Source organism: Acinetobacter sp. V116_7, from assembly GCF_056735735.1.
The window spans coordinates 173014-230684 of record NZ_JBWZIF010000026.1 but is presented as its reverse complement, the minus strand read 5'-3'; the positions used below and the strand labels follow the sequence as shown (position 1 = coordinate 230684).

Sequence of the window (57671 nt, the reverse complement as noted above, 5' to 3'; positions counted from 1 at the left end):
GGCTGTATTCATGACTTCATGCTTTGGAGCATCAATCAAATCAACCTTAATTTGTTTCTCATCAACAACTACTGGTGCCGCCGGTGCATTTTGATTTTCATTCAATACACTTGGATCGCGGTGGCGATTTGGACGGTTCGGACGTTGTTGATTATTACGGTCACGACGCGACACGGCATTTTCAGTTTGTTGTCCATCATTTTGATGTTGTTGATGTGACTGATCTGGGTGCTGACGTTTTTGTTGACGTTTTAACTCACGTTGTTCTTGACGTGATAACTGTACAACTTCTTCGTGGACCTGTTGTGGTTGTTGCTGTTGTTGTGGCTCTTGAGCATGGTGATGTTGTTCACGTTGCTCTTTGTGCTTACGTTTTTTGTTGTTTGGACGTTGTTGTACTTTATCGTCTTTTTCAACATTTTCACGAACTTCCTGTTTAGCAGGAGACTGTGAAATGTAAGCATTATTAGATGGAGCTGCAACAGTTTCAGCAACTGACGGTACTGCAACTTGTCCAAACTGGCCACGGCTTACAGCGCCAGTATTGACCATTTGTTCAATTGTCGCAGCAGCATTTTGTGCTGAACGAGATTGATCAATAGTTTTAGCTTGTTTTTGAACAAAAAGGTTCTCTAACCATGCAAGAGGGCTTGCTGCTTTTTGAGTGCTTGGCTGAGCAGCAGAAGGTTGAGCTGCTTGATTTGCTTTCTTTTGACCAGCCGCGTTATTTGCAGCAGGTGCTGCATGAGCATGGCCATGATCAGCTTCTTCTAAATGCCATTCAGAAGATTCATAACCTAATTCTTTCTCACTTGAACGAGTTGCTTCAGTACGCTCATAGCTAGATGGTGCAAATCCATCTGGATTGTACTGAATTTCATAGTGAGGTGTTTCTAAGTGTGGGTGAGGTAAAACAGTCACACGAACACCAGAAGTTTGTTCTAAATAAACAAGGCTATGGCGTTTTTCATTGAGTAAGAACGCTGCAATTTCAACGGGAACTTCTACTTGTACTTCACCATGACGTTCACGAAGTGCAATTTCTTCTACTTTACGCATAATTGAAAGCGAAAGTGAACGTAAGTCACGCACCATACCCGTGCCATGACAGCGTGGGCACACATATCCAGTTGCTTCTTCAAGTGATGGGCGTAAGCGTTGACGGCTCATTTCCATTAAGCCAAAACGAGAGAGTTGGCCAAACTGGATACGCGCACGGTCGCTTTGTGTTGCTTCACGAAGTTTTGCTTCAACCATGCGTTGGTTGCGTTCTTTAGTCATATCGATGAAGTCGATAACAACTAAACCGCCAATGTCACGAAGACGAAGTTGGCGAGCAATTTCTTCTGCTGCTTCTAGGTTTGTATTAAGCGCAGTTTCTTCAACGTCATGTCCACGAGTTGATTTCGCAGAGTTAATGTCGATTGAAACTAAAGCTTCAGTCTGGTCAATTACGATTGAACCACCAGAAGGAAGTTTTACTTCACGCTCGTAAGCAGTTTGAATTTGGCTTTCAATACCAAAATGAGCAAACAACGGCTCGTTTAAAGTATACGTTTTAAGTTTGTCTAATTGACGTGGCATAACTGCTTTAACAAAGTTATACGCTTCGTTATAAGCTTGTTCGCTATCAATTAAAATTTCTGCAACGTCATCACGTAAGTAGTCGCGGATGGCACGAGTAACTACGCCAGCTTCTTGATGAACAAGCATTGGAGACGGACCAGAACTTGCAGTGCCTTGGATTTGTGCCCAGAGGTCAAGCAAATGCTGTAAATCTAACTGTAATTCTTCTTGAGTACGGCCAATACCTGCGGTACGCACAATAACACTCATGCCGCGAGGTAAATTTAAAGAAGCTAAAATTTCTTTTAATTCTTCACGTACAGAACCTGAAATTTGACGGCTAATACCACCGCCTTTCGGGTTGTTTGGCATAAGAACCAAATAACGTCCTGCGAGTGAGATGAATGTAGAAAGGGCTGCGCCTTTGTTACCACGTTCTTCTTTTTCAACCTGAACAAGTAATTCAGTACCCTCAGTGATGAGTTCACGAATGTTTGAAGTTTGTCGCGGGTCTGCTTGGAAATAACTATTCGCAATTTCGCGCATAGACAAGAAGCCTTGACGGCCTGCGCCATATTCAACAAACACAGCTTCTAAAGAAGGTTCTACGCGGGTTACATGGCCTTTATAGATATTGGATTTTTTCTGTTCTCGGGTACGATTTTCTAAATCAAAATCGTAAAGACGATTACCAGTGATAAGTGCAACGCGGACTTCTTCTGCGTGAGTTGCATTAATCAACATACGTTTCATGGGTGTGACACCTAATAGTGACCCACACAAACATATCGCACAAACTTAAAGGTTCTGAACGAACATCGAACATGACGGATCATTTCCCAGATCTCAAAATATTTGTGGTCTGAGTCATCTGTTACCGGCTACATTTAGCCTTAACTTCGATTCTCGTCTGTGATGTAGGCAATACTGCTTCAACCTTTAAATCGGACTTCCTTAGTGCTTCACTGGCGGGTGAGCGGTACATTGGTTAATGACTTTCACTGTCATTGAGCGCGAAGTGACTTCTTTTTGGAAGTTTGATACGGAATGTTCATCGTATCGGTGCTTTCGGCAGTTCCAATGCATCAACGCTTTAGCCTGAAGGCAACTTTAAGGAGCGATTTGTCTGATGTGTATCAGTTTACGTTCCATAACCAACTAGAGTTGGTAACATATTTTTTTGAACAAACTGAATTAAACGCAACAGTTTGTCATTTTGCCGATATAATAAGCCTTCGGCGTCGGCATAATTCTTTAGGACCTATCCGAGCTGATGGTGAAAGCATCATTTTGATTGAGGTTTCAATCAGGGAAATTCCCTATTAGATGTTCACTTACGGCGGTATCCGTGCGCTGACTATATCAAACCTTGCAGCATCTGCCTATGGGCTAAGCTTAGATTTCTTGTGAAAAAACTAAGCTAAACGGTCATTTATTAATCAAATTTAGCAAAATTTCAGGTTTAAATATTAGTATGAATTCTACACAGCAATGGCAAAGTGTCACTTGGTTTGAGGTGGATGAACATCAAGCAGGACAGCGAATTGATAATTTCCTGTTCTCGCGTTTAAAAGGTGTACCTAAAAGTCGTATTTATCGTTTGATTCGTGAAAGTCAGGTTCGAGTAAATAAAAAACGTGTAAAAGCTGAGACTAAACTTGAGATTGGCGACCAGATTCGCGTTGCTCCAATTCGTTACGAACAAAAAGACGAAACAGCCGCTCCTGTCAGTGACAGTGTAGCACAAGGCCTATTAAGCCGTGTGGTCTATGAAGATGAAGGCTTGTTAGTTGTTAATAAGCCTTCAGGTATTGCTGTCCATGGTGGTAGTGGTATGGCATATGGTTTGATTGAAGCACTACGTGCAGCGACAGGCAAAAAATATTTAGAACTAATTCATCGTATTGACCGTGATACTTCTGGTTTGGTCATGATTAGTAAAAAACGTAGCACTTTAAAACAACTACAAGATATGTTGCGTGAGCACAAAATTCGTAAAACTTATGCCGCGATTGTTAAAGGGCAAGTGAGCTTAGATAAACAGCTGATTGATGCACCTTTATTGAGATATGAGCTGGCAAATGGCGAGCGTCGTGTACGTGTGACTAAAGATGGTAAACCAAGTAAAACCGAATGGGTTGTAGCAGAGCGCTTTAAAAATGCGACTCTGGTTCATGCATCACCTTTATCTGGCCGTACTCATCAGATTCGTGTGCACGGTTTAAGCATTGGACACCCTTTGATTGGTGACGATAAATATGGACACACGACTGAGTACACTGGTCCTGAAGCACGTCGTCTATGTTTACATGCGATGCGTTTAGATATTCCAGGTTATCCACCGATTGAAGCTCCTTTACCAGAAGACATGACCCAGTTATTAAAGGCTTTGAGAGTGGCAAAATGAGTCTAAAAACCGAATTAGTTATTTTCGATTGGGATGGGACTTTATATAACTCTGTTGGACAGATTGTTGCTAGCTTGCAACATGCCGCAGAACAACATGAATTGCCTTTAACAGATGAAGCAGCAAAAAGCATTATTGGTTTAGGCTTGCCCGAAGTTATGCAAACCCTATTTCCAGAAGCACCTGAGTTACATGACTCAATTTTAAAAGCATATGGCGATCACTATATTGCAAACTCTACAAATGATGCATGGTTCGATGGTATTGCTGAGCTACTACATGATTTAAAAGCGCAAGGTTTAAAACTTGCAGTCGCAACGGGTAAAAACCGTCGTGGGCTAGATCGTGTAATCGCAAAAACACAGAGTACTCATCTTTTTGATGTGACTCGAGCAGCCAATGAAACCAGATCTAAACCAGATCCACTCATGTTGCAAGAAATCTTAACAGTCACTGGAGTGAGTGTTGAACGTGCAGTAATGATTGGTGATAGTAGCTATGATCTTGAGATGGCTCAGCGGTTAAACATGCCACGAATTGGTGTGGGCTATGGTGTGCATTCGATCGAAGTTCTACAACAGTTCCAGCCTTTAACGATTGCCAAAGATGTACCTGAGCTGCACAACTTTTTAAGAGAATATGCAAAGTTATCTACGGTAGATGTTGCATAATTTAGAATAATACAATAAGGGGGAATTTATTCCCTCTTATTGTATGTCTAATAACAATAAGAAGAGAAAAATGAGTCGTTCTATTCGTCTATTAAATCTTTTACAACAACTTCGAGAAGCCCGTTATCCAATCACTGCACAAGTTCTCGCTGAACGTATGGGAATTAGTGTCCGAAGTGTCTATCGCGATATCGATAGCTTACGTGAGCAGGGTGTAGCAATTGAGGCATCGGCAGGTATAGGTTTTCAACTTAAAGAAGATATTGTACTGCCACCAATGACACTCAATGAAAATGAAGTCGAAGCTATTTTTCTGGCATTGTATTGGTTGAAGAGTGTGCCTGATCAATCTTTACAATCGGCATCTACATCTGTATTAGCTAAATTGAATTCTGTTTTGCCCGAGCATCGTCAATATTTATTACAGCAGACGACTTTAAGAGCATTTAACACATGGCTACCTGTAGATGAAAAACAAGTCGAACAGATACGTTTAGCCATTCGGCAGCAAGTCAAAATTTCGATGCATTATCATGATGAGCAGCAACGAAGTAGTGTTCGAACTTTGTGGCCTTTTGCCTTGGGATATTTTAATGACAAAATTGTTTTAGCTGCATGGTGTGAGCTAAGACAGGACTTTCGGCATTTTAGAATGGACCGTATTCAACACTTGAGTTTAACCCAAGAGTTATATCCCTCATTTAAGCAAAAACTATTTGAGCAGTGGTGGGCACAAGAGTCGAAGACTACTGACAAAAACTGACAAAGAGGTTTTGTAGACTAGGTTCCACGATAAACAAGGAGCCATAAAAATGAGCCTTAAACTTTATACTAACAAAGAATCACGTGGTGTTGTGGTCGACTGGCTTTTAGTCGAATTAGGTGTTGAGTGTGAACGTATTGAAGTCGAATACAAGACTGAAATGAAAACACCAGAATATCTAAAAATTAATCCTTTTGGAAAAGTGCCAGTATTGGTAGATGGTGATGTCGTGATTTATGAGTTAGGGGCAATCTGTGCTTATCTTGCTGATAAATTTTTCGATAAAGGTTTAGCTCCTGCATTAGATGATCCTAAACGTGGTTTGTACTATCGCTGGTTATTTTTGATGGCAGGCCCATGGGAAGCTGCGGGTGTTGATAAAGCTCTCGGAATAGATGTGTCTCCTGAGCAAAAAATGTTTGTGGGTTATGGTGATTACAACGATGCCTACCAAGCTTTAGTACAAGGGCTTAATGAAGCAAATCCGTATGTGTGTGGCGAACAGTTTACCGTCGCAGATGTAAGCGTGGGAGCAATGCTGTTATGGCAATTGAAAATGGGAGCGATTGAATCTCATCCTGCTATTACGCGTTATGTTGAAACCATCAAGCAACGTGAAGGCTTAAAACAAAGCACGATGGGCTCATTGTTGTAAACCTCTGCTGTTTAGAGTCACCCATTTGGGTGACTTTTTTATTTCCTAAATGCAAGTTTTAGTTGGTAAGAAAACCAGCAGCAACGTTAATACAGATCGCTAAAATGGTGGTATTAAACCCAAAAGACAACACCGCGTGAAATAAGTTTAAAAGACGCATGTGTTTGGTGGTAATCGAAACGTCGGCAGTTTGGGCAGAGGTGCCAATAATATAACTAAAATATAGAAAATCAGGATAAGTGGGTTGTTTTGTTCCCGGAAAATCTAGACCACCATTTTCTTCATTTCTAGATAAAGCCATATAAAAATCATGGGCATAATGTAGTGCAAAAACGGTATGCATAAAAAGCCATGCAGAAACAATAGTGAGTAAAGCTAAAGCCACATGGCCTAACTTTGCAGAATGATCAGAAGGAAGCTGTGAGAGCTGTATTAAAATAGCAACTAGACACATGGTTAAAGCCAATAGAACAATCAGCATAATGACCCATTTGCTTTCATCTTGTTTTTTGGCTTGCTGCTGCATTTGTGAATGATCAGCACTTTTCATGAGCTGCCAAACATGTAGTAAATATATACTAATCGAAGTATTCCAGCTGACTAATAAAATAGTTGACCATTTCCATGAAGTGAACCATGTGAGAATACTCGCTGTGATAAATCCTATAAATAAAGCAATAAAGAAATGAGGGCGGTTTAGTACACTACGTCCAAGATGTTGAAATACTGCAACCATTTTCCTAATCTCCTTTTACTAAATGGTAAATATATTATTTTTTATTAAATGGTGAAAATAATATCCAGTTTTATATAGATTTTATTCCAAGTTTTTAAATTGTATTTAAGAGATATTTGCTTTTACCGAGTAGGTAAAATAGAACAAAAGCGCGGGCTAAACTGTTTATAAAAAGTATAAAATAAATAAAAAATATTATTTACTTATACCTTTTATAAAGGTGCCCTTATTAATCATAGGCTTAAAATAATATATAGCTTTTCTGATTAGGTGTGAGTTAAGTTCTTATCCAGATGAAACACTTTAGTGAGTTGATCAATAAATTTTTGAACCCCTAAAGACTGTGAATTTCTACGGTAATTTACGAATAAATCCAATGTCGGTAACTCGACATCAAGAGGGCGGACTACTGTATTTTTGATGCCTAAAGGTGCAACGTAAGCAGGTAAAATTGTACAACCTAATCCAGAGCCAAGAGAGTTAATATTAAACAACATGCTATCTGCTTTTTGAACAATATTGAGGTCGATATTGTGAGTTTTGGCAAAGTCTAAAATCGTGTTATGTAATGTTTGTGACTGCTCGGCAGCAGGAATAATAAAGTCAACGCCTTGTAACGCATGAACAGGAATTCGTTCGTATTGAGTAAGTGGATGATTTTTAGGAAGTAAAAAAATCAAGGGTTCAGTCAAAACAAATTGGCTTTGGATCTCATCACTATCTGTATTTTCTCGAGTAAAGGTAATGTCTAACTCACCTTTTTTTAAGGATTTAAGTTGTTCAGTATTATTTAGATTAGATAGTTCAATGATGAGATCGGGGTGTTGTAATCGCAGATTAGGAAGAACGTAAGGAAAAATTTTCATTTCTGCAATGGGAACAAAACCGATACGGAGCAGTTGCTGTTTAGCCTTAGAAACCTGTCGTGCCAGAGCAACTGCTTTTTCAGCTTGAGCAAGGGTCAGGCGAGCATGTTCTAAAAAGACTTCACCTTCTTCGGTTAATTCAACTTTACGTTTAGTGCGATTTAAAAGTCGTACACCAACATCTTCTTCTAAATCTTTAATCTGTTGGCTAAGGGAGGGTTGTGCGGTAAAAAGTTTAAGGGCGGCTTTACTAAAATTTAATTCTTCAGCAACGGTAATGAAATATCGGAGATGGCGTAGTTCCATAAGACTAATCCAAAAAATGTCTTACTATGATTTATGTGAAGTATAAAGCATAAAGGGATATAGCGTGAAGGTGGTTTAGGTATTTATAAAATAAATGGAATTTTAATTTTCATTAAACATTTAATATATAAATCTAAGTTCAAGTAATTCATAAAATATATTAATTAGGGTGGTTTAAATACATTATTTTTACTTAATCAAAGAAATATTTAAATGTTTTAAATATTAGTATGGGTGATTCTCATAATATGCAAAAATGAAGAAATATAAAATAATATTATAAAATATAAATTCTTTAAGAATGAGTTGGATTTAAGTGTTACTAAATATTTTGTTCTATAAGCTGGCAAAACTTTTGAAGTTTGAAAAGTTGGGCTTACTAAAGCAAAACCAAGTAACTCACCCACAATTTCACGTGACTAATTATTGTTATGTTATACAAGCAGTCTTAATAAGAATGGTAATTATCGACGCATAAACCCAACACATCTATGTATTTTTTATGGCAATCTAATTCAACTTATGTTGGCTGTGACCACAATAAAAGGGATATTTATATGATAAATAAGTGTAAGTGCCATAGCTTAATTTGTTTTAATTGTTAAGATAGAAACCTGAACACATCCATTCTGCCGATGCTAAAACATAGAAAAGCCCATGAAAGACAAGCCGACATTAACATATCAATTGCCGACTCAGTCCTGTTGGACGCATACATGGATAAAACCTCCTTTTTATCATCCCGAGTCAGGGCGTGAATCTGATACACGTTTTTATAACCAACAGCCTAAATCACCGGCTAGAGGCTCAAAAGAGCTATTACGTTGGTTAGTTACACGTGAGTCTTTTACATGGAACGTTGATATTCAAAATGAATACGATACTCGTGTAAATACGGCTGTGGCCTTGCCTCAAAATCGTCCTCAGGCGGATTTAGATGATTGGCAAGTTTGGTTTGTTGGACATGCAACGGTATTGATTCAGATTGGGCCTTATAACTTTATTACCGATCCCGTATGGTGTGATTATGCAAGCCCTTCACAGGGTCGTGGACCTCGCCGTGTGTGTCCAGCAGGTTTTGCATTAGAGCAATTGCCGACGATTCATGGTGTTCTACTCAGCCATAATCATTATGATCATATGGATTTGGCTACGCTTGAATGGCTACATAAAAAATTCGCAATGCCGATTTATACTGGACTCGGGAATGGCTTTTACCTACCCAAAGAGTTTCATGTGATTGAGATGGATTGGTGGCAAGAAATTCCCTATCACGAACTAAGAATAATCTATACACCTGCACAGCATGGCTCTGGTCGTGGCCTACGTGACCAGAATAAAGCACTCTGGGGCGGCTTTTCGGTTGTAGCTAAAACAGGGCATTGTTTCTTTGCTGGTGATACGGGTTATGCGGGGCATTTTAAGCAAATCCATGCTCGTTATGGCGCACCACGTGTTGCTTTACTTCCGATCGGAGCTTATGAACCTCGCAAGTTAATGAGTTATGTTCATATGAATCCTCAAGATGCTGTGCATGCACATTTAGATTTGCAAGCTCATCGTTCTGTTGCGATTCATTATCGAACTTTCCAGTTGACCGACGAAGACCGAGAAGATCCTGAACATGCGCTAGCTCAAGCAATTAAAGCTTCATCGAAACTTGCGAATCCTTTTTATTGCATTCGAGAAGGGCATAAATTGACTGTATAAAAGTCCATCACTTTATATTTAGTTAAAAAAGCCAGTTCAATTTGAACTGGCTTTTTTAACTTTGACTTAAATTAAGCTAAGTCAAAACGATCAAGACTCGTGACTTTAGTCCATGCCGCTACAAAGTCTTGAACAAATTTTTCTTTACCATCTGCTTGGGCATAAACTTCTACCAGTGCACGTAAGATTGAGTTTGAACCGAATACTAAATCATTACGTGTTGCAGTAAATTTTACAGTGCCTGTTTTACGGTCTTTGCCTTCAAATACTTCACTTGTTGAATCAACAGGTGCCCATACAGTAGACATGTCGAGTAAGTTCGTGAAGAAGTCTGTGCTGAGTACACCAACCTGCTGAGTGAATACGCCGTGTTGCGAACCATCCCAGTTAGTACCTAGAACACGTAAACCACCAACCAATGCGGTTAACTCTGGTGCAGTTAAAGTCAGTTGCTGTGCTTTATCAATTAATAATGCTTCAGTTGCTGCATTGACGCCCTCTTTTTTCCAGTTTCTAAAACCATCGGCAAGGCCGCGGAGCAATTGGAAAGATTCGACATCAGTTTGGCTTTGTAATGCATCAACACGACCAGAGGCAAATGGAACGCTAATGTTGAAACCTGCCGCTTGAGCAGCTTGCTCTACACCAACGTTGCCTGCTAACACAATGAGGTCAGCTAATGACAGTTGAGTTAAGGCTTTGATTTCTTCAATTTTAGTTAAAGTTTCAACAGCTTTTTGGTTTACTTCCCAATCACGTTGCGGTGATAAGGCAATACGTGCGCCGTTTGCTCCGCCACGCTTGTCTCCACCACGGAAAGTTGACGCTGAAGCCCAACCAAGAGAAACCAACTCGCCAGCAGATAGCCCTAGTGCAACAATTTTTGCTTTTGCATCAGCAATGCTGGCAGCAGATGGTGCAGCGCTAGCAGCAGGTAATGGATCTTGCCAAATTAAATCTTCAGCTGGAACTTCAGGACCTAGATAACGTGCTTTTGGTCCCATATCGCGGTGAGTTAATTTGAACCATGCACGGGCAAAAGCATTAGCGAAAGCTTGTGGATCGTTATGGAAGCGACGAGAGATTTTTTCAAACTCAGGATCAAAACGTAAGGTCAAATCTGTAGTCAGCATTGTTGGCTTACGTTTAATTGATGGATCGAATGGATCAGGAATGATCGCTTCAGCATCTGCTGCTACCCATTGAATTGCGCCAGCAGGTGAGCGTTCTTGTACCCACTCGTATTTGAATAGGTTTTCAAAGAAGTAATTGCTCCATTGTGTTGGCGTTTGTGACCAAATGACTTCTAAGCCAGAAGTGATCGCGTCTTTACCAACACCTGTGCCAAAGCTATTTGACCAGCCAAAGCCCATCTGTTCAATTGGAGCACCTTCAGGATCAGCCTGAACATGGTCAGCAGAGCCAGCGCCGTGAGTTTTACCTAAAGTATGGCCACCTGCAATTAATGCAACAATTTCTTCGTCATCCATTGCCATGTTGCCGAAAGTCGCACGAATAAACGGTGCAGCCGATTTTGGATCACCACTGGCTTGCGGACCTTCAGGGTTTACATAAATTAGACCCATTTCAGTTGCAGCGAGATTACTGCCTTCCAATGCTTCAGAGTTTCGATGAGCTAACCATTCTTTTTCATCGCCCCAGTTTACATCGTTGTCTGGTTCCCAAACGTCTTCACGACCCGCACCAAAACCAAAGGTACGGAAGCCAGAAGATTCAAGTGCAATGTTACCGGCAAGAATAAATAAATCTGCCCACGATATTTTTTGACCGTATTTTTGTTTAACTGGCCATAGCAAACGGCGTGCTTTATCTAAGCTCGCATTGTCAGGCCAACTATTTAATGGCGCAAAACGTTGCTGACCGCGACCAGCACCACCACGGCCATCGCCCATACGATATGTGCCGGCAGCATGCCATGCTAAACGAATAAATAAGCCTGTATAATTTCCCCAATCGGCTGGCCACCAATCTTGAGAATCGGTTAATACATTTTTAATATCAGCTTTGAGGGTGTAGTAGTCGAGTTTTTTAAATTCTTGACGATAATTAAAATCTTTACCGAGTGGATTAGAACGTTCTGAATGTTGATTGAGTAGGTCGACGCGTAGTTGTTTTGGCCACCAGTGTAAACTAGGCGTGCCACCACCGATCGTTACTTGGGGTTTTGAGTTATGTCCTGAAAAAGGGCATTTTGATTCGTCTGACATGATTATATTCTCTCTGGGTAATAATTATTGAGCTCTTGATAAAGTAGTAGGGCTCATTTTCCTGGACTTCTGGTTTAAAAACTCATGTTTATCAAATAAAGAAATGAGTGAGCAAATGATGAGAGAAACCGTTTAAAAAGTCTTTTCACCAAGATTTCGGCTCATTATTTTTAATTTAATAATGCATCAGATTCCTTTAGTTGTTATTCCTCCAATTTACTGTATGAAGGTTAAAAAACAAGAGGAAAAATAAGATGAAGTTTGAAAATAATGATGCATAGAATTACCTCTTCAATTGCTGGAACAACTTAAGATCTTTGAATAACGCTCTTTAAATATAGTAGAAGTAGAGGACTTATTTTTCAAATGGATTAAATTGCAAATATTAATTTGAAAAACCGATTGAGGTTTCGTTTAAAAAGTTGGATATAAGAGAGAGAAAAGAAATTTTTATATTTAGTTTTATTAAGTTATTTGAAAGAAAAAAGGAGAGCATGGCTCTCCTTTTTTTAAATATTAAACATTTACGATTCGATTTGATTTGACCATGTCGGCTAGGCCGTGAGTTTTAAAATAGTACTCAAGCCAGCTTTTCACAATGAGTGGGTTATTCATTTTCATAACATCATCAAGTAATTTTTGTGCATCTGTCATAGGTACATGACAAATTGCTTTTCGTACTCGCAAAATATTACTTGAACTCATCGAAAGGGTATTAAAGCCCATCGCCATAAGTAAAATTGCCGATAATGGATCACCTGCCATTTCACCACAAATACTGATTGGTTTTTTGTGGTCATGGCATTCTTTAACCAAGCGAGATAAAGCACGTAAAATGGATGGGTGGAAATGCGAGTAAACGTTTGCTACATGTGGATTATTACGATCAACCGCGAGTAAGTATTGGGTTAAGTCATTTGAACCGACTGAGAAGAAATCGACGAGTTCAGCAAACTCATCAATTTGTAGCAATACGCTTGGCACCTCAACCATAATTCCAATTTTAGGCTTGGTAATTTTAACTTGCTCTTCTTCTTGCACCGCAATCCAGTCACGCTCAAGTAAATAAAGTACTTCTTCGACTTCACTTACCGTAGTCACCATTGGCAATAAAATATGCAAATTATTTAGACCAATACTGGCTTTGAGCATGGCGCGAATTTGAGACGAGAAAATCTCAGGATGATCAAGCGTGAAACGAATACCGCGCCAGCCTAATGCCGAGTTTTCTTCTTCGATACTGAAATACGGTAAGTCTTTATCTGCACCAATATCGAGAGTTCGCATCACCACAGGTTTGTTGGCGAAGTGGCTTAATTGTTGACGATAGATTGCACGTTGTTCTTCTTCGCCTGGGAAGCGTTCCCGTAACATGAATGGGATTTCGCTTCGGTATAGACCCACACCTTGTGCACCACGTTGTACTCCGCGGACGACATCAATCATGAGACCCGTATTCACATAAAGCTGAACAGATACACCATCTGGCGTAATCGCTTCTTTGGTCTCGTATTGTTTGAGATCTTTTGCGATCTGTTCATCTTCTTTTTGAATTTCTTTATAACGTTGACGTAAACGACGTGGAGGATTAACAAAAACACGGCCCTGATAGGCATCCACGATCATTTCCGCATCATCAAGTGTGTTAACAGGCAGTTCAGTTACGCCAACTACGGTTGGAATACCTAATGCACGGGCCACAATCACCATATGTGAATTGGCTGCACCTTCGGATGTCACAATTGCTGCAATATTGTCTACAGGCAGCTCTACGAGTGCCGCAGTACTAATTTCTTCACCAATTAAAATACTGTCTGGACTGAGTTCACGGTGACTAGAATCTTCTTCTTGCAACGAGGCTAAAATACGTCGGCCTAAATCTTTAAGATCAGAAACTCGCTCACGAAGATAGTCGTCTTCCATTTGTGCAAATAGGGCAGTATGTTTTTCAATCACACGGCGTACTGCACCTTGTGCCCAATGCCCGTCACGAATAAGTTCTTTAATTTCGGCTGGCAATGCATTTTCATCTAGCATTCTTAAGAAAACACTAAATAAAGCGCGTTCTTCTGCCATTAATGAATCATGCATTTTTTCATCTAAAGAACGAATCTCTGAACGAACTGATGAAATGGCTTGATCTAGAAGTCGAAGTTCATGACTAATATCTTCTGCTTCACGGTCAGGTACTGAGGCTAAATCGGCAGGTGGATATAAAATAATAGCGCGGCCTAAAGCAACACCACCTGCACCTGAAGCGCCTTGAAAGGTTTTATAGGCAGGGCCATTACTTGGTTTACGAAATACGTCAATATTTCCAACTGCGTGAGCGTGAGCAATAACTCCAGAAAGCTGAGCACACAGAGTGACTAAAAATGACTCGGCTGCTTCGCTAAAATCTTGAGGAAGTTTGTTTTGTACAACCAAAACGCCCATAACCTTACGGCGATACATAACAGGTACGCCAAGGAATGAGTTATAAATTTCTTCGCCCGTTTCAGGTAAATACAAGAAACGCTCATGCTTTGGTGCGTTGTCAAGGTTAACAATTTCTTCACGTTGCCCAACCAGACCGACCAAGCCTTCACCGAGTTGTAGTGAAACATGGCCCACAGATTCTGGGTTTAAGCCTTTAGAGGCCATCAAAACATAGCGCTGGTTGCGTTCATCGAGTAAATAAATAGAGCAAACATCCACTTTCATGGCTTCAGCAACCTGATTGACCATGATGTCTAACGATTCATGCAAACTGACGGACGCATTAACCTCTTGGACAATGCGCCGTAAAGTGTCGAGTTGCATGTTTGACATGGATGTATACTCCAGTATTTTTTTAGACTATGAATGTATTTATAACAGCACTTTTAATAAAAATCATTTGCTAGATAAATGATTTTTAGGGTAATTGTTGCGTCGGCAACTGTGTACACAACTCCACCATGGCTTTGCGATAAACATCACGCTTGAAGTTCACCACTTGTCCAAGAGGATACCAATAGCTAACCCACTGCCATTCATCGAATTCGGGTGGGTCTGAGAGGTTTAACTGAATATTTTTTGCATGTGCAGTTAATTTCAGTAAAAACCATTTTTGTTTCTGTCCGATACATACGGGGTCAGAGTCTGACCGAATGTACCGATGTGGCAAACGATAACGCAGCCATCCTTTGGTTTGCGCAATAATCTGGACATGTTCGGGCAATAAGCCGATTTCTTCTCTCAGTTCTCGAAAAAGTGCCTGTTCAGGAGTTTCTCCAAACTGAATGCCTCCTTGTGGAAATTGCCAAGCATTGTGACCAATGCGCTTTGCCCATAAAACCTGTCCATCATCGTTTGCCAAAATGATCCCGACATTCGGTCGGAAACCTTCTGAGTCGATCATTTGGCTACCTAAATATTGTCTATATCGTTGACTTTAATCGCGGGGACAAACACTTTTTTATGTCCAGCTCGAAAAGATCAAAGTAAAATGTTTAAATTGCTACGATCTTAACGAATTTCTATCGACTAGCGGAGATAGATTTACATTTTTTTTCTTAAATTTCAGTTTAAACGAGAATTTTCATGAAACTGGCGTTGTTTGATTTAGACCATACCTTGTTAAATACCGATTCAGACCACTCGTGGGGTGAATTTTTAGTCAATGAAGGTTTGGTTGATCCGGTTCATCATCGTCAGATGAATGATAAATTTTATGAAGATTACAAAGCAGGACAACTTGACCCATATGCTTATAATGAATTTGTCTTTGGATTTTTAACAAAGCACGACAATAATTATTTAACTGAACTTCACCAGTTGTTCATGCAGAAAGTGATTCGTCCACAAATGCGTCCTAAAGGTTTTGATGCAATCAAAAAACATCAGGACTTAGGACATACGATTGTCGGAATTACGGCAACAAGTGATTTTATTACTGCGCCAATTTTCCGTGAATTTGGAATTACAGAAATTTTGGCAACCAATGCTGAAGTTGCTGAGGGGAAATATACAGGTAAAGTTGCTGGTTTGGCGTGTTACCAAAAGGGTAAACTTGCACGTCTAGATGATTGGTTGGAAGGTCGTAGCGTGTCTGAATCTTGGGCGTATTCAGATTCAATCAACGATCGTTTTTTACTTGAATATGCAACGCATGCAATTGCAGTAAATCCTGATGATCGCCTTGAAAAACTGGCTCAAGAAAATAATTGGGATATTCAGGACTGGTCAATTTCACAGGCATGATATTCCTCAAGATTTGAATCGCTTTTGCAGCATTGAGAGTAAGGGCGATTTAAATCGGTCATGATGATGAGTGAGGATATGATGGATAATCAGAATGAGGCCGAAGAAAAGAAAAACCGTAGAGGTAACTTTTTTGAACAAATGGGTGAAGAACTGATTAATGGTTTCCTCACACTTCTAGGTGAACTTTTTATTTACATTGTTTTTCTATTATTTTCAGGTACTTTGATTGGCATTATTGTTGCCGCAATTTTCTTTGGTTGGGGCGTTCTGTTTTTACTACTACCTTTTGCTGTTTTAATTTATATCCTTTTTAAAAAATATAGTCGTTAATTCAATTATTCCTGCATCATTTTAATTAGTTCTTGCATAGCTCTAGATTGAGTACGTGCAGGATGCCACACCATGCCTAATTGGCGATTCATTTCTACATCTAAATCAAGTTGCTGCATATCTTGATTTAGCAAAGTTTTTGGTAAGACTGACCAACCTAAACCAATCGACACCAACATGCGAATAGACTCAAGAGGGTTATTACTCATGGTGATTTTGGGTTTAAGCCCTTGTTTCTCAAATTCGGCTAATGTGATTTGAGCTGTGTAAGTTTGTGCAGCGGGTAATAAGCTTGGATATTCAATTAAATCTTGTAAGGTCAGATGCTCTTTTTGTGCAAGTGGGTGAAATGGTGCAGCAACAAAAACTAAAGGATCATTCCAGATTGTAATGTAGTTAAGGCGCTCATCCCCTGAAGGAGGAAGTGTTAAAAATGCTAACTCTAAATCACCAGCCAGTACTTGTTCATGGGCTTGCTCTGAGTCAACAAAATGCACGTCTAAAGTAACCTGCGGAAATTGTTGAACAAAGTGTTTAAGTGGAGACGGTAAATGATGCAAGCCAATATGGTGACTCGTACCGACTTTTAAGCGGCCTTGTACCTGAGTTTGTTCATGGCTAAGCGTATGGTGAATATCCCCAAGCTCATTTAACCAGTTTTTAACTTTTGGTAATAATGAATGTGCAGCATGAGTTGCCTGTACACCTCGGCCTGCGGACTCAAATAGTTTTACACCAAAATATTCTTCTAAGCTGTGAATTCGTTTGGTAACAGCAGGTTGAGTAATAAATAATTGATCTGCTGCCACAGAGATAGACCCTGTTTCCATAACTTTTACAAAAGCTTCAAAGGCTGCAAGATTCATAATACAACTCAACTTGGAATAGAAAAATCGAGGGGCTAAAGTTGCCGAGCCAAAATCGTATCATGCTTGCAGCAAAACGAGTGAGAAAGTTGTGAATTACCGCACTAATCTTAGCCTAAGCCGTTGTTTCTTTTTCGGCTAAGGCTGATACGCGGCGATCTTTAGCTGCCCAAACTTTTTCATGGAAGAAAAAAGCAAAGGCTTGTACGGTTGGTTCGAGCATGCTTAGAGTCAAAGCCATCCAGATATTACCTGTTACAAAGTATGCAACTATCATTGCTACACTAATATGCATAATGTAATAGCTGAAGGTTTTCTTTAAGGTACGTTGATTATTTATAACGAATTTTTGGATATTAGCCATGATCATTCTCTTTAGCCGCTTTGATATTTTTAGTATAGAGATGAGAGTATAAGATTAAAAATTGATTATGCAAATGATAATCATTAACAAAAACGATTTATTAAATTTGCGATACCTCAAAGGAATTATAATTTATTCCAAAAAGTTTTCTAATTTATAAAAATGATAAATTAGATTTATGTGAAACTCTGGCTATAATCGAAGAAAGATTAGAATTACCCAGTCCAATGGAGCAAGACGACATGGCAGGCAAAACTTTATATGACAAATTGTGGGATGACCACGTTGTTTCACAGCGTGATGATGGCTCATGTTTACTTTATATTGACCGTCATTTATTGCATGAAGTGACTAGTCCACAAGCATTTGAAGGTTTGCAACTTGCAGGTCGTCAACCATGGCGTTTAAGTGCAAACGTTGCTACACCAGACCATAACGTTCCAACGTCTAAAAAAGAACGTGACCAAGGTATCGCAGGTATTGAAGATGATACATCTCGTATTCAAGTTCAAACCTTAGATGACAACTGTAAAGCTTTTAATATTGTTGAATTCAGCATTAATGATATCCGTCAGGGTATTGTGCATGTCGTTGGACCTGAACAGGGCTTAACTTTACCGGGCATGACAGTCGTATGTGGTGATTCACATACAGCTACTCACGGTGCTTTCGGTTGTTTGGCGCATGGTATTGGGACATCTGAAGTTGAACATGTGTTAGCAACACAATGTTTGATCCAGAAAAAATCTAAAAACATGTTAGTACGTGTAGATGGCGTATTAGGCAAAGGCGTAACACCAAAAGATGTTGTGTTGGCAATCATTGCTAAAATTGGTACTGCTGGTGGTACAGGCTATGCAATTGAATTCGGTGGTCAAGTTTTCCGTGATATGTCGATCGAAGGGCGTATGACGGTATGTAACATGGCGATTGAAGCTGGTGCTCGTGTCGGTATGGTTGCAGTTGATGACAAAACTGTTGAATACGTGAAAGGCCGTAGCTACGCACCAAAAGGCGAGCAATGGGAACAAGCAGTTGCTTACTGGGACACTTTGCATTCAGATGAAGATGCAGTGTTTGATGCAATCGTTGAATTAAATGGCGCAGAGATCGAGCCACAAGTGTCTTGGGGAACTTCACCTGAGATGGTTATTCCGGTCACAGAAGCTGTACCAACTTTAGAACAAGCGAAAGATGACGTTCAACGTAATGACTGGACACGTGCTTATCAATATATGGGCTTAAATGCAGGTCAAGCATTAGCTGATATTCAACTTGATCGTGTCTTTATCGGTTCTTGTACTAACTCTCGTATTGAAGATATTCGTGCTGCGGCTGAAGTGGTTAAAGGTCGTAAAGTAGCCTCTAGCATTAAGCAAGCCATGATTGTTCCGGGTTCAGGTTTAGTTAAACAACAGGCAGAAAAAGAAGGCTTGGATAAAATCTTCTTGGAAGCTGGTTTTGAATGGCGTGAACCGGGTTGTTCAATGTGTTTAGCAATGAATGCTGATAAGTTACAACCGGGTGAACACTGTGCATCGACGTCTAATCGTAACTTTGAAGGTCGTCAAGGTAATGGTGGTCGTACTCACTTGGTGAGCCCAGCAATGGCGGCAGCGGCTGCAATCGCAGGTCACTTTGTTGACGTTCGTTCATTTTAATTCGGTCTGGAGCAAACCATGAAAGCTTATACAGTTGAACAAGGTATCGTTGCACCATTAGATCGTGCCAATGTTGATACAGATTTAATTATTCCAAAACAGTTTTTGAAATCGATCAAACGTACTGGTTTTGGCGATAATTTATTTGATGAACTTCGTTATTTAGATGAAGGCTATCCGGGACAAGATAACTCGGTACGCCCAAAAAATCCGGATTTCGTTTTGAACCAACCACGTTATCAAGGTGCAAATGTTTTAATTGCTCGTACTAACTTTGGTTGTGGTTCAAGCCGTGAGCATGCACCTTGGGCATTAAATGAATACGGTTTCCGTACTGTTATTGCGCCAAGCTTTGCTGATATTTTCTTTAATAACTGTTTTAAAAATGGCATGTTACCTGTCATTTTGTCAGAAGAAATTGTTGATCAGTTATTTAAAGAATGTGCGGCAAATGAAGGATATCAATTAACAATTGATTTAGCTGCTCAGGAAGTTCGCACACCTACAGGTGAAGCTTTTAAATTTGAAGTTGACCCATTTCGCAAGCATTGCTTGTTAAATGGCTTGGATGATATTGGTTTAACCCTTCAAAATGCCGATGCAATTCGTGCTTATGAAGAAAAAACTAAACAAGTTCGTCCTTGGGTATTCCAAGAGTTAAATTAACCTTTTGGTACATTTTAAACATAGCCATGGCGTAGTGTTCAAACTCTTGCTAACATGCTAAAGCATAAAAACACCTTAAAATTATGCACTAGATGAGGATTGGGCTTGAACAATGAAGAGGAACGTTACTCATAGCTTTTTGTTGAGCCTATGCGCAATAACACTCAGTGCTTGTCAGAGCACGTACAATGTAGTGGATACTGTCCGTATTAAGCAGGCTGAACAAGAAAATTTGGGGCAGAATGCAGCAATATATTGTTCGGGCGCGAAGAGTTGTGAATTTGAACGACTAAATGATATTACTGTAGTGGATGCGCAAACACGACGAATTAGTAATCAGGCAATTCATCAAGGAATTGTAAGATTGCATGGTTCAGTGCTTGGTCAAACCAACAGTTTATATTTATCTGTGCCCGCTAAACAATATGAAGTGGTGATCCGTTTCTATCCGATTTCTCCAGATCGGGCAGAAACATTTCATGTGATTCACCAGTTTAATGCCAACCATCGCTATACTTTTAAAATGTACCGAGACAAATCTAACCGTTCGGGTAGTTTGCTCAATGTTTCTGTACCAGATCCATTATGTGTCGATTTAGATCAGGATGGGCGTGTAATTCGCCGTTTTTGTCGACCATTTGATGTAACAACAGGGCTAGGCGAGTTCCTTGAACAGAAAAAACTAACACCGCGGTAAATATAACGCTGCTTGTTTTTGGAAAATGGAAAAAGTTCATGTCTAAACAGATTTTAATTTTAGCTGGTGATGGTATTGGTCCTGAAATTGTTGGGGCAGCAGAAAAAGTATTAAATACAGTAAATGAAAAATTTAATTTATCGTTAACTTGGGAGCATGGCTTATTGGGCGGTGCTGCAATTGATGCGCATGGTGAACCGTATCCAGCTGTAACGAGTGAACAAGCAAAAAAAGCTGATGCAATTTTATTAGGGGCAGTGGGCGGACCAAAATGGGATGCGATTGAGCGCTCTATTCGTCCTGAGCGTGGTCTTTTAAAAATTCGTAGTGAACTTAACTTGTTTGCTAACTTGCGCCCAGCAATTTTATATCCGCAATTAGCAGATGCTTCTAGCTTAAAACCTGAAATTGTTGCTGGCTTAGATATTTTAATTGTTCGTGAATTGACAGGTGGTATCTATTTCGGTCAGCCACGTGGTATTCGTGAACTCGAAAACGGCGAAAAACAAGGCTATAACACAGATGTTTATTCTGAAAGCGAAATTAAGCGCATTGCAAAAGTGGCTTTTGAACTTGCAGGGTTACGTGGTGGAAAGGTTTGTTCGGTCGATAAAGCGAACGTTTTAGAAGTTACAGAACTTTGGAAGCAAACAGTTACTGATTTACAGCAAGCAAGTTATTCAAACATTCAGCTTTCACATATGTATGTCGACAATGCTGCAATGCAACTTGTACGTGCGCCTAAACAGTTTGACGTGATCGTAACGGGTAACTTGTTTGGCGATATTTTATCTGATGAAGCAGCAATGCTTACAGGTTCAATCGGTATGTTGCCATCTGCATCGTTAGATGAAAATGGCAAAGGTATGTATGAGCCTTGTCATGGTTCGGCGCCTGACATCGCGGGTCAAAATGTGGCTAACCCATTAGCAACGATTCTTTCTGTTGCAATGATGCTTCGCTATACTTTCCGTGAAGAAGCTGCTGCAAAAGCAATTGAAGATGCTGTAGGTCAAGTACTTGATCAAGGCTTGCGTACAGCAGATATTATGTCTGAAGGTATGACAAAAGTTGGTACAGCTGAGATGGGTGAGGCAGTTGTCGCTGCTCTTGCTTAATCGCTACTTTACTAAAAAAACGCAGCCTAATCGCTGCGTTTTTTTGTGCATATGTTTTAGCAGGCTTTACCTTCATATTGAATAGACTCGGCAATATCATTCTTCAGCTGAAAAATAACTTTGCAGTTGAAATTTAAATCGTAAGAATTGCCACCCAAATTACCTGATTGTATAGCGACAGAATTACCTCTCATGTCGACATTAGTCACCATCGGGATTGGAATGTTTAATGGCCGTAAAATCGTATAGATGAGCTGATTGGATGTTTTCTGTGGAGTATTTGCGACTTGAAAACCAAGACTTCGTAGATTGATATCTTGCCGAATGGTGTTCGATGATTTGCCTAGAAAGCCCTTTAAGTATTCTTGTAAATCTATAGATTGGTGTGGATGGCTAGTACAACCGCTCACATTCATTATGATTAAACAAAGTAGGCCAATTTGATATCGGGTAGTTGTATTCATTCTATCTCAATAAAAAAATTATATTTATTATTAAAGAACAATAGGTTGGATTTGAATGCTTGTAAAGTAAAAAAGGAAGATTATGATAAATAGAAGGTAAATTTGTCTTGCGATTTATCATTACATTCAAATCGTTTTAATAATAATTTCATAGAAAACCTAAGGAAGAAAAGTATGAAAAAAATAGTTTTTGCTTTTTTATGCAGCTTTGGAATGAGTGCGGTCTATGCAGATAACTGCGATAGTGCCCGAAATACTTACGATGATATTTACTGTACAAATAAAATTTATGCGAGTGCTGATGCAGATCTGAACAAGAACTATCAAGCATTGCGCGTAAAATTAAATACGGCGCAAAAAAATATTCTTAAAAAATCTCAACTCGCGTGGATACGTCAACGTGATGCAGATTGTACAGATTCAAATAGGAATAGCGTAGACGTGCAATGTCGTTTACAGACAACGCAAGAAAGAAACCATTGGCTGCAAGAAAGACTGCGTGAATGCCAAACGGTGGGATGTAAAACCAGTCGCTTAAGTGAATAAACAACGCAATAAAAAAGCCACATCATAAAGTGGCTTTTTTGCATTCACTAATTAGCGAGCACGGTACGTAATACGACCTTTAGTGAGGTCATATGGAGTCATTTCGACTTTTACACTGTCGCCAGTAAGAATACGAATATAGTGTTTACGCATTTTACCAGAAATGTGTGCAATAACTTCGTGACCGTTTTCAAGACGTACACGGAACATCGTATTAGGAAGCGTTTCGGTGACAACGCCTTCGAACTCAATGAGTTCCTCTTTATTGGCCATAGCCTACCTGATGATCAAATTGGAAAGGCGCAAATTATAGTCAATTTATTTAAAAAAAACAAGATAGACATCCTTTTGCTAAAGCATCTGGTTAAAGTATGACTAATAAAAAAAGATGTAATTTTTTTCATAAAAGAAGAGTAATTCTGTTGTCAGTTTGGTCAATCAACGCTAATCTAAAATCATAGTTATTAGGGACTGTTAATTGCGTAAAGGTCAACAGCCCTAAATATCAATGAAGTATCTACATGGAAGGGCACTGCGTGGGTCAGCTAACAGATGCATCAGTTGTATTACGCTTTGGCTATCAAGCGATTCGTCGTGCGGGTTTGCCAACAGAAGAAATATTAACCAAAGCGGGAGTTGCTTTAAATCAGGTTGATACAAATGCACGTACACCGTTAAGTGCACAGTACGCCTTTTGGACTGCCGCTCAGGAAGTCAGTAAAGATCCAGATATCGGTTTGCATTTAGGCGAGCATTTGCCTTTGTACCGTGGTCAGGTCATTGAACATCTATTTATTAGTAGTGAAACTTTTGGTGAAGGGCTAAAACGGGCCTTGGCTTATCAGCGACTCATTAGTGACGCATTTGATGCGAAACTAGTCATTGAAGAAGGGCGTTGCTATTTAACCAATGGTCAACAGATCGGTGCTGATAATCTTGTTAATCGTCACTTCTCTGAATGTGCAATTTCAGGCATCCTTAGATTTTTTAAATTTATTACCGAAGGGCAATTTCATCCCATCTTCATCGATTTTAATTTTAGCGAAGGTGCTTCTGAGGATGAATATTTCCGAGTGTATGGCTGCCCAGTCAGTTTAGGTCAGAAAGAGACACGTTTATATTTTGATCCAGCTATTCTAGATTTTCAGCTTTGGCAAGCAGAGCCTGAGTTATTGCAGTTGCATGAGCAGCTCGCGATTGAAAAACTACAGGAATTAGCTCGTTATGATTTAGTGGGTGAAGTTCGTCGCGCAATTGGTTCAACGTTGGAAAGTGGAGAAACAACCTTAGAAACGGTTGCAGCTCAGTTGAATATTACTCCACGTCGCTTACGTACTCAGCTAAGTGAAGCCAATACTAGTTTTCAGCAAATCTTGTCAGATTATCGCTGTCGATTAGCTAAAAAACTTTTGGCAAATACCAATGAGAGTGTTGAGCGTATTGTTTATTTAACTGGCTTCTCTGAGCCAAGTACGTTCTACCGCGCATTTAAGCGTTGGACGAATGAGACACCGGTTGAGTACCGTAAGCGTAAACAACACCGGTAGAAACATACAGCATTGGGCTAACTTACTCAGGTAAGTTTAGCCAATGTGGCCCAAGCGGTGGCTGTGGCAAATCAAACTGCTCAGGATAATTACACTGAATAAAATAAAGACCGTCGGGTGGGGCTGTTACTCCTGCCGCTTTACGATCCTGTGCAGCAAACATTGTATCGATATGATCAATTTCATACATACCTTGACCAATTTCAAGTAAGCATCCAACAATGTTGCGAACCATATGGTGTAAAAAACCATCTGCTTCAATATCTAAAACCAAATATCGCCCATGTTCAAATAAGCGGCAATGCGTTACATGTCGAACAGGCTGATTTGATTGGCACGCTGCTGCGCGGAAGCTTTCAAAGTTATGAGTACCTTCAAATTTACTTGCAGCTTCAATCATCTTTTTCACATCTAACTTTTGGTAAACGTGAGTAACCTGTTTATGCAGGAGTGCAGGGCGATGAGGCGTGTTATATATAATGTAGCGGTAACGTCGAGCAGTCGCTTTAAAACGGGCATGAAAACTTTCATCCATCAGCTTAATCCACTGGATGGAAATATCTTTAGGTAATTGGCTATTTGCCCCTCTTAACCACCCTGTCTCTGGACGAATGGCATGAGTATCGAAGTGTGCCACCATATTTGTCGCATGTACTCCTGCATCGGTACGACCAGCACCATGGAGTGCTATAGGTTCATTTGCGACTTTGCTAAGCACACGTTCAATCGTTTCTTGTACGCTGGCAACGCCTGGCTGTTGTGTTTGCCAACCTCGATATTGAACTCCGCTAAATTCAATACCGACTGCATAACGTTGCATGGCTTTACCTCTATTTAATGCAAATTTTCGTTCCAATGGCTGAACCATTGTTCTGGGGTTGAGTATTTTAAATAGATTTGAAGTGCTTTTGCATAGAGATCTGCGTGACTATGGGCATCATTAATGACAATTTTTGCAGTTTTGGCCCAAGCACTAATCGCATAACGTTGATCAATCCCACCAAACGTCACCTGTGTCGCCAAGATTGGAACACAACCATGAGTATACAGTTCATCTAAGGTTGCCAATAATTCAGGGTTTACTGCGATATTGCCTGTACCAAAGCCTTGTAATACCAAAAAGTGTGGTGGGGCAGAGAGTAAGTGACGTAATTGTTGTACCAAGTGCTGTGTTGCAATCGGTTGCATCATCCAGTTTAAAATTTGGAATGAAGCAGCTTTTTCAATTTGAGCATCTTGTACGATCAATTCATTTTGCTGAGGCGTAAACTCAACTTCACTACTTAAACCTGAAAATGCATCGAGTTCAGTTGTATCCGTTTTTAATGCAGTCTGTGCATGGAATACTTGATGATGGAATGCAAGATACGCACCTACAGGTAGGGCAATCACTTGTTCTAATGCAAGATATAAGTTCTCAATTGCATCAGTAAATTCACGAGTATTATCACCTTTAATATTGAGTAACGGGTATTGGCTACCAGTAATCACAATATGACAGCTTTGGCCTAAAAAGCGAGCTAGGGTTGCAGCAGCATAACTAAGAGTATCTGTACCATGAATAACGACGAAGTGCTGATAACCTTCGAGTTGGAGCTGTTGTATACGTTGAATAAGACTTAGCCAATCGGGCGCTGTACAAGCGCTGCTATCTACAATATTTGGGGCAGCAAAACAGTCAACTGTTAAGTGGGGTGGTATAACTTTTTCAAGTTGAGGCAAGAATTGGTCATATGGCATAGGCGCTAAAGGTTCACCTACACAGCCAAAAGTACCACCCATATAAAATAAGGCAATTTTTTTCATCTTTTTCAGGCACAAAAGCAGTCATCTTTGACTGCTTATGGTAAAACGATCGGCCTTAAGAAGCTATGCGATTTAGTAGATTTTTCGCGCGTTGTTGTTGCTCTGTGTTGAATTTTTGCTCATTACTTGCCAACAAGGCATGTGCTGCTGGGTAAGCACCTAATTTGATGTATTGTTCTGCAAGTTGTAAGTCGAGCTCATTTTCATCTAACTGTTTTAATTCTGGAAATGCATCTAGAAGTGGATCCTCTATTTGAGTTTGAGTCGCCTCTTCATTGACTACATCTATATGGTTTGGAGTTTCAATCTCTGGTGCTGTAACTAACGCTGGCTCATCTATCGAAAACTCAAGAGGGGCGATTGAAGTTGCTTCTAATGGCACTTGTTCTACGAGTGTAAGTTCATCTAATGATGGAGCTTGTTCAACAGATTTGGTCTCTGAACTTGAAGGATTTAAGTCAAGGTTGAAATCTAAAGCATTGACGCTGTTCTCTTGATCTGCTTTTACCTCTAGTGCTTGAGTTTTTTCCTCAGTTTCATGAAGAGGTGCCAAGTCAAAAGAAAACTCTAAATCAGCTAGCTCATTTGTTTCTTGAGATGACGATACTTCGGATACTTGCTGAGATGTTGATACTTCTGGTTCATGTATAGGTTGGCTGGTAGTTTCTGTAGCAGCAGTTTTTTCGAGTGAAAAGTTAAATTCTAAAGGTTTAACTTCAACAGCAGGTTCTTGTTTTACAGGTGTATAGTCTTTCTGCAAGTCATCAAAAGAAGCTTCAGAAGAACTTGTTGTTAACTGGTCAAACTGAGCTGTAGTGTCTGGTGTATTTTTGGGTTCTTCATATGTTTGAGCTTGAGGAAAATCAATAGCATCAGGTTGTCTTGATGACTCATATTCTTTTTGTCTAGTTTCTGCTTGAGTCGCTATTTCATTGAGTGCCAAGCTACGAATATGGCTAATCAGTTGTGTTATAGCAAACTCATCTTTCTGTGCAATATGAACTTCAAGTAACAGTAAATAAAGCGCATGCTGAGTATTGTCTTTTTTTAACGCCTGATTGACTTGAGCTTCAGCAGCTGAATATTGCTTTTCTTGAATGAGCTGTTGAATTTTTTGACGTACAGCTTCTGGAACAGGAGTGCTTTGTGGAACAGGTGGAAGAATGTCTTCTACTACATTTACTTTGCTTTTTTCACGCGAGCTTTTACTCGATTTAGAGTTCGCTTTTTTATTGGTTTTTTTGTTTACCGTTTTAGGAGAAGTGGCCTCTTGTTTCTGGCTATTCTCGCGTTTTTTAAAAATAACAGCGACCACGAGTAATATGATGAACGGAATCACATATAACATTACTTTCCCCTTAAAAAATAAATATTTGCAATATAAAGCAAGCTAACTCTGATTTTAACTTAATGTTTTTGTTTGTGAGTTTGTTGCTGTGCTTTTAACTGCTGTTGTAACTCTGCCAAGCGTGCATTCAAAAGTTGAATACGCTGGTCTTTTAAACGTAAAGTTTGATTTAGTTTGGTTACATTCCTTTGTAATGTAACGTTTTTTTCTCTTTTTGTCATAACTTTTACTGCTAACTCAGTATTGTTTTGACTTTGTTGTGTGCTCTTTTTAGCACTTCCATGTGTAGAATTTTGGCTGTTTTCAGCCACGATACTCATTTCTGCTTGTTGCAATCGGTATTTAGCTTGGCCAGAAGATGATTTTGCAGTATGTGTTATTTCTGTTTTTGATTTATTTTGCTGAGTTTTAGCGACAGGAGTGTGGCTAAGTTTTAGAGAAATTCCCTGACGTAAACGGTTTACATCACCTTGAATAAAAGCATGCTGGTTTTGTTTTTGGATATCATTCATGACCTTTGCAACTGGCTGTTTGGTTTTCGCTGCAATACGATTAGCAATGCTCCATAAAGATTCATTATGTTGTACTACATATTTACCTGAAGTTACTGGTCCTTTAGATGGACTTAGGGTTTGTTTCTTTGCAGTATTTTGACTGATATTTTTGGATGGAACAGGCTTCTTTTGTCCTGCTAAATTTTTAACGGTTGTCTTTGGCGAAGTATGGGCATTTGACTTAGTGATAGTGGGTTTGGTTTGTGCCTGATCGGGCGCCGTACCTGTTACAACTTGTTGAGCTGCTAGAGCTGAAGCGTTTTCACTAAGTGAGGGTGTTGAATTCGTATTTAATGCAGAGGCAGTGCCAGAGCTGATATTAAGATTTTGTTCACTATTAGAGTTTGTTGTAGTTGGGGTCGAAGTTGATGAAGCATATTGGGTGCTTTCTGGCAGATTTAATGCAATATCCTTCTCATTAACAACAAACTGAGGAGATAAAGTACTTTCGTTATTTTCAGTCTTTTTTATCGGAGAAGGTTTAATTACAGTTTTAATATGCTGTAAACGCGTTGCAGCACCTTCACTGATTTTCACAACAATATTAAGTTCAGGATCATTAACAGGTCGGGAAGAGGTAATCACAATAACCCCAGAACCTTGACCATTTTGACGTGTATAAAAATTAAGATTTCCCGGAGGCTGATGAGTTACACCCAAAGCGCTTAAATCTTCAGGAGTCGCTAAACTCACTTGTAATGTAGCGTTGGGGTCAGCTTGTTGGAAATTCATTTCTGCATATAACAAATCCCCGGGCGCAGACTGAATTTGTATAGGGTCTAATGTAATCGCATAAAGAGAAGGCGAAGACATAATGGTGAAAATGGCAATTTTTAATTTGTTATAAACAGTCATCTCAATCCATGACCTAATAAGTCGTAAAGTCGTTCAAAATTATACAATAATGAAATGTAAATAAATTGTAAAATTTTTACAAACTAGTTACGAAAAAGCCGATCTAATGTGATCGGCTTTTCGTTTTGACTGAATAATTCAGACCAAATTATGAGCTCTTGTATTCTACTAAGATACGTAACATGCGACGTAAAGGTTCAGCAGCACCCCAAAGTAACTGATCACCTACTGTGAATGCGCCTAAATATTCTTTACCCATATTAAGTTTGCGCAAACGGCCAACAGGTACAGTTAAGGTACCAGTTACAGCCACAGGTGTAAGGTCAGTCATAGACGCTTCACGAGTGTTTGGTACAACTTTCGCCCATTGGTTTGAAGTACGAATCATATCTTCGATTTCATCAAGCGGAACATCTTTTTTCAACTTGATTGTCAGTGCTTGAGAGTGACAACGCATTGCGCCAATGCGGACACAGTGGCCATCGATTGGAACAATTTGTGAATTACCCAAGATCTTGTTGGTTTCAACCTGACCTTTCCACTCTTCTTTTGACTGACCGCTTTCGAGCTGTTTATCAATATAAGGAATCAACGATCCAGCTAATGGCACGCCAAAGTTAGCAGATGGGAAACCTTCGCCACGTTGTAACTCAGCAACTTGACGATCAATATCCAAAATTGCAGATTTAGGATCATCTAACAATGTTTTGGTATTGTTATATAAGTAGCCCATACCAGTAATTAGCTCACGCATGTTTTGTGCACCAGCGCCTGATGCTGCTTGATAAGTCATAGCAGTCATCCACTCCACCAAATTGTTTTGGAAAAGTGAACCTACACCCATCAACATAAGCGATACTGTACAGTTACCACCTACGAAAGTTTTGGTGCCGTTAACCAAGCCGTCTTTAATGACGTTAAGGTTTACTGGGTCAAGAACGATGATCGCATCATCTGACATACGTAAAGTAGAGGCTGCATCAATCCAGTAGCCATCCCAACCAGTCGCTTTTAACTGTGGGAAAACTTCAGACGTATAGTCACCACCTTGACAGGTAATAATGACATCCATTTGCTTCAGACTATTAATGTCTGTAGCTTCCATAAGTGCTGGGGCAGTCTTACCACCAAATGAAGGAGCTTCACCACCTGCATTACTGGTAGAGAAATAAAATGGCTCAATATGAGCAAAATCATTCTCTTCAACCATACGTTGCATAAGGACGGAACCGACCATCCCGCGCCAACCGACCAGACCTACTTTCATGTCATTTTGCCTCGGTGCGTTAAAATTGTTAGGGGGAGTTGAGTGTATCAAAAGTGTCCACAACTGCAAGCGTTACAGAAACAAAACACCATGTTTATTGAGTAGAATATCTTGTTTATGTTACATACAAAATTGATAAAGATGACAAAAAATTTAAAAACCAAATCATCTTAAAAGAGAAAATTCAATGATTTATGTCGAAGTTCTAGCTGGTCTGGTGATTTGGTTAAGTTTCTGGTCACTTATTCCTCGTGATGAGTGGTGGTTTCGTGGCGCCGATTTTCCTCGTTTGCAGATTCTATTTGTTGGTCTATTAGCCTTTGTTGGTATGCTGTTTTGGCCTGGCGAATGGAATCTATGGCGTGAAATAGTGCTTGCTGTGCTTATGGCGGCCATCGCCTATCAGCTTAAAATGGTTTTGCCTTATACCTTGCTCTGGAGAAAACAGGTTAAACAGGTCAAATCATCCCAGTTAGACCAACAAAAGCAAATTTCATTAATTGTATCGAATGTTCTAACCCCAAATGATAAATATCATTTATTGCTTGAACAGATCAGGACATTAAAACCAGATTTGTTACTTACATTGGAAAGTGATAAGACTTGGGAAAATGCTTTAAAAGAAATTGAAGAAGATTATCCTTATCGCGTTCCCGTGCCTTTAGATAATTTATACGGCATGCATTTATATAGTCGATTATCTCTATCGAATACTGAAGTTAAATTTATTTTAAGTGATGAAATTCCATCTATTCATACTACTGTGACCTTACGATCGGGTATGCCAGTTCAACTCTATTGTTTACATCCGAAGCCACCGAGTCCAACCGAGGCGAAAGATTCGACTTTACGTGATGCAGAGCTTTTAATTGTTGGCGACCAGATTAAAGACTTAGATGAAAGCTGTATTGTGATGGGAGATTTAAACGATGTAGCGTGGTCACGTACTACTCGTTTGTTCCAGCGGATTAGTGGGTTACTTGATCCACGAGTTGGGCGACATTTTATTAATACTTTTCATGCAGATTACCCATTGCTGCGTTGGTCTTTAGATCATATTTTTCATAGTACCGATTTTGGTTTAGTTAAAATGCAGCGTTTACCACATATTGGATCTGATCATTTTCCTGTATATGTAGTTTTGCAGACTGGCCGAATATTTGAACATATTCAAGAAGAGTTAGAACAAACTCAAACCGATGAAGAAGAGGCTCAAAGCGCCATACAAGAAGGGATTGCAAAGGCTGAAAAAGAAGAAAAAATTGTGACTGATAAAATTGCACAGCCTTATAAATAAAAAGAATATAAAAATTGATGTAAGCAATATCGTACAAAGATTTGAGTCTAGGGCGAATAGGCAGGGGGGGATAAAAACCTTATTCTACATTCATCGGCACACGGAAACGGGAATGGACAATCCCACGTAAGGATACACAAAGCTGATATGGAATAGCATCACGGATTAGATGTTGGAACGGAAACGATAAAAATAACGATTAACCTGAAAGCACAACCTCATTTACCCGAGTTTTGCAGGACGCAGAACTCGGGTTAATATTTTATATATACCATATTTAATTTATCGTAAAAAAAGAAATATTTTTAAGTTAATCTTAATTTTAAAATCTATCTAATGATAGGTAAGCACTCATGTATATCTAAGTCATTTTCAATGAAAATAGATACAATTTTTTTTTCAGATAAGTTTCTGTTTTTATAGATTATTGATGAATAAATATGGGTTTTCATCTGTTTAGAGATAAATTGGGGTTGTTTAATTAGCAAATCTCAATAGAATGTGCCGATCGTTGACATGTTGGATCGTCAACAGGCATTGTTGTTTATCTCGTCAGATCGGCGAGTTGTGATTTGTTTGTGCATTTAAATTTCTGTTTGGAAATTACTGTACATATTGAGGTTTCACTCTTAGTTAGTGGTCTTCTCCCTCTCATATTTGATACTTTGCGGTGCATAAGGATTGTCTTATGAAGAATTTTAAATTTAGCCTTGCTTGGCAAATTTTAATTGCTTTAATCCTAGGGATAGTTGTCGGGGCTGTTTTACATAATCAGCCTGAAATCAAAGACAGTATTGTAACTAATGTTCTTACGCCACTTGGTAAGATTTTCATTAGCCTGATTAAAATGATTGTTATTCCAATCGTTTTCTCTACCTTGATTTTAGGTATTGCAGGTGTTGGCAGTACGAAAAGTTTAGGGCGACTTGGTTTTAAAACCATTCTCTATTTTGAAATTATTACCACTATTGCTATTTTGGTGGGCTTAGTTGCAGCGAATATCTTCCATCCAGGTTCAGGCATTGATATGTCTCAACTGGTTCAAACTGATATTTCTCAATATAAGCATACAACTGAAGAAGTTCAGTCACAGTCTCATGGCATTATGCAGACAATATTATCGCTTATCCCAACGAACATTATTAGTTCAATGGCGCATGGCGAAATGTTACCTGTGATTTTCTTTGCTGTGTTATTTGGTATTGGTTTGTCTTCATTACCAGCAACAACTAAAGATCCATTATTAAACGTATTTCATGCTGTATCGGAAACAATGTTCCGTGTAACGCACATCATCATGAAATATGCGCCAGTGGGTGTGTTTGGTTTGATTGCAGTAACGGTTGCAAACTTCGGTTTCGCTTCGCTTATCCCTTTAGGCAAGTTAGTCGTGTTGGTATATGGCGCGATCTTGTTCTTTGCTTTGGTGGTACTTGGTTTAACTGCAAAAATGTTCAGCATCAATATCTTTACTTTGTTTAAGATTTTGAAAGATGAATTAATTTTGGCATATTCAACTGCAAGCTCTGAAACAGTTTTACCGCGTATTATGCAAAAGATGGAAGCTTATGGCGCGCCTAAAGCAATTTCTAGTTTTGTAATCCCAACAGGTTATTCATTTAATCTTGACGGTTCTACGCTTTACCAAAGTATCGCGGCAATCTTTATTGCACAGCTTTACGGTATTGAAATGTCAATTAGCCAACAGGTGATTTTAGTTGTAACTTTAATGATTACTTCTAAAGGTATTGCGGGTGTTCCTGGCGTATCATTTGTTGTGTTATTAGCAACATTAGGTAGTGTTGGTATTCCTGTAGAAGGCTTGGCATTTATTGCTGGTGTTGACCGTATCATGGATATGGCACGTACCGCATTGAATGTTGTAGGTAATGCACTTGCAGTACTTGTGATTAGTAAATGGGAAAAACAATACGACTATGAAAAAGCAGCAGCTTATGAAGCATCGCTTAAATAAAGCTGACTTTTTATTGTTGTAATAAAAACCCGCGTTGATCGCGGGTTTTTTTATGGGGTTATTTCAGTACAGATTCATATAGAGCCAGTGTTTGATCACACATGTCTTTCAAGCTAAACCTGGTAACAGGGGCAACGACTTGAGGCTGTTCAATATGCTGTCTAACTGTTTCCAGTAAAGCCTTTTCATTTCCTACTTCAACAAGACCTTGTGTATAGATATTCGATAAAATCTCGGCTACGCCTCCACGATTCCAGCCAATGACTGGAGTACCTACTGAAAGCGCTTCTAATGCTGTTCTACCGAATGTTTCTGCCTGATTGGATAGAGAGAGCACAATGTCACTAAAAGCGAGCCATTCGCGAATATCTGAGCGATGACCTACAAAGGTAATTTTATCTGTGAGTCCTTTGCTTTGAATGGTACTCTGCAACTCGCTTAGATAGGCCTGTTTTTTTGCATCGGCACCACCAACAACTACCGCATGTAGCTGAGGATATTGTTCACCTAGTTTTTGCATCAATTCAATTAAGCTTTCATGTCCTTTTAAACGCGTAATACGGCCAGGTAAGCATAGTAAGAATTTATTTTCGAGTTCAGGAAAGTCATTAAAAACTTGATTAAACCATTGTGCTGATGGCTGATAATTATGTGGAAACGCGGCTGGGTCAATTCCTCGATAAATTCGAACAATATCTTGGGGAGGGCAGTTTTTATAATGGTCAGTGATGTATTTAACTACACTATCTGAAACAGCAATCACTTTTTCGGCTTGCGTCATAATCGCACTATAACGATTGACTGAATAAAAGCCATGCACCGTGCTAATGAGGTGAGGGCGTTTGTTCGCATGTATTTTTCTCAAAGCAAAGTGAGTCAGCCAAGCAGGTACACGTGAACGTACATGAACAATATCGGGTTGATGCTGTTCAATTAGCTGACGTAATGGACGGATTTGCCACAAGCTTGAAAGCGACTTTTTATGAATGGGTAGCGTTAAGTGAGTAGAACCTTCAGCTTCGAGCTGTGAGACCAAGCGACCACCGTTTGAAACAACCAATGATTGGTGGCCTTGTGCAACGAGCGCACGTGCAATTTCTAGTGTGCCGCGTTCTACGCCACCGCTATTGAGTTCTGGGAGAAGTTGCATCACTTTCATTGTTTTTTGCCTTTAGGTTGTAGCAAAGCGGGGTCTTACGGTTTATTCATTCAATAGGTGGAGTTTACTCCTTACTTTTGTTTTGGCAAAAGTAACAAAACCATTTGTTGGACTACGACATCATGGATGTGTCGTTAGTCCAACAGGCGACATCCTTGTCGCCTTCGCACGATAGTACATACTGGTGTTTATTTAGATGTTTATAACTACAGTGCGGTCATTACAGAAGATTATTTAATAGATCTCTTTATATCCCTCAGGACGTGTCTTAAATCGACGGTGGAACCACATATATTGAGTCGGTGCAATGCGAAGTTGATTTTCAATAATTTTATTGACGCGTGTTGCATCATCAACTTCGTCTTCACTTGGCATATTGTCGACCGCAGGTTCAATCAGAACGTGATATTTCGGGTTCTTAATATCTCCATGGCGATAGAAATATAAAGGCACGGCGACTGCTTTTGAGATTTTTAATAAGCGGCGGTGTGCAGTTACTGTGGCAGCAGGTACGCCAAAAAACGGTGCCATAACACCTTGTTTAAGTCCAAAGTCTTGGTCGGGGCTATACCAAATTGCATCGCCATCTTTAAGGTGACGAATTAAACCCCGCATATCATCATGGTCGATTTGTGCTTTATAAATCGTGCCACGGCAACGATAAATGAGCATATCGAGCAATGGATTATTTTGAGGTCGATAGACAACATCTGGTTCAAAATACTGAGCACAAACATAGCCGCCAGCATCAAGAAGCGTGCTGTGAGTCCCTAGTAATAAAACACCTTTGCCCTGAGCTTGGGCATTGGTAATGTGCTCTAAACCTTCAATCGTGACTCGGTTTTTAAACCAGCGTGGGCTGTACCATGCATTTAAGGTTTCAAATACCCCAAGCATCATATCGACGAAAACTTGTTGAGCTTGTTGTTGAACCTTATCGGCAGACCATTCAGGAAAGCAGACTTCTAAATTACGAATAGTGGTTTTACGGCGTGATTTTAGATATTTCCAAGCCAGATGAGCGACGCCATGCGCCAGACGCCATTGTATGGCCCAAGGTAAAATAGCCAAAAGCATTAAAAAGACAATAGCAATCCAAACACCCCAATATTTAGGCAATAAAAAGGACCATTGAAATTCACCGGGCGTATAAGGCTGCTTTTGGCTCATAACGATATAAAGAGTTCAAAAAGTTAAAACAGGCAAAAGTGTATCACGAACTGAATTTATCGTCGTAATACACTGTTCAATTGAGTGTTAAGAAGGGATGAAATAAGACGGTCGAGTTATCGGCGATTTTCTAAAAGAATTTTAACAGCGAGTCCAGCTAATACTGTTCCCATGAGCCAGCGTTGTATATTTGCCCAAAGAGGTTTTTGTTGTAGAAAAAGGGCAATGCTACCCGCAGAAAGTACAATAAGCGCATTTACTGAAACGCTGACAAAAATTTGAATCGTACCGAGTTGAATTGATTGCCACAAAATACTGCCTTGTTGTGGGTGAATAAACTGTGGCAGTAAAGATAAATACATAATGGCAATTTTCGGATTAAGCAGGTTGGTCGCAAAACCCATTAAAAAAAGTTTAGCAGGGGAATCTACTGATAAATCTTTTACATTGAAAATCGGAGCGGCATTTGGACGTAGTGCTTTCCATGCAAGCCAGAGTAAATAAATCGCACCAGCAATACGAATAGTATCGTAAGCATAAGGAACGGCCACAATTAACGCCGTAATACCAAAAGATGCGCAAAGCATATAAAAGATAAAGCCTACAGCTACGCCACCTAAAGAGATAAATCCAGCGGTTTTCCCTTGGCAAATTGAGCGGGAAATAAGGTAAATCATATTGGGACCAGGAGTGAGTACCATCGCCAAACAAATTAGTCCAAATGCTAAAATTTGAGAAAGCTCCAGCATGCCAAAACACTCCAATATTATTATGCTGTTAGATATAACATAATTATTTTTATAAGTCCTATATTCAAGCACAAGGCTATTTTAAAATACTAAAAATAGCCAAGATATAATCCATGATAGGAATGTGATTTATAAGCTTTAAGTTTTTAAAAGCTTATATTCACAATATAAAAAAGAGCCTGCTTAATTTAAGAAGGCTCTTTTTTTAGGGTCTTTTTAGGAAAGTAAAACGAATTAGTTTCCTTTGCTCATTTGTTCAAGCACGTCCCAACGTTCCAATTTTTCAAGCAGTAATTCTTCAATTTCTGCTAGGCGTTGGCTTGCTTGTGTCGCAGCATCTGCATCTTTAACAAACCATGAACCATCTGCAAGTTTCTCAGAAAGTTCTGCTTGTTCCTTTTCTAAGTTTTCAATTTCAGCGGGTAATTGTTCAAGTTCACGCTGATCTTTATAACTCAGTTTGACCTTTTTAACGGTACTTTGGGCAGCAGCTTTTTCCGCTTCAGCTTTCGCCTGAGCTTTTTTAACATCAGATTTTTGATCGACTACTTTGTCATCTGGACGTTGCTGCAAATAGTCTTGGTAGCCACCGATGTATTCTGCAATATTGCCTTTACCATCAAATACCCACGTAGATGTTACTACGTTATCCATAAATGCACGGTCATGGCTAATGAGAAGCAACGTGCCTTTGTAATCAGACAACATTTCTTCTAGAAGCTCTAGAGTCACCATATCCAAGTCATTGGTTGGCTCATCCATTACAATTAGATTCGATGGTTTGAGTAGCAATTTAGCCAGTAAGATTCGATTTCGCTCACCACCAGAAAGTGCTTTTACTGGAGTACGAGCACGTTCAGGTGAAAATAAGAAGTCTTGAAGGTAGCTGTAGATATGACGACGGTTGCCATTTACATCAACGAAGTCAGAGCCTTCTGAAACGTTTGCCATTACCGTTTTTTCAAGGTCTAAGGCATTACGTAATTGGTCAAAATAGGCAACTTCTAACTGTGTACCTGTTTTAACTGAACCGCCATGTTCGATTTCACCTAAAATGGCTTTAATCAACGTAGTTTTACCAACGCCGTTATCACCTACCAGACCAATACGATCACCACGCATGACAAGGGTAGAGAAATCTTTGATCAGTAAGTTATCATCGTAAGCAACGCTTAAATGTTCGATATCAAATACTAATTTACCTGAACGATTCGCATCTTGAGTTGCCATACTCACTTTACCTTGTTGTGAGCGGCGTGCTTTCGATTCTTCACGTAAAGCTTTTAAAGCACGAACACGGCCTTCATTACGGGTACGACGTGCTTTAATACCTTGGCGAATCCAAGCCTCTTCTTCAGCTAACTTTTTATCAAATAAAGCATTCTGTTTTTCTTCTGCTTCCATTTGCTGAGCTTTTAGCTCTAAATAGCGAGAATAATTGCCTTCATAACCTCGTAAAATACCGCGGTCGAGTTCCACAATTCGAGTTGCAATGCTATCTACAAAAGAACGGTCATGCGAAATAAATAGAAGTGTTAAATTATTTTGATCGAGTAAGAATTTTTCTAACCATTCAATACTTTCAACATCTAAATGGTTCGTTGGTTCGTCTAGAAGTAATACGTCTGGCTGTGTTAAAAGAGCACGTGCAAGTAATACACGGCGTTTACGTCCACCTGACAGGTCTGCTAAGTCTGCATTTGGATCAAGCCCCATTTTACTTAAAAGAGCATTTACCTTATTTTCTAATGCCCAACCATCTAGTTGGTCTAGCTTATGCTGAAGGTTACCCATGCGATCACAGGCTTCCATATCTCCTAACATACAAGCGTCGGTCGCTTCATGATAAGCTCTGAGTACTTCAGAAGCTTCGCCTGCACCATCTGCCACAATGTCAGCTACTTTGCCAGAATCCATTGGAACGTCTTGGGCTAACATTGAAACAGTTAGACCATTTTGAATGGAAACTTCACCAGAATCTGGTAATAGGCTTCCCTCGATCAGTTTAAGTAAAGTAGACTTACCTTCACCATTACGCCCAATTAAACAGACTCGTTCGCCACGTTCTAGATTAAAGTTCGCGCCATCGAGTAGGGCAGGTCCGCCAAAGGCAAGTTGGACATCCCTTAGGGTAATATAGGCCATAATGTTTTCCAGAATCTCAAATGAGGATTTAAATGACTAAACCACCATATCATGATGATCAAGCGTCATTGTCCGCACCCATTGAAGATTTGCAAGTGCGAATTACATTTTTGGATGATTTAGTTGAAGAATTAAATCAACAACTCGCTATTCAGACCCAAGAAATAGCTGATTTAAAAAAACAAATGCAATTTCTTTATCAACGTGTGGAATCATCGGATTTATCAGAAGGTATTGCCGCTTTTGACCCATTAACCAATAAACCTCCTCACTATTAATAAAATGGCAAGTTCAACACTTGCCATTTTATTAGGGAATATCTTCACTTTTACTTAAAAACCATGTAATACGATTTTCCCTTTTGTTGTGCCGCTTTCAATTTGTTGATGAACTCGTTTTAAATTTTCAGCATTAACTGGACTTATAACCTCGGTTACAGTCGTCTTGATTCTTCCTTCATCAACCAGTTTGCTGACTTCATTTAATAGTTCACTTTGTTTTTGCATATCTTCGGTCTGGAACAGTGAACGTGTAAACATAAACTCCCAATGCACCGATACTGACTTCGATTTGAAAGGCTTAATATCTAACTGTGCTGGATCATCAATTAAGCCAAAATGACCTTGTGGCGCAATCAACTCTACGACATCTGATAAATGCTGATCTGTTTGAGTGGTTGAGAATACATATAAAGGTGCAGTTAAGCCTAATTGCTTGATTTGGGGTGCTAAAGGTTGACGGTGATCTAACACATAATCTGCTCCAAGTTGCTTAACCCATTCTTGAGTTTCTGCTCGTGAAGCTGTTGCAATAATTGTTAGGTTAGTCAGCTGCTTAAGAAGTTGAATGGTGATTGAACCTACACCACCAGCTCCGCCAATTACTAATATTGATGTATTTTCTGGAGCAGCTTTGGGTACTTGTAACCGATCAAATAGCATTTCCCATGCCGTGATAGCAGTTAAAGGAAGAGCCGCTGCTTCAGTTGCTTCTAAAGTTTTTGGTTTATGCCCCACAATACGTTCATCAACCAATTGCAATTCACTATTACTGCCTTGGCGATTGAGTGCACCTGCATACCAGACTGCATCTCCGACTTTAAATTGCGACACTTGATCTCCAATCGCTTCAACGATGCCTACTGCATCCCAACCAAGAGTTTTCCACTGATTATTTTCTGGATTTACATTGTTGCGAATTTTTGTATCAACCGGATTAACTGAAATCGCCTGAATACGAACAAGTAAATCACGACCTTCTGCAACGGGAGTGTCGAGTTCAATATTAACGAGTGCTTCTGGTGACGTAATGGGACCTGCTTTTTGATATGCCACAGCTTTCATAATCATAATTCCTCTTGTTGAGAGTTTGATCATAACGTAAGCTTAAATTTAGTGACTACAGACAAATAACGCTCATAGTGTCAAAAAGGATACTGTAAAATGGCAAAACTACGACATATAAGTTTTGATTGCTCTCCAGGTTGTTCAGTGGAGGCGGCCATTAGTTTGATTGACGGAAAGTGGAAATGCGTCATTCTTTGGCATTTATTTAATGAAGGCACCTTACGGTTTAATGAAATTCGAAAGCGTGTTCCAAGCATTACTCAAAGAATGCTGACAAATCAGTTACGTGAGTTAGAGCAAGACGGAATTATTCATCGGGAAGTTTATCCTCAGGTCCCACCTAAAGTGGAATATTGCCTGACCGAATTAGGGCAAAGTCTTGAGCAAATTTTATTTGCTTTAAAACTGTGGGGTGATGCCCATATCGACCGATTTGGAAAGTTGACGCTTGTTAAGGATGGTCAGAACTCTTAACTATCTTTGAGTGACAACATTGCAATTTGCACCGTGAAATACCGATATTTTGGGTCTTGCGATCTTATCGGGCATTATTTTTCTGATGTAACTTGCGTTTTCTGGTCAGCTTATGCAACTCTAATAAAAGAGATTAATAGGTTTTGCTATGGACAATATGGGAATTTGGGTTACCGTTATCATTGTTCTTTTCGTACTAGGCTCCATTTTTGGTTTAAGAGTGAGTCCACGTGAAAAGGCACTTGGTATTATGCGTGATAAAGCCCGAAAAATAGGGTTACATCCACGTGTAATTGTTGCACCTGAATGGACACATGTCCCAATGGCTACTGAAAAACGTGCCAGCATGGTTGCTTATTATAGTGTATTGATTCCTGATGCCCGTTTATCTTTAATGCGTGCTCGTGTTATAGACGGCAAGTTAAAAGTGGTTCAGGGCGATGAGAAATTTAATGATTCTCCCATTGCATTAAAAGGGATTTATGCTATTGATATGCAGGCAAACTGTGTAGGGCTTTATTGGGATGAGGAATCGGACCTAAGAGCAACACAATTAGATGAGATGAAGGCTTATCTGTTGACCTTGGCTAAAGCCTGATTTTTAAATTTATTGGTATAGGAATAACATTTTATATGGCGAATACCTCGCGCTCTGCATCTCAAAGCACAGCATCTACTGCACCTGCTGCACATAAACGTGCCTTAGTGATTGTGGAGTCGCCTGCCAAAGCGAAAACCATCAATAAATATTTGGGTTCGCAATTCATTGTAAAGTCTTCTGTAGGTCACGTACGTGACTTGCCAACAGGTGGCAGTAAATCAACAGAGAAAAAGCCGGCTGCCCGGACTAAACTCACCGAAGCCGAAAAAGAACAAAAAGCTAGTCAGGCTTTAGTTAATCGTATGGGCGTTGATCCTGAGCATGGTTGGGAAGCTCATTACGAAGTTCTGCCTGGTAAAGAAAATGTTGTAGCTGAACTCAAAAAACTCGCCAAAGATGCCGATGCAATCTATCTCGCAACGGACTTGGATAGAGAAGGGGAAGCTATTGCTTGGCACCTAAGAGAAGTGATTGGTGGCGATGATAGCCGTTATCACCGCGTGGTATTTAACGAAATTACTAAAAATGCCATTCAAGAAGCATTTAAACAGCCAACACGTCTAGATTTAAACCGTGTAAATGCTCAGCAAGCACGCCGTTTCTTAGACCGTGTCGTGGGCTTTATGGTTTCGCCATTACTTTGGGAAAAAATTGCCCGTGGTTTATCAGCTGGACGTGTGCAGTCAGTAGCAGTGAAACTGGTTGTAGAACGTGAGCGAGAAATTCGTGCTTTTATTCCAGAAGAATATTGGCAAGTTTTTGCAGATACTCAAGCGAAAAAAGATGACATTCGTCTTGAAGCATTTAGACAGGCTGGTAAAACCCTTAAACTGAAAAATAAAGCTGAAACTGATGCTTTATTAGATGTTTTAAAAGGTGCTGAATATAAAGTTGCACAGCGTGAAGATAAACCAACTAAGGTTAATCCAAGTGCACCTTATATTACTTCAACTCTGCAACAGGCTGCGAGTACACGTTTAGGCTTTTCTGTGAAGAAAACCATGATGTTAGCTCAGCGTTTATATGAAGCTGGTTTTATTACCTATATGCGTACTGACTCAACTTTCTTGAGTGATGATGCAGTAAGCATGGTACGTGCCCATATTGAAAGCCAATATGGTGAAAAATATTTACCGGCAAAGCCAAACCGCTATGGGAACAAAGCGGGTGCTCAAGAAGCCCATGAAGCGATTCGTCCGTCAAATGTTGCACTTACAGGTGATCAGCTTGCGGGTGTAGAGCGTGATGCTCAGCGTCTCTATGATTTGATCTGGCGTCAGTTTGTTGCGTGTCAAATGACACCAGCAGAATATTTGTCTTCTACGTTGATTGTTGAAGCAGCGAATGTTGAGCTAAAGGCGAAAGGCCGTACGCTTGTATTTGAAGGTTTCACTAAAGTACGTGGCGCGAATAAGTCAGATGACGATATTATTTTACCTGCTATTAAAGTAGGCGAAATTTTAAAGTTAGAAAAGTTAGATCCAAGTCAGCACTTTACTAAACCACCTGCACGTTTTACTGAAGCATCTTTAGTTAAAGAGCTTGAAAAACGTAGTATTGGTCGTCCTTCGACTTATGCAGCGATTATTTCTACTATTCAGGAACGTGGTTACGTTAAGTTAGAAAACCGTCGTCTTTTCGCCGAAAAAATGGGTGAGATTGTGACGGATCGTCTTGATGAAAGTTTTAATAACTTGATGAACTATGCGTTTACGGCAGACCTTGAAGGACAGCTTGATAAAGTTGCAACAGGCGAGCGTAACTGGAAAGAGTTACTCGATACTTTCTACGGCGACTTTAAGAAACGTCTTACCAATGCTCAAGGCGAGCATGGCATGCGCCGTAACCAACCAGTTGAAGTACCAGCTGTACATTGCCCTGAATGCTCACGTCCAATGCAAATTCGTACGGGTACAACAGGTGTATTCTTAGGATGTTCTGGCTATAACTTGCCGCCTAAAGAGCGTTGTAAGGGTACATTGAACTTAACACCTGTTGAGTCTTTGGCTGCACTATCTGATGATGATGGTGCTGAAACTGCTGACTTGATGTCAAAGCATCGCTGTGCAAAATGTGGCACTGCCATGGACAGCTATGTGATTGATGGTGGTCGTAAATTACACGTATGTGGTAATAACCCTGACTGCGATGGTTTTGAGCTTGAAGAAGGTGAGTTCAAGATTAAGGGTTATGATGGGCCAACGATCCCATGTGATAAATGTGATGGTGAAATGCAGCTTAAGACTGGTCGTTTTGGCCCGTATTTCGCTTGTACAAGCTGTGACAATACCCGTAAGGTCTTGAAAAGTGGTCAACCTGCACCTCCACGTGTAGAACCGATCAAGATGGAACATTTACGTTCAGCGAAACATGATGACTTCTTTGTGTTGCGTGACGGTGCAGCTGGCTTATTCTTGGCAGCGAGTAAATTCCCGAAAATTCGTGAAACACGTGCACCAAAAGTTGCAGAGTTACGTAGTGTGGCAGCTCAGCTTGATCCAAAATATCAATTTATTTTACAAGCGCCAGATGTAGACCCTGAAGGTAATCCAACAATTGTGAAATTCAGTCGTAAGAATCAATCACAATATGTCGGTTCAGAAACCCCAGAAGGTAAACAAACTAAATGGAGTCTAGTTTACCAAGATGGTAAATGGGTTGAGGGCTAATCAAGTCCAACATAAAAAATGCTAGCTCAGCTAGCATTTTTTATGTCTAAAACAATAAAAGAAAATTTTAATTTTATGGGGAATAAGAATGTGGAAAAACATTCGGGTTTTATGTTTATTAATTATTTTATTGATTGTTGCTGTTCAAGCATGGCGAGATCAAAATCAAGATTGGAATCGGCCAGTTGTGGTTGTTTTGCATCCTATTAATACAGATGGTTTAGAGACAACACAGGCCTATATTCATCAGTTGAAAAATGAAGATTTTTGGGCAATTAATAACTATTTAAGTGAGTGGTCACAGCATTATCGCGGGCAATCAGTAAACTTTATAATTCGCTTAGGACAACAGTTGCAGCAACGACCACCCGAGGTTCCTCAAAATGCCAATATTTTGCAGGTTATGTGGTGGAGCTTAAAATTTCGTTTCTATGCATGGCGACAAAAACAACCTGAAGACAGTGGAGCATCACTTAAACTTTATTTAAATTATTATGATCCTAACTACCAAAAAGTCTTAATCCATTCAACTGCTTTAGAAAAAGGTCGTATTGGTAGTGTGAATTTATTTGCGACCAAGACACAAGCTTCACAAAATCAGGTTGTGATTGTTCATGAGCTATTACATGGCTTTGGGGCACAAGACAAATATGATTTAAAAACAGGACAACCTATTTACCCTTTAGGTTATGCTCAACCTGAAAAAGTGCCTCTATATCCACAAACTAATGCCGAAATCATGGGTGGTCGAACGCCTTTGTCTGAGCAGAGCAATAAAATGCCGAATGGCTTACATGAAACAATAATAGGTTTACCTACAGCTCAAGAAATTGGCTGGGTGAAATAAAACTGTGGATAAATACTGCTTTATCCACATCAATTGTTAAGAAACGATGCAGATTTTATACAGACAAAAAATGTGAAGTGCATCACTATTATTAGGTAGATGAAATTCTAATACCTGATAATAAGAGTAGCCATGATCATGATGAAAACTGTAGGTAATGATTTAGTACGTAATCAGTTACATGCTGACCGTAAATGGTATTTGATATTGGGCTTTGTGCTTATTGGTTTTGGCCTGATTTTATTTAGTTCATTACCATTTGCGACCTTTTCTGTCGTTTTTTTATTTGGAATACTCATGATGGTCGGCGGTGTTTTGCATCTCGTTGCAGCTATGAGTGTTTTTAAAGGCGCAAGCCGATGGTTATGGGCACTATTTGGTGTGCTTTATTTAATGGCTGGTTATTATGCGTTTTCTACTCCAGTCACTACAGCAGTGGTGCTGACAAGCCTATTATCTATAGCGCTGATCATTGCTGGTGCTATACGTACCATAAATGCAATTTTACTTAAGCCAATTACTGGATGGCGCTGGACCCTGTTTTCAGGGTTATTGACGCTCGCTACAGGTATTTTAATTTTAGTTTCTAAAGATTCACCTTTTTGGGTATTAGGAATGTTCCTTGCTATTGATATTTTATTTCAGGGAATTAACTTTCTAGGTTTGGCTTCAGCCATTAAACATCTTCCTTCTAGTTCAAAAACAGTATCTTAAAAAATAATATTCGACCAAAGAGCACTTTAAGTGCTCTTTTTGTTTTTAGGATAGGCAGACCCATCTGTTGCCTCGGTCTGTTAAACTATGTCTTGGTGTTTTAGCGATATGTGTTATGAGTCTTGCAAAATTAATTAATGAACTAAATGCTCAGCAAAAAAAAGCAGCCACTACGTCTGCGCAAAACTGTTTAGTTTTGGCGGGCGCTGGTTGTGGCAAGACTAAAACTATTGTTGCTCGTGCAGCTTATTTAATTGATCAAGGCTTGCCAGCGAACCAAATCCAGATTTTAACGTTCACGCGCCGTGCTGCGAGTGAAATTGTTGCGAGAGTAGAACAACATGTGGGAGCACAGGCAAAGGGTCTGCGAGCTTCAACTTTTCATACTTTTTGTATGTATTTACTACGCCGTAACCCACAAGCTTTTGGGTTAAATCAATTTAGTATTATTGATCGTGATGATCAGTTGCTCATGTTTCGCTTATTAAGAGGTAAAGATAAAGATAACGTCTTGCCCAAAGCCGCAGAGCTGTGCGATTTATATTCTTATGCGAGAAATACTCAAACAAAGCTTTCTGAAGCATTAATCAAACAGCTTCCAGATGCATATGAGCATAAGACTCAAATTGCAGATTTAATGAAAACCTATGAGCAGCGTAAACGAGAGCGTAATTTTTTAGATTACGACGATATTTTGTCAATTGTGGCTGTTCATTTACAAAATTCAGAAGCTTTAACGAATTGGGTAGCAGGTTTTTGTCAGGCATTGCTAGTTGATGAAATGCAAGATACCAATCCTTTGCAATGGGCTTTATTGCAACCATTGATTGGCAAAGTGAAGTTATTTTGTGTTGGAGATGATGCCCAGTCGATTTATGGTTTCCGCGGTGCAGATTTTGAAAATATCCATTCTTTTAAAGAGCGGATACCTGACGCAGTTATTCATACACTGGATTTAAATTATCGTTCGACTCAAGAAATCTTAGATTTATCAAACTGGTTGTTGGCACACAGTCCAATTGATTATCAAAAACAGCTGCAAGCACATCGTGGGCAAGGGCAAAAGCCTCAGCTGCACCTATTTGGTAATGAGTATGAAGAAGCAAACTGGATTGCACAGGACTTAATAACGCGACATCAGCAAGGTGCAAGCTGGTACGACCATATGGTTTTGGTCCGTTCTGGCTATAGTGCACGATATCTGGAAGGGGCTTTCATTGCTGCTGAAGTACCTTATCGTTTTATTGGTGGGGTAAAACTTCTTGAATCTGCACACGTGAAAGACGTGCTTAGCTTGCTACGCATTGTGAGCAATCCTCAAGATGATTTGGCGTGGATGCGTTTTTTAACCTTGTGGGATGGTATTGGTGATGTTGGTGCAAGTAAGCTCGCGCAAGAGTTGATGGGAATTGTTGACGTTGAAGAGCGCTGCAATCGTTTAGAACGTCATGGGAAAGTCCCTTTACAAGCAATTTTAATTTTAAAACAGCTAGATGTATTACAGCAGCATGTTGAAGCAAGTATTGGCTTGGCACTCGATGCTTTAGGTGAACAGCTAGAGCAAAATTATAAAACTAAAGATTGGTCTCGCCGATTAAAAGACTTTGATTTAGTCAAACAACTTGCACGTAAACATGCATCTTTAGGTGAGTTCCTCGAAGAATATGTTCTTGAACCTATTTCAGTTTCTGAAATTGAGAAAGCTGCTGATCAGGATTTAGTGACTTTAATTACGATTCATTCCGCTAAAGGTGCTGAACAGAAAGTCTGCTATGTACCTCATGTATCACCTAATCAATATCCTTATGCAAGGGCACAGGGCGATTTTGATGATGTCGAGGAAGAGCGCCGCGTATTGTATGTTGCATTAACACGTGCAGAGAATGAATTAATTTTGACCAAGCAAAATCTCAATACATGGTCAGAAGACAATTATGACGAACAAGGTCGTAAAATCGAAAGTTATTTCCTAAATGACCTTCCTGCACATTTGGTTCAGGCAAAGATTCATAGGCAAGTACCTCAGCCATTTGCTAAAAAGCAATGGAACCGTTCACCTGCAGTAAATTTAGGTTTTGGTATCGATCTGGATTAAACTACTGTATAAGACACTGTGATTACTTAAATATATTGGCTACTCCCTTTAATTGCCAATTAAGGTTAGAAAATGAAGATATTAGTTCGTAATTTAGATCGTGCTGTGAGTGAAGCTGAAATTTTAGAGTTATTCAAAGCATTTGGTAAAGTTGAAACGTGTGTTCTTGTTACTGATAAAGACACAGGCAAATCAAAAGGTTTTGGTTTTGTTGAAATGCCTAACCCACGTGAAGCAATTAAGGCCATTAAAGGCTTAAATCTGCTTAAAGTTAAAGGTAATGGAATTCGCGTTAAAGCAGCTGAAGAATAAGTCTTTAGTGTGAAAAGACAGTTTTTAGCTCTTTCGATTGTAACGCCAAATGGCACTCGTATCGCTGAAGGTATCAAAACACTTGAAGTGCGTTCATGGGTACCTACAAAACTGCCAATCAAAGATCTATTAATTGTCGAGAACCAAAAAATTTTGGTTAAAGATACAGATGAAGAAGAGGGAGTTGCTGTCGCTTTGGTTGATGTCGACTCTATTCATGCTTGGCGAAATGATGAAATTGAACCAGCATGTGCAACTGCTTGGGACGAAGGGTATTTTGCTTGGGTTTTAAGTAATATTCGTCCTATAAAGCAGCCACTAAAAGTTTTAGCGAAACGTAAAATTTATCAAGTTGAGCTGGATTTACCATAAATAACGTTGATTTTATTAATGGAGTCGTTAAGCTAAAGAATAGCTGTTGCAATAGCGATTTTAGAACAGGAAAGTTTAGTTATGTCACGTGTTGCTCGTTATCATGCCGATCGTACCAATCAGAAGCTCTATTTTGCGCGCTTAGCGTGTCAACAGGCAGAACAGACCGATCATGTGCAGCAGATACAAGCTTACCGTGAAGCAGCTGTATTTCATTTACATGGCGCAATGTTAGCTTTCTTACAAGAACTCGTACGTTATTACCGTTTAAATGAATTGCAACCCACTTTAAAATCTATTGAAGAACATATGGCGGCAAAAGGACAAGTTTCTCCAGAAGTGTCCGTTTTGCAACAATTGGCGAAAGATGGTTTTGTTGCAGAGCTCAAACGAGCTTACCGTATGTGTCAATATGCACCAGAACCTAAAGAGCCGACCCCAGAAGAAGAAACTTCTTCTAATCTCATTATCAAAGTAACTCAAGGTCCTCAATCTTGGTTGCCAGATGTTAAGATTTTGCGTGAATGGCATCGTGAATTAAGCCATTTAATTGATGGTTTTCGTAATGAAATGGTCGAGTTCTAAAATTAAACTGCCCGAACGCTTGAAATTTAATCCGGGTGTGCCTATATAAATAAGACAAGAGATGCAAAGTGCAAGGGTGCTTTGCCACCATGTTGAAACATGGAGGAAATATATGTCTATACAGCAATTGAAAGAGTTATTTGGAAATCAAGAAGCCGTTTTGGAATTAGTCCAACTCGAAGGTGGCGAACTCGCCTTGCGTAATGCAGGTTCTGAGAATGAACCCTTGGTTAAAATTCAATTTAGCGATGAAGTAAAAGCAATCTTGGGTGAGCAAACTCCAGTTGTTGCTCAGCATATGATTCAGGCTGCACTATTTGGACTGCTTGAAAAGCAGGTAAATGAATGGCAGGCTGAGGTACTAGACGAACAGCCTAAATTCTTAAGTTAAAAAAAGCGTACTCTTGAGTACGCTTTTTTTATGGGTTAATGAATAGTTGACTGATGGGCAAGCTCGATCTGATTTAATATATGATGGCTCATATTCTTTGCCATTTCCTCTTTGGCATAGAACACTTCACCAATATTCTCATCTCTGATTACCGCGGCTTCTTCTTTACTTTCTGCGCAAATTAATACCTGAATTTGAGGGTTTAATTGCTTAGCGATCGCCACAATACGGTGAATATCTAAAATATCCATAGGTGAGATCACCAAGAGTCTTGCATGCATGATGTGTGCTTGAATTAAAACACCTGGTTCGGTTGCAACACCACTCACAGCAGCAATATTCGACTGACGTAGCTTTTCTACGATTTCACGATTCTCTTCAGCAATAACGACTTTAATATTTTCATTAATTAAATTTTCAGTAATACGTCGTCCCACACCACCATATCCAACAATGACAACCTGATCGCGTAAGTAAGCCTGATCAACTTCATCGGGTAACATGGCTAATGGGTCACCACTACGTTCAAGAAGTCGGGCTAAGTGAGAGCGCTCGCGAATCCAGCGTTGTACAGGTTCAATGGCAGAGAATATAAAAGAGTTCAGCGTTATCGAAAATAAAGCCCCAGCTAAAATCAGATTTTGTGCTTCTAAGCTTAATAAGCCTAATGAGACGCCGAGAGTCGCTAAAATAAATGAGAATTCACCAATTTGGGCCAAACTCGCACCAACTGTAAGCGCTGTATTAATTGGATAGCGAAAGAATAAAACCAAAGCCATTGCAGCAAGTGTTTTACCTATCATAATAATTGCGATAACGGCCAAAATATGGAGTGGACGTTCAACAAGAATATGTGGATCAAACAGCATACCCACAGAAACAAAAAACAGAATTGAGAAAATTTCACGTAGTGGAAGTGTTTCTTCTTCTGCGCGGTGGCTAAAGTCTGATTCTTTAACAACCATCCCTGCAAAGAAAGCCCCTAATGCCATTGAAACCCCAAAAATGGCATAAGACCCGTAAGCAATTGAAACAGCAGCTGCAACAACCGTAAGGGTGAATAACTCTCTTGAACCTAAACGAGCAACAAACTGCATAATAATAGGAACGACACGTTTACCTACAATCAGCATAAAGGCAATAAAGCCAATTACTTTTAATAAAGTGAGTCCAAGGGTTAACCAGATATTACCATCTGCACCTTCTGGTGCTTTCCCGCCGAGTAAAACTGCTGTAGCTGGAAGGAGTACTAAAACAAGTACCATCACTAAATCTTCGACTAACAGCCAACCTACAGCAATTTTGCCGTTGACTGAGTCTAAAAGACCTCGGTCTCCTAAAGCTTTTAATAATACAACAGTACTCGCACACGACAGGCTTAAGCCAAAAACGAGTGCCGAACCAAAGCTCCATCCCCAGAGCATGGATACCCCAACCCCTAATAAGGTAGCGACCGCAATTTGTAAAATCGCGCCTGGTACAGCAATACGTCGAACCAGCAGCAAGTCATTTAATGAAAAGTGCATTCCTACACCAAACATCAGGAACATGACCCCGAGTTCTGCAAGCTGATTAGCAAGATGAATATCTGCTTCTATGCCAGGTGTATTTGGGCTAATAATAATTCCGGCAATTAAATAGCCGATAAGAGGGGGAAGTCGTAATCGGGCTGCAAGATAACCAAAAAAGAGGGCAACACCGAAACCAACAGCAAGTAAAACAATTAAATCTACGTCATGCGGCACTAAAAACTCCTTTTACGTGAGTTAGGCTAAAGACAAGCATAAAAAATGCCAAGGCGAAATATGTGGAAAGTTTAACAAAAAAAAGCTAGCTATAAAAAAAATGCAAAAAAAAACGACTTCATTGTGAAGTCGTTTTTTTTCGAGGCTAAAATTATTTGATTTTAGCTTCTTTGAAAATCACGTGTTGACGGATTTTTGGATCAAATTTTTTGATTTCCATTTTTTCCGGCATAGTACGTTTGTTTTTAGTCGTGGTATAGAAATAACCTGTACCAGCTGTAGAAACGAGACGAATCTTATCACGCATTGTTCAGACTCCTTAGATCTTTTGACCTTGAGCACGAAGGTCTGCAACAACCTTTTCGATACCCAATTTGTCAATAATACGCATACCTTTAGTGGTTAAACGAAGACGTACAAAACGTTTTTCGCTTTCTAACCAGAAACGGTGGTGGTGCAGGTTCGGCTCGAACCGGCGCTTGGTTTTGTTGTTGGCGTGTGAGACGTTGTTACCAACGACTGGACGCTTGCCGGTAACTTGGCAAACCTTAGACATGGTGTAACTCCATTGATTCAGCCAACAGCAAATCTGTGGCCAGTCATACTAAATGTAAACGGATGAATTCATTCAAGGGGCGTTTTATACCAAAAATACGATTAAAAGACAAGCGGAATTGGTAAAAACGAGGCATGATTTAGTATAACAGATCATGCCTTGATCAGTTAGCGCAACAAGGTTTTCGAAATGAAACGATGAATGGGCTTATTGAACGGTGGAAGAATGTATTTAAGGCTATAAAGTTTTGGATTAGACATCACCGAACGTTCATGAGAAAGGCTAAAAAAGCCCTCTGGTCCGTGATATTTACCCATACCTGATGCACCAATTCCCCCAAACGGTAAATCATCTTGAGCCACATGGGTAATCACCATGTTGATTCCGAAATGCCCTGAATGGGTATGCTGTGCAATATAGTCAGCACGTGCCTGATCATAGTCAAAATAATACATCGCTAAAGGACGTGGGCGACTATTAATGAATTCGACGACTTCTTCTATTTGGTCATATTCTAAAATTGGTAGGATCGGACCAAAAATTTCATTTTGCATAATATCCATTGCAGTCGTTACGCCTGTAACTAAAGTCGGTGCAATTTTACGGACATCATCTAAAATTTCATTTTGTGGATTAATTTCAACAATACGAGCACCTTGATCGCGGGCATTTTCAAGATAGCCCTGAATGCGGTTGTATTGCTTATCATTAATAATAGACGTGTAATCTTGATTGTTGCGGAAATGCGGATACATGCCAGCCACAATCAATTTAAAGTTTTCGATGAACTCGGCAGTTTTCCCGCGTGGTAAGAAAATATGGTCAGGTGCAACACACGTTTGACCCGCGTTCCATAATTTACCTACAGCAATACGTTGAGCCACATCTTTCATATCCATAGATGCATGCACAAGGGCAGGAGATTTTCCACCTAATTCAAGAATAACAGGAACCAGGTTTTGAGCTGCGGCTGCCATCACTGTTTTACCAACAGAAGTTGAGCCTGTGAAAATCATTTTGTCAAAAGGCAAATGACTAAAAGCATCTGAAATAACGCCGCCACCATTTACTACAGCAACTAATTCTTGTGGGAACGCTTCTGCTAATGCACTTTCAAGAACTCGTCCAAAGTTAGGAGAGGCACTCGAAATTTTGATCATGGCATGGTTGCCCGCTGCCAGTGCACAAATTAATGGCCCAACTGAAAGAAGTAATGGGTAATTCCATGGTGTAATAATACCAATTACACCCATAGGTTGATATTGTACCCAACCTTTTGCTGGCTGATGTAATACACTGATATGGCGTTTTGAAGGTTTCATCCACGCTGTCAGATGTTTACTGTAATATTTGATTTGTTCCAAACTGGTGAGTAGCTCACCAATTTTTGTTTCCATAACTGCACGATTGCCATAATCAAGGTTAATTGCGTCGGCAATCTGATCTTGATATTTTACCAAGACTCTTTTAAGACGAGCTAAACGATCAATACGCTCTTTAGCAGTGGGTACCGGATGACGTAAATAAGCGAGCTTTTGTTGTTCAAGCAAATCATGTAAATGCTTAACATCATAAGGAAGCTGAGTCTCTGGATTTGTTTTTGTTTGACTGTTCATCGGTACTTACCAAATACATTGATATATTTATTTTTTAGAGTAAATACTCTAAATAGTCAAGTCAGTTTATGTGTTCAAGTCTTAACCATGTGAATTATTAAAGGTTATTAAAATGTCTCAACCTAAAGCTCTGAAGACAAAAGACCGGATTTTACAAATCAGTTTGCAGCTTTTTAACGAGCGAGGTGAACGGTCAGTTACAACCAATCATATTGCTGCGGAGTTGGGTATCAGTCCCGGAAACTTGTATTATCATTTTCGGAATAAGCATGAAATCATTAAGGAATTAATGTATCAATATCAGGCCGAGACATTGGAAATGCTTTCTTTACCTGACGATAGACCATTAACGACCAATGATAAAATTAACTATTTTCAGGTGCTCAGCGGCCAATTATGGAGCTACCGTTTTATTCATCGTGATGTTTATCATTTAGTTGAAAGTAACGAAGACTTTAAAAAGATTTATCCGCGTTTTGCTGGGCAGGTGATGCAGCAGGGGCAAAAGATTTATCAAGCCTTTGTAGATGCAGGTCTTATGAAAATGACGGCATCGGAAATTGAAGCCCTCATTATTAACCTCTGGATTGTATTAACAAACTGGACAAACTTTTTGTATATGTCTGGTCATATTAGTGACAATAACCATTTAGAAGAAAAATGGGTTTGGCAAGCATTACGCCAAATGGTTTTCCTTGAAGGTCCTTATCTTATGGGAGAAAGCCGAGCAACTTATGAGCAGCTGCTTGAATCTCTTGGCCCTTCAGATCTATTTGCTAGCTTATCGTCCTTAAAAGACGAATAGTTGTGCTTGTTTATTTAGGGCGCTAGAATACTCGGCCTATTAAAAGATTTATCTCAATTAAGTGATATTAACCAAATGAATATGACCACTGCCAATACAGCCCGTTTACTGATTACTTGTGAAGACAAGCCAGGGATCGTACAAGCGGTATCGAGCTTTTTGTATCACCAAGGTGCAAACATTACCGCGCTTGATCAGTATGCGACGGAAGCTCAGGGCGGACGTTATTTCATGCGTGTTGAATTTGAACTTGATCATTTACAGTCGCGTAAAGATGCATTAATTCAAACTTTTGCTGCGAACGTTGCTGAGCGTTACGGCATGCAATGGCGTCTTGCTTTCGTAAACGATGTTAAAAAAGTTGGTATTTTAGTTTCTAAAGTTGACCATGCATTGCTTGAGTTGTTATGGCGTCATGCACGTGGTTCGTTACCTTGTGAAATTACTCATGTCATTTCTAATCATGAAGACTTACGTGAATCTGTTGAAAACTTCGGTATTCCATTTACTGTAATTAAAGTTACTAAAGACAATAAAGCTGAAGCTTATGCGCAAATTGATGAAATGATGCAAGGCAATGATTTATTAGTTCTTGCACGTTATATGCAGATTTTAAGCGAAGATTTTGTTGCGAAATGGGAAATGAAAATCATCAATATTCATCATTCTTTCTTGCCAGCTTTCGTGGGTGCCAATCCATATAAGCAAGCTTATGAAAAAGGTGTGAAGTTGATTGGTGCGACAGCTCACTATGTGACAGCTGACCTTGACCAAGGCCCAATTATTGAGCAAGACGTTGAGCGTGTGAGCCACGACTATAATGTTGAGCAATTACGTGAGCTAGGTGAAGATGTAGAGCGTAATGTATTGGCTCGTGCAGTGAAATGGCATTTAGAAGATCGTATTATTGTTGATGGTAATAAGACCGTTGTTTTTTAAATAACGGTTATTTTAAAAAGCACGCTTCTTGCGTGTTTTTTTATATTTAAAATAAAATTGAAATAATATAACATATCAATAATAAGTGAGATTATCATAAAAATAGATCTGTTCATGGTGTAAATAGCCCAGCTATTTAAGTTTGGCTAAACAAATTGTGAACATGGGGGTCTATTGATGTAACTATGAGAAAACTAAAGTAAAGACACTCAGCAAGCATAAAGCTATGGCACAGAGTAAATGTTTTTCTCAAAAAATAGTTGCAAATGAAAACACTTCTCATTTATTATTGTGGCACTTTATTGTTCTATCCGATGTTTGAAATCGTTTCTATAAATAGAAATCTGAAATCATCATCCATTAGGTAATTAGATTCTTATGAGTCAATCTTCCGCAGCCTTAAACGCTCCCAATCCGATGAAAAAGAAAGTCATCACAGCACTAATTGCAGTTGCAATTGGTCATATCGGGGTCTTATGGGCAGTTAGCCATATTAAGCCTGCTGAATTAAAGCCAATCGATAAGAAACCTTTACAGGTACGTTTCGTAAAAATTCAAGAGCAACCTAAACCACTACCTCCTAAACCAAAGGAACCACCTAAAAAGCCGGAACCGAAGAAAGAGGTAAAAGAAGTTAAAGTTGTTGAAAAGCCTGTGACACCACCGAAAAAAGTGGAAAAAATTCAACAGGTGAAAAAAGCTGAAACACCAAAAGAAACAGTAAAGACAGAACCTAAAGTTGAAACCAAAGTGGTGACAACGACTGTTTCTGAAAAAGTCGTTGAAAAACCAAAGCCAGTAGTACAAGAAGCACCTAAAGCTCAACCCGCTCCAGATCCATCACCAAAACGAGTTTCAATTGGTGGTTCGGGTGTACAGTGGAGTCGTTCACCACGTTTAACAGTTTCTTCAAAAGATTTACAAGGCGAAGCACGCTCTGTCATGGTACTGATTGAAGCCGATGAAAAAGGCAAGATTATTAATGTACGAGTGACGAGAAGTAGTGGTATTCCAAGTCTAGATGACAAAGTTGTCCGTGCTGTTCGCGGTGCGAAATTTAAACCTTATATGGAAAATGGTGTTGCTTATCCAATTAAAGCAGAGCAACCCTTTGATTTAACCCCTTAAATGAATTTGAGTCCCAACGGCTAACCTTAATCAGGAGTTCATATGAACTTTTCAATCTATTGGCAACATGCAGATGCAGTGAGTAAAACCCTGTATTTCATCTTATTGGCAATGTCGATTGCTACCTGGACAGTTTTCATCTTACGTTTGATGGGGACTCGCCAATTAAAGCAACAAGCTTATGCTCAACTTTCTCAGGCTATCACTTCGCTAAAAGCAAAGTTACAACCTTTAAGTTTTGAGCAGCGTAAAGCGGTTGCGGAGCAGGCTCTACTTCGTCAAATTTCTGCTGAAAAAGTCAATGCTGAAAAAGGTATTTCTGTTTTAGGAACAATTGCTTCAATTGCACCATTCGTTGGTTTGTTTGGTACTGTATGGGGTATTTTCCATGCACTTGTTGCAGTCGGTAAAAGTGGACAAGCAGGTTTGGCTCAAGTGGCTACACCAGTAGGTGAAGCGCTTATTATGACGGGCCTTGGTCTTGCAGTTGCGATTCCTGCGGTATTGGCATATAACATTTGTGTACGTGCTAACCGTGGTCTTGCTCATGATTTACAAGATCAAGCGCACAGCTTATTAATTGATACGATGTTGCAGCAAGACTCAACTATAAAGTCTGATGTTAAAACTGCACAGCAAAGTTATGTTGGAGGTCAAGCTTAATGGCTTTTCAATTGGGTGAAGACCACGATAGTGGCATAAATGAGATGAACCTCATTCCGCTAATCGACATTATGTTGGTGTTAATGATCATCTTTTTGGTCACAGCAACAGTTGCCAACCCATCGATTCCATTAACGCTTCCTAAAACAACTGCTGAAATTATTGATCCACCACCAAAAGCAATTACGATTAGTATTAATGCAAATGGTGAAGTGGCTTGGGATACTCAAGTAATTAGCCTTGATGAGCTTCAAAAACGTTTTCAAGAAGCAGGTCAAGGTGATGTTAAACCAACAGTTCAGCTTCGTGCAGATAAAGAGTCGAAGTACGATACTGTTGCACAGGTAATGTCTCGCGCCAGTGAAGCCGGACTGAGCGATATTGCCTTTGTCAGTGAAAACTAAAATTTAGTTTACCTAATAAAAAAAGCAACCAAATCGGTTGCTTTTTTATTACTCTAATTTATTGATTTTTCATAAGATGCTGGAATTTACTATAGAGCTTGAGCAACTTAGGTGGAATCGCAAAGTTGCAATAACCTTGTGAAGGATTCTTTGCATAGTAATTCTGATGATATTCTTCGGCTGGATAGAACGTCGGAACCGGAGACAACTCAGTCACAATATCAAGATCATCATCTTTTAACGTTTGAATCGTATGTTCAGCAGCCTGCTTTTGCTCTTCATTATAGTAATAAATAACAGAGCGGTATTGCGTGCCGATATCATTACCTTGGCGATTTAAAGTCGTTGGGTCGTGAGTCGCGAAGAATACATCGAGTAACTGGGAGTATGTTACTTGCTCTTCATCAAAATCAACCAAGATCACCTCAGCGTGCTGGGTATCTCCTTGACATACTTGCTCGTAGGTAGGGTTAGTCGTGTGCCCACCTGCGTAACCACTAGTTACTTTTTCTACACCGCGTATTTGTAAAAATACAGCTTCGACGCACCAAAAACAGCCGCCGCCAAATAATGCCTGTTGCATTGTTTTTCCCTCTATTTCCTGCCTATTACAATAGGGTTTATGTATTTAAAATACAAAGTAAAGCATGTATAAAAAAGTAAAGAAAAGTGCATTACTTATTTCATTTA

At 39.6% G+C, this 57671-nt stretch carries 57 protein-coding genes (2 of these 57 only partly in view); 31 read left to right on the top strand and 26 right to left on the bottom strand.

What is annotated here, in order from left to right; translation table 11 throughout:
* A protein-coding gene (locus AC1PJP_RS12200) for an Rne/Rng family ribonuclease (RefSeq protein ID WP_479767035.1) crosses the window boundary here: on the bottom strand, positions 1–2319 show its 5' portion. The gene continues 1035 nt to the left of window position 1, outside the view; the window shows 2319 of its 3354 coding nt (coding positions 1–2319); it begins with the start codon at positions 2317–2319; the stop codon falls past the left edge of the window.
* Between the two features lie 721 nt (positions 2320–3040).
* Here AC1PJP_RS12200 and AC1PJP_RS12195 point away from each other — a divergent pair.
* The 4 genes from AC1PJP_RS12195 to AC1PJP_RS12180 all read left to right on the top strand — a co-directional run bounded on the left by AC1PJP_RS12195 (position 3041) and on the right by AC1PJP_RS12180 (position 6062).
* Positions 3041–3973: an RluA family pseudouridine synthase gene (locus tag AC1PJP_RS12195; protein ID WP_004794885.1), complete on the top strand. Its 933-nt coding sequence runs from the start codon at positions 3041–3043 to the stop codon at positions 3971–3973.
* Positions 3970–4644 carry an HAD-IA family hydrolase gene (locus AC1PJP_RS12190; RefSeq protein ID WP_005302013.1) on the top strand — a complete coding sequence of 225 codons (675 nt, stop codon included), beginning with the start codon at positions 3970–3972 and terminating at the stop codon, positions 4642–4644. Before AC1PJP_RS12195 ends, AC1PJP_RS12190 begins: the two co-directional genes overlap by 4 nt.
* Before the next feature lie 70 nt (positions 4645–4714).
* Complete coding sequence (locus tag AC1PJP_RS12185) at positions 4715–5407, top strand: helix-turn-helix transcriptional regulator (RefSeq protein ID WP_479767034.1); 693 nt, start codon at positions 4715–4717, stop codon at positions 5405–5407.
* Positions 5408–5456: 49 nt separating this feature from the next.
* Positions 5457–6062 carry a glutathione S-transferase family protein gene (locus tag AC1PJP_RS12180; RefSeq protein ID WP_151988878.1) on the top strand — a complete coding sequence of 202 codons (606 nt, stop codon included), beginning with the start codon at positions 5457–5459 and terminating at the stop codon, positions 6060–6062.
* Between the two features lie 58 nt (positions 6063–6120).
* On the opposite strand, the gene AC1PJP_RS12175 is transcribed toward AC1PJP_RS12180, so the two are convergent.
* A complete protein-coding gene (locus AC1PJP_RS12175; protein WP_049837944.1) occupies positions 6121–6798 on the bottom strand; it encodes a DUF1345 domain-containing protein in 678 nt (225 codons plus the stop codon).
* A gap of 266 nt (positions 6799–7064) precedes the next feature.
* Positions 7065–7970: a DNA-binding transcriptional regulator HcaR gene (hcaR, locus tag AC1PJP_RS12170; protein ID WP_004794873.1), complete on the bottom strand. Its 906-nt coding sequence runs from the start codon at positions 7968–7970 to the stop codon at positions 7065–7067.
* Positions 7971–8627: 657 nt separating this feature from the next.
* On the opposite strand from hcaR, the gene AC1PJP_RS12165 reads away from it, so the two are divergent.
* The gene (locus AC1PJP_RS12165; protein WP_016139375.1) at positions 8628–9680 is read left to right on the top strand and encodes an MBL fold metallo-hydrolase; all 1053 of its coding nucleotides are present in this window, start codon (positions 8628–8630) and stop codon (positions 9678–9680) included.
* A 71-nt stretch (positions 9681–9751) separates the two neighbouring features.
* Here AC1PJP_RS12165 and katG read toward each other — a convergent pair whose 3' ends face one another.
* From katG to AC1PJP_RS12150, 3 genes are all read right to left on the bottom strand, one after another.
* Positions 9752–11908, bottom strand: a complete 2157-nt coding sequence (katG, locus tag AC1PJP_RS12160; protein ID WP_479767033.1) for a catalase/peroxidase HPI — start codon at positions 11906–11908, stop codon at positions 9752–9754.
* A 516-nt stretch (positions 11909–12424) separates the two neighbouring features.
* On the bottom strand, positions 12425–14719 hold the full coding sequence (gene ptsP, locus AC1PJP_RS12155) for a phosphoenolpyruvate--protein phosphotransferase (RefSeq protein WP_004794867.1): 2295 nt from the start codon (positions 14717–14719) through the stop codon (positions 12425–12427).
* A gap of 85 nt (positions 14720–14804) precedes the next feature.
* Entirely contained in the window at positions 14805–15290 is a 486-nt protein-coding gene (locus tag AC1PJP_RS12150) for an RNA pyrophosphohydrolase (RefSeq protein WP_479767032.1), read from the bottom strand.
* Positions 15291–15472: 182 nt separating this feature from the next.
* On the opposite strand from AC1PJP_RS12150, the gene AC1PJP_RS12145 reads away from it, so the two are divergent.
* Together AC1PJP_RS12145 and AC1PJP_RS12140 are read left to right on the top strand one after the other, a co-directional pair.
* Positions 15473–16132 (top strand): HAD family hydrolase, encoded by a 660-nt coding sequence (locus tag AC1PJP_RS12145; protein ID WP_111855563.1) that lies wholly within the window; start codon positions 15473–15475, stop codon positions 16130–16132.
* An 81-nt stretch (positions 16133–16213) separates the two neighbouring features.
* Positions 16214–16465 carry a hypothetical protein gene (locus AC1PJP_RS12140; protein WP_479767054.1) on the top strand — a complete coding sequence of 84 codons (252 nt, stop codon included), beginning with the start codon at positions 16214–16216 and terminating at the stop codon, positions 16463–16465.
* A gap of 5 nt (positions 16466–16470) precedes the next feature.
* Here the strand turns inward: AC1PJP_RS12140 and AC1PJP_RS12135 are convergent, their stop codons facing one another.
* The gene (locus AC1PJP_RS12135) at positions 16471–17331 is read right to left on the bottom strand and encodes a LysR family transcriptional regulator (protein WP_049837940.1); all 861 of its coding nucleotides are present in this window, start codon (positions 17329–17331) and stop codon (positions 16471–16473) included.
* 115 nt (positions 17332–17446) lie between these two features.
* Positions 17447–17701 (bottom strand): DUF2061 domain-containing protein, encoded by a 255-nt coding sequence (locus AC1PJP_RS12130; protein WP_171056858.1) that lies wholly within the window; start codon positions 17699–17701, stop codon positions 17447–17449.
* A 236-nt stretch (positions 17702–17937) separates the two neighbouring features.
* Between AC1PJP_RS12130 and leuC the strand changes: the two genes are divergently transcribed.
* The 4 genes from leuC to leuB all read left to right on the top strand — a co-directional run bounded on the left by leuC (position 17938) and on the right by leuB (position 21837).
* Positions 17938–19356 carry a 3-isopropylmalate dehydratase large subunit gene (gene leuC, locus AC1PJP_RS12125; protein ID WP_198307510.1) on the top strand — a complete coding sequence of 473 codons (1419 nt, stop codon included), beginning with the start codon at positions 17938–17940 and terminating at the stop codon, positions 19354–19356.
* An 18-nt stretch (positions 19357–19374) separates the two neighbouring features.
* On the top strand, positions 19375–20022 hold the full coding sequence (gene leuD, locus AC1PJP_RS12120) for a 3-isopropylmalate dehydratase small subunit (RefSeq protein WP_003654711.1): 648 nt from the start codon (positions 19375–19377) through the stop codon (positions 20020–20022).
* Positions 20023–20134: 112 nt separating this feature from the next.
* Positions 20135–20719, top strand: coding sequence for a hypothetical protein (locus AC1PJP_RS12115; RefSeq protein WP_005302052.1), 585 nt, complete (start codon positions 20135–20137; stop codon positions 20717–20719).
* Between the two features lie 38 nt (positions 20720–20757).
* Positions 20758–21837, top strand: coding sequence for a 3-isopropylmalate dehydrogenase (leuB, locus tag AC1PJP_RS12110; protein WP_004640985.1), 1080 nt, complete (start codon positions 20758–20760; stop codon positions 21835–21837).
* A gap of 56 nt (positions 21838–21893) precedes the next feature.
* Here leuB and AC1PJP_RS12105 read toward each other — a convergent pair whose 3' ends face one another.
* A complete protein-coding gene (locus AC1PJP_RS12105) occupies positions 21894–22301 on the bottom strand; it encodes a hypothetical protein (RefSeq protein ID WP_416716334.1) in 408 nt (135 codons plus the stop codon).
* Between the two features lie 174 nt (positions 22302–22475).
* Here AC1PJP_RS12105 and AC1PJP_RS12100 point away from each other — a divergent pair, with 174 nt between their 5' ends.
* Positions 22476–22847 (top strand): lysozyme inhibitor LprI family protein, encoded by a 372-nt coding sequence (locus AC1PJP_RS12100; protein ID WP_151766744.1) that lies wholly within the window; start codon positions 22476–22478, stop codon positions 22845–22847.
* Between the two features lie 51 nt (positions 22848–22898).
* On the opposite strand, the gene infA is transcribed toward AC1PJP_RS12100, so the two are convergent.
* On the bottom strand, positions 22899–23120 hold the full coding sequence (gene infA / locus AC1PJP_RS12095; protein WP_001284370.1) for a translation initiation factor IF-1: 222 nt from the start codon (positions 23118–23120) through the stop codon (positions 22899–22901).
* A 263-nt stretch (positions 23121–23383) separates the two neighbouring features.
* Between infA and AC1PJP_RS12090 the strand changes: the two genes are divergently transcribed.
* Positions 23384–24394 (top strand): AraC family transcriptional regulator, encoded by a 1011-nt coding sequence (locus tag AC1PJP_RS12090; protein WP_005302061.1) that lies wholly within the window; start codon positions 23384–23386, stop codon positions 24392–24394.
* A 22-nt stretch (positions 24395–24416) separates the two neighbouring features.
* Here AC1PJP_RS12090 and truA read toward each other — a convergent pair whose 3' ends face one another.
* From truA to asd, 5 genes are all read right to left on the bottom strand, one after another.
* Positions 24417–25214, bottom strand: a complete 798-nt coding sequence (gene truA, locus AC1PJP_RS12085; RefSeq protein ID WP_416662528.1) for a tRNA pseudouridine(38-40) synthase TruA — start codon at positions 25212–25214, stop codon at positions 24417–24419.
* A gap of 14 nt (positions 25215–25228) precedes the next feature.
* Positions 25229–26200, bottom strand: a complete 972-nt coding sequence (locus AC1PJP_RS12080; RefSeq protein ID WP_479767031.1) for an asparaginase — start codon at positions 26198–26200, stop codon at positions 25229–25231.
* A gap of 55 nt (positions 26201–26255) precedes the next feature.
* A complete protein-coding gene (locus AC1PJP_RS12075) occupies positions 26256–27548 on the bottom strand; it encodes a hypothetical protein (RefSeq protein WP_479767030.1) in 1293 nt (430 codons plus the stop codon).
* A 59-nt stretch (positions 27549–27607) separates the two neighbouring features.
* Positions 27608–28957 (bottom strand): type IV pilus assembly protein FimV, encoded by a 1350-nt coding sequence (locus AC1PJP_RS12070; RefSeq protein WP_479767029.1) that lies wholly within the window; start codon positions 28955–28957, stop codon positions 27608–27610.
* A gap of 148 nt (positions 28958–29105) precedes the next feature.
* Entirely contained in the window at positions 29106–30224 is a 1119-nt protein-coding gene (gene asd / locus AC1PJP_RS12065; protein ID WP_004794839.1) for an aspartate-semialdehyde dehydrogenase, read from the bottom strand.
* Between the two features lie 187 nt (positions 30225–30411).
* Here asd and AC1PJP_RS12060 point away from each other — a divergent pair, with 187 nt between their 5' ends.
* Together AC1PJP_RS12060 and gltP are read left to right on the top strand one after the other, a co-directional pair.
* On the top strand, positions 30412–31521 hold the full coding sequence (locus tag AC1PJP_RS12060) for an endonuclease/exonuclease/phosphatase family protein (protein WP_013199019.1): 1110 nt from the start codon (positions 30412–30414) through the stop codon (positions 31519–31521).
* 688 nt (positions 31522–32209) lie between these two features.
* Positions 32210–33496, top strand: a complete 1287-nt coding sequence (gene gltP, locus AC1PJP_RS12055) for a glutamate/aspartate:proton symporter GltP (protein ID WP_004794835.1) — start codon at positions 32210–32212, stop codon at positions 33494–33496.
* Between the two features lie 58 nt (positions 33497–33554).
* Here the strand turns inward: gltP and AC1PJP_RS12050 are convergent, their stop codons facing one another.
* From AC1PJP_RS12050 to AC1PJP_RS12035, 4 genes are all read right to left on the bottom strand, one after another.
* Positions 33555–34655: a glycosyltransferase family 4 protein gene (locus AC1PJP_RS12050; protein ID WP_479767028.1), complete on the bottom strand. Its 1101-nt coding sequence runs from the start codon at positions 34653–34655 to the stop codon at positions 33555–33557.
* 234 nt (positions 34656–34889) lie between these two features.
* Positions 34890–35825, bottom strand: coding sequence for an LpxL/LpxP family acyltransferase (locus AC1PJP_RS12045; RefSeq protein WP_479767027.1), 936 nt, complete (start codon positions 35823–35825; stop codon positions 34890–34892).
* A 116-nt stretch (positions 35826–35941) separates the two neighbouring features.
* Complete coding sequence (locus AC1PJP_RS12040; protein ID WP_004794830.1) at positions 35942–36574, bottom strand: LysE family translocator; 633 nt, start codon at positions 36572–36574, stop codon at positions 35942–35944.
* A gap of 234 nt (positions 36575–36808) precedes the next feature.
* Positions 36809–38719, bottom strand: coding sequence for an ATP-binding cassette domain-containing protein (locus AC1PJP_RS12035; protein WP_111855546.1), 1911 nt, complete (start codon positions 38717–38719; stop codon positions 36809–36811).
* Between the two features lie 32 nt (positions 38720–38751).
* On the opposite strand from AC1PJP_RS12035, the gene AC1PJP_RS12030 reads away from it, so the two are divergent.
* Positions 38752–38997 (top strand): SlyX family protein, encoded by a 246-nt coding sequence (locus tag AC1PJP_RS12030; protein ID WP_440206708.1) that lies wholly within the window; start codon positions 38752–38754, stop codon positions 38995–38997.
* A gap of 54 nt (positions 38998–39051) precedes the next feature.
* On the opposite strand, the gene AC1PJP_RS12025 is transcribed toward AC1PJP_RS12030, so the two are convergent.
* Positions 39052–40062 carry a zinc-binding alcohol dehydrogenase family protein gene (locus AC1PJP_RS12025; protein WP_479767026.1) on the bottom strand — a complete coding sequence of 337 codons (1011 nt, stop codon included), beginning with the start codon at positions 40060–40062 and terminating at the stop codon, positions 39052–39054.
* A gap of 99 nt (positions 40063–40161) precedes the next feature.
* Between AC1PJP_RS12025 and AC1PJP_RS12020 the strand changes: the two genes are divergently transcribed.
* From AC1PJP_RS12020 to AC1PJP_RS11975, 10 genes are all read left to right on the top strand, one after another.
* Positions 40162–40539 carry a winged helix-turn-helix transcriptional regulator gene (locus tag AC1PJP_RS12020; RefSeq protein WP_479767025.1) on the top strand — a complete coding sequence of 126 codons (378 nt, stop codon included), beginning with the start codon at positions 40162–40164 and terminating at the stop codon, positions 40537–40539.
* Between the two features lie 148 nt (positions 40540–40687).
* Positions 40688–41137 (top strand): hypothetical protein, encoded by a 450-nt coding sequence (locus tag AC1PJP_RS12015; protein WP_004794821.1) that lies wholly within the window; start codon positions 40688–40690, stop codon positions 41135–41137.
* Between the two features lie 35 nt (positions 41138–41172).
* Entirely contained in the window at positions 41173–43809 is a 2637-nt protein-coding gene (gene topA, locus AC1PJP_RS12010) for a type I DNA topoisomerase (protein WP_013199013.1), read from the top strand.
* An 88-nt stretch (positions 43810–43897) separates the two neighbouring features.
* Entirely contained in the window at positions 43898–44656 is a 759-nt protein-coding gene (locus AC1PJP_RS12005) for a hypothetical protein (protein ID WP_416685164.1), read from the top strand.
* A gap of 132 nt (positions 44657–44788) precedes the next feature.
* On the top strand, positions 44789–45370 hold the full coding sequence (locus tag AC1PJP_RS12000) for an HdeD family acid-resistance protein (protein ID WP_416685162.1): 582 nt from the start codon (positions 44789–44791) through the stop codon (positions 45368–45370).
* A 115-nt stretch (positions 45371–45485) separates the two neighbouring features.
* The gene (locus AC1PJP_RS11995) at positions 45486–47465 is read left to right on the top strand and encodes an ATP-dependent helicase (RefSeq protein WP_479767024.1); all 1980 of its coding nucleotides are present in this window, start codon (positions 45486–45488) and stop codon (positions 47463–47465) included.
* A gap of 72 nt (positions 47466–47537) precedes the next feature.
* The gene (locus AC1PJP_RS11990) at positions 47538–47777 is read left to right on the top strand and encodes an RNA recognition motif domain-containing protein (protein WP_192835806.1); all 240 of its coding nucleotides are present in this window, start codon (positions 47538–47540) and stop codon (positions 47775–47777) included.
* Between the two features lie 9 nt (positions 47778–47786).
* Complete coding sequence (locus tag AC1PJP_RS11985; RefSeq protein ID WP_479767023.1) at positions 47787–48149, top strand: ASCH domain-containing protein; 363 nt, start codon at positions 47787–47789, stop codon at positions 48147–48149.
* A gap of 81 nt (positions 48150–48230) precedes the next feature.
* Positions 48231–48734: a DUF6586 family protein gene (locus AC1PJP_RS11980; protein ID WP_004794811.1), complete on the top strand. Its 504-nt coding sequence runs from the start codon at positions 48231–48233 to the stop codon at positions 48732–48734.
* A 112-nt stretch (positions 48735–48846) separates the two neighbouring features.
* Positions 48847–49125 (top strand): hypothetical protein, encoded by a 279-nt coding sequence (locus tag AC1PJP_RS11975; RefSeq protein ID WP_002114792.1) that lies wholly within the window; start codon positions 48847–48849, stop codon positions 49123–49125.
* Positions 49126–49160: 35 nt separating this feature from the next.
* Here AC1PJP_RS11975 and AC1PJP_RS11970 read toward each other — a convergent pair whose 3' ends face one another.
* The 4 genes from AC1PJP_RS11970 to AC1PJP_RS11955 all read right to left on the bottom strand — a co-directional run bounded on the left by AC1PJP_RS11970 (position 49161) and on the right by AC1PJP_RS11955 (position 53042).
* Positions 49161–50870: a cation:proton antiporter gene (locus tag AC1PJP_RS11970; RefSeq protein ID WP_013199008.1), complete on the bottom strand. Its 1710-nt coding sequence runs from the start codon at positions 50868–50870 to the stop codon at positions 49161–49163.
* Between the two features lie 151 nt (positions 50871–51021).
* Positions 51022–51177 (bottom strand): 50S ribosomal protein L33, encoded by a 156-nt coding sequence (gene rpmG / locus AC1PJP_RS11965; protein WP_003654787.1) that lies wholly within the window; start codon positions 51175–51177, stop codon positions 51022–51024.
* Positions 51178–51189: 12 nt separating this feature from the next.
* Positions 51190–51426 (bottom strand): 50S ribosomal protein L28, encoded by a 237-nt coding sequence (gene rpmB / locus AC1PJP_RS11960; RefSeq protein WP_000048256.1) that lies wholly within the window; start codon positions 51424–51426, stop codon positions 51190–51192.
* A 167-nt stretch (positions 51427–51593) separates the two neighbouring features.
* Positions 51594–53042 (bottom strand): coniferyl aldehyde dehydrogenase, encoded by a 1449-nt coding sequence (locus AC1PJP_RS11955; protein WP_009393251.1) that lies wholly within the window; start codon positions 53040–53042, stop codon positions 51594–51596.
* Between the two features lie 112 nt (positions 53043–53154).
* Between AC1PJP_RS11955 and AC1PJP_RS11950 the strand changes: the two genes are divergently transcribed.
* The 5 genes from AC1PJP_RS11950 to AC1PJP_RS11930 all read left to right on the top strand — a co-directional run bounded on the left by AC1PJP_RS11950 (position 53155) and on the right by AC1PJP_RS11930 (position 56981).
* On the top strand, positions 53155–53847 hold the full coding sequence (locus tag AC1PJP_RS11950; protein WP_479767022.1) for a TetR/AcrR family transcriptional regulator: 693 nt from the start codon (positions 53155–53157) through the stop codon (positions 53845–53847).
* Positions 53848–53922: 75 nt separating this feature from the next.
* On the top strand, positions 53923–54786 hold the full coding sequence (gene purU / locus AC1PJP_RS11945) for a formyltetrahydrofolate deformylase (RefSeq protein ID WP_004794803.1): 864 nt from the start codon (positions 53923–53925) through the stop codon (positions 54784–54786).
* Between the two features lie 378 nt (positions 54787–55164).
* On the top strand, positions 55165–55914 hold the full coding sequence (locus tag AC1PJP_RS11940; RefSeq protein WP_013199006.1) for an energy transducer TonB: 750 nt from the start codon (positions 55165–55167) through the stop codon (positions 55912–55914).
* Between the two features lie 42 nt (positions 55915–55956).
* On the top strand, positions 55957–56577 hold the full coding sequence (locus AC1PJP_RS11935; protein ID WP_479767021.1) for a MotA/TolQ/ExbB proton channel family protein: 621 nt from the start codon (positions 55957–55959) through the stop codon (positions 56575–56577).
* Positions 56577–56981 carry an ExbD/TolR family protein gene (locus AC1PJP_RS11930; protein ID WP_003654800.1) on the top strand — a complete coding sequence of 135 codons (405 nt, stop codon included), beginning with the start codon at positions 56577–56579 and terminating at the stop codon, positions 56979–56981. Before AC1PJP_RS11935 ends, AC1PJP_RS11930 begins: the two co-directional genes overlap by 1 nt.
* Before the next feature lie 58 nt (positions 56982–57039).
* On the opposite strand, the gene msrA is transcribed toward AC1PJP_RS11930, so the two are convergent.
* Both msrA and AC1PJP_RS11920 read right to left on the bottom strand, forming a co-directional pair.
* On the bottom strand, positions 57040–57564 hold the full coding sequence (msrA, locus tag AC1PJP_RS11925) for a peptide-methionine (S)-S-oxide reductase MsrA (RefSeq protein WP_479767020.1): 525 nt from the start codon (positions 57562–57564) through the stop codon (positions 57040–57042).
* A 100-nt stretch (positions 57565–57664) separates the two neighbouring features.
* On the bottom strand, positions 57665–57671 hold the 3' portion of the coding sequence (locus AC1PJP_RS11920; protein WP_151766730.1) for an Lnb N-terminal periplasmic domain-containing protein. 1049 nt of this gene lie beyond the right edge of the window; the window shows 7 of its 1056 coding nt (coding positions 1050–1056); its start codon lies beyond the right edge, outside the window; its stop codon occupies positions 57665–57667.

Excerpts from the sequence above, each read along its gene's own strand:
- AC1PJP_RS12195 (WP_004794885.1), top strand. The coding sequence starts at position 3,041 with ATGAATTCTACACAGCAATGGCAAAGTGTCACTTGGTTTGAGGTGGAT.
- AC1PJP_RS12190 (WP_005302013.1), top strand. The coding sequence starts at position 3,970 with ATGAGTCTAAAAACCGAATTAGTTATTTTCGATTGGGATGGGACTTTA.
- AC1PJP_RS12185 (WP_479767034.1), top strand. The coding sequence starts at position 4,715 with ATGAGTCGTTCTATTCGTCTATTAAATCTTTTACAACAACTTCGAGAA.
- AC1PJP_RS12180 (WP_151988878.1), top strand. The coding sequence starts at position 5,457 with ATGAGCCTTAAACTTTATACTAACAAAGAATCACGTGGTGTTGTGGTC.
- AC1PJP_RS12175 (WP_049837944.1), bottom strand. The coding sequence starts at position 6,798 with ATGGTTGCAGTATTTCAACATCTTGGACGTAGTGTACTAAACCGCCCT.
- hcaR (WP_004794873.1), bottom strand. The coding sequence starts at position 7,970 with ATGGAACTACGCCATCTCCGATATTTCATTACCGTTGCTGAAGAATTA.
- AC1PJP_RS12165 (WP_016139375.1), top strand. The coding sequence starts at position 8,628 with ATGAAAGACAAGCCGACATTAACATATCAATTGCCGACTCAGTCCTGT.
- katG (WP_479767033.1), bottom strand. The coding sequence starts at position 11,908 with ATGTCAGACGAATCAAAATGCCCTTTTTCAGGACATAACTCAAAACCC.
- ptsP (WP_004794867.1), bottom strand. The coding sequence starts at position 14,719 with ATGTCAAACATGCAACTCGACACTTTACGGCGCATTGTCCAAGAGGTT.
- AC1PJP_RS12150 (WP_479767032.1), bottom strand. The coding sequence starts at position 15,290 with ATGATCGACTCAGAAGGTTTCCGACCGAATGTCGGGATCATTTTGGCA.
- AC1PJP_RS12145 (WP_111855563.1), top strand. The coding sequence starts at position 15,473 with ATGAAACTGGCGTTGTTTGATTTAGACCATACCTTGTTAAATACCGAT.
- AC1PJP_RS12140 (WP_479767054.1), top strand. The coding sequence starts at position 16,214 with ATGGATAATCAGAATGAGGCCGAAGAAAAGAAAAACCGTAGAGGTAAC.
- AC1PJP_RS12135 (WP_049837940.1), bottom strand. The coding sequence starts at position 17,331 with ATGAATCTTGCAGCCTTTGAAGCTTTTGTAAAAGTTATGGAAACAGGG.
- AC1PJP_RS12130 (WP_171056858.1), bottom strand. The coding sequence starts at position 17,701 with ATGATCATGGCTAATATCCAAAAATTCGTTATAAATAATCAACGTACC.
- leuC (WP_198307510.1), top strand. The coding sequence starts at position 17,938 with ATGGCAGGCAAAACTTTATATGACAAATTGTGGGATGACCACGTTGTT.
- leuD (WP_003654711.1), top strand. The coding sequence starts at position 19,375 with ATGAAAGCTTATACAGTTGAACAAGGTATCGTTGCACCATTAGATCGT.
- AC1PJP_RS12115 (WP_005302052.1), top strand. The coding sequence starts at position 20,135 with ATGAAGAGGAACGTTACTCATAGCTTTTTGTTGAGCCTATGCGCAATA.
- leuB (WP_004640985.1), top strand. The coding sequence starts at position 20,758 with ATGTCTAAACAGATTTTAATTTTAGCTGGTGATGGTATTGGTCCTGAA.
- AC1PJP_RS12105 (WP_416716334.1), bottom strand. The coding sequence starts at position 22,301 with ATGAATACAACTACCCGATATCAAATTGGCCTACTTTGTTTAATCATA.
- AC1PJP_RS12100 (WP_151766744.1), top strand. The coding sequence starts at position 22,476 with ATGAAAAAAATAGTTTTTGCTTTTTTATGCAGCTTTGGAATGAGTGCG.
- infA (WP_001284370.1), bottom strand. The coding sequence starts at position 23,120 with ATGGCCAATAAAGAGGAACTCATTGAGTTCGAAGGCGTTGTCACCGAA.
- truA (WP_416662528.1), bottom strand. The coding sequence starts at position 25,214 with ATGCAACGTTATGCAGTCGGTATTGAATTTAGCGGAGTTCAATATCGA.
- AC1PJP_RS12080 (WP_479767031.1), bottom strand. The coding sequence starts at position 26,200 with ATGAAAAAAATTGCCTTATTTTATATGGGTGGTACTTTTGGCTGTGTA.
- AC1PJP_RS12075 (WP_479767030.1), bottom strand. The coding sequence starts at position 27,548 with ATGTTATATGTGATTCCGTTCATCATATTACTCGTGGTCGCTGTTATT.
- AC1PJP_RS12070 (WP_479767029.1), bottom strand. The coding sequence starts at position 28,957 with ATGACTGTTTATAACAAATTAAAAATTGCCATTTTCACCATTATGTCT.
- asd (WP_004794839.1), bottom strand. The coding sequence starts at position 30,224 with ATGAAAGTAGGTCTGGTCGGTTGGCGCGGGATGGTCGGTTCCGTCCTT.
- AC1PJP_RS12060 (WP_013199019.1), top strand. The coding sequence starts at position 30,412 with ATGATTTATGTCGAAGTTCTAGCTGGTCTGGTGATTTGGTTAAGTTTC.
- gltP (WP_004794835.1), top strand. The coding sequence starts at position 32,210 with ATGAAGAATTTTAAATTTAGCCTTGCTTGGCAAATTTTAATTGCTTTA.
- AC1PJP_RS12050 (WP_479767028.1), bottom strand. The coding sequence starts at position 34,655 with ATGAAAGTGATGCAACTTCTCCCAGAACTCAATAGCGGTGGCGTAGAA.
- AC1PJP_RS12045 (WP_479767027.1), bottom strand. The coding sequence starts at position 35,825 with ATGAGCCAAAAGCAGCCTTATACGCCCGGTGAATTTCAATGGTCCTTT.
- AC1PJP_RS12040 (WP_004794830.1), bottom strand. The coding sequence starts at position 36,574 with ATGCTGGAGCTTTCTCAAATTTTAGCATTTGGACTAATTTGTTTGGCG.
- AC1PJP_RS12035 (WP_111855546.1), bottom strand. The coding sequence starts at position 38,719 with ATGGCCTATATTACCCTAAGGGATGTCCAACTTGCCTTTGGCGGACCT.
- AC1PJP_RS12030 (WP_440206708.1), top strand. The coding sequence starts at position 38,752 with ATGACTAAACCACCATATCATGATGATCAAGCGTCATTGTCCGCACCC.
- AC1PJP_RS12025 (WP_479767026.1), bottom strand. The coding sequence starts at position 40,062 with ATGAAAGCTGTGGCATATCAAAAAGCAGGTCCCATTACGTCACCAGAA.
- AC1PJP_RS12020 (WP_479767025.1), top strand. The coding sequence starts at position 40,162 with ATGGCAAAACTACGACATATAAGTTTTGATTGCTCTCCAGGTTGTTCA.
- AC1PJP_RS12015 (WP_004794821.1), top strand. The coding sequence starts at position 40,688 with ATGGACAATATGGGAATTTGGGTTACCGTTATCATTGTTCTTTTCGTA.
- topA (WP_013199013.1), top strand. The coding sequence starts at position 41,173 with ATGGCGAATACCTCGCGCTCTGCATCTCAAAGCACAGCATCTACTGCA.
- AC1PJP_RS12005 (WP_416685164.1), top strand. The coding sequence starts at position 43,898 with ATGTGGAAAAACATTCGGGTTTTATGTTTATTAATTATTTTATTGATT.
- AC1PJP_RS12000 (WP_416685162.1), top strand. The coding sequence starts at position 44,789 with ATGATCATGATGAAAACTGTAGGTAATGATTTAGTACGTAATCAGTTA.
- AC1PJP_RS11995 (WP_479767024.1), top strand. The coding sequence starts at position 45,486 with ATGAGTCTTGCAAAATTAATTAATGAACTAAATGCTCAGCAAAAAAAA.
- AC1PJP_RS11990 (WP_192835806.1), top strand. The coding sequence starts at position 47,538 with ATGAAGATATTAGTTCGTAATTTAGATCGTGCTGTGAGTGAAGCTGAA.
- AC1PJP_RS11980 (WP_004794811.1), top strand. The coding sequence starts at position 48,231 with ATGTCACGTGTTGCTCGTTATCATGCCGATCGTACCAATCAGAAGCTC.
- AC1PJP_RS11975 (WP_002114792.1), top strand. The coding sequence starts at position 48,847 with ATGTCTATACAGCAATTGAAAGAGTTATTTGGAAATCAAGAAGCCGTT.
- rpmG (WP_003654787.1), bottom strand. The coding sequence starts at position 51,177 with ATGCGTGATAAGATTCGTCTCGTTTCTACAGCTGGTACAGGTTATTTC.
- rpmB (WP_000048256.1), bottom strand. The coding sequence starts at position 51,426 with ATGTCTAAGGTTTGCCAAGTTACCGGCAAGCGTCCAGTCGTTGGTAAC.
- AC1PJP_RS11955 (WP_009393251.1), bottom strand. The coding sequence starts at position 53,042 with ATGAACAGTCAAACAAAAACAAATCCAGAGACTCAGCTTCCTTATGAT.
- AC1PJP_RS11950 (WP_479767022.1), top strand. The coding sequence starts at position 53,155 with ATGTCTCAACCTAAAGCTCTGAAGACAAAAGACCGGATTTTACAAATC.
- purU (WP_004794803.1), top strand. The coding sequence starts at position 53,923 with ATGAATATGACCACTGCCAATACAGCCCGTTTACTGATTACTTGTGAA.
- AC1PJP_RS11940 (WP_013199006.1), top strand. The coding sequence starts at position 55,165 with ATGAGTCAATCTTCCGCAGCCTTAAACGCTCCCAATCCGATGAAAAAG.
- AC1PJP_RS11935 (WP_479767021.1), top strand. The coding sequence starts at position 55,957 with ATGAACTTTTCAATCTATTGGCAACATGCAGATGCAGTGAGTAAAACC.
- AC1PJP_RS11930 (WP_003654800.1), top strand. The coding sequence starts at position 56,577 with ATGGCTTTTCAATTGGGTGAAGACCACGATAGTGGCATAAATGAGATG.
- msrA (WP_479767020.1), bottom strand. The coding sequence starts at position 57,564 with ATGCAACAGGCATTATTTGGCGGCGGCTGTTTTTGGTGCGTCGAAGCT.